General features: G+C 39.2%; 56 protein-coding genes, 2 tRNA genes and 1 pseudogene (1 of these 59 running past the window's edge). 43 read left to right on the forward strand and 16 right to left on the reverse strand.

The features are described from left to right. From PCY10_RS08420 to rsmA, 3 genes are all read left to right on the forward strand, one after another. The coding region (locus tag PCY10_RS08420) for a hypothetical protein (protein WP_301558985.1) at window positions 1-187 on the forward strand (187 nt) is incomplete at its 5' end. A gap of 131 nt (window positions 188-318) precedes the next feature. Next, on the forward strand, window positions 319-447 hold the full coding sequence (locus tag PCY10_RS08425) for a hypothetical protein (protein WP_260468197.1): 129 nt from the start codon (window positions 319-321) through the stop codon (window positions 445-447). Window positions 448-465: 18 nt separating this feature from the next. Beyond that, window positions 466-1,341, forward strand: a complete 876-nt coding sequence (rsmA, locus tag PCY10_RS08430) for a 16S rRNA (adenine(1518)-N(6)/adenine(1519)-N(6))-dimethyltransferase RsmA (protein WP_021002366.1) — start codon at window positions 466-468, stop codon at window positions 1,339-1,341. 64 nt (window positions 1,342-1,405) lie between these two features. Here rsmA and PCY10_RS08435 read toward each other — a convergent pair. Together PCY10_RS08435 and PCY10_RS08440 are read right to left on the reverse strand one after the other, a co-directional pair. Continuing rightward, window positions 1,406-1,494, reverse strand: a tRNA-Ser gene (locus tag PCY10_RS08435). Between the two features lie 132 nt (window positions 1,495-1,626). Beyond that, a tRNA-Leu gene (locus PCY10_RS08440) sits at window positions 1,627-1,709 on the reverse strand. Window positions 1,710-1,821: 112 nt separating this feature from the next. Here PCY10_RS08440 and rsgA point away from each other — a divergent pair. The 10 genes from rsgA (at window position 1,822) to gap (ending at window position 12,083) form a co-directional block, all read left to right on the forward strand. Beyond that, window positions 1,822-2,700: a ribosome small subunit-dependent GTPase A gene (gene rsgA / locus PCY10_RS08445; RefSeq protein WP_041787349.1), complete on the forward strand. Its 879-nt coding sequence runs from the start codon at window positions 1,822-1,824 to the stop codon at window positions 2,698-2,700. Between the two features lie 12 nt (window positions 2,701-2,712). Continuing rightward, window positions 2,713-3,372, forward strand: a complete 660-nt coding sequence (rpe, locus tag PCY10_RS08450) for a ribulose-phosphate 3-epimerase (RefSeq protein ID WP_021002368.1) — start codon at window positions 2,713-2,715, stop codon at window positions 3,370-3,372. After that, window positions 3,365-3,997: a thiamine diphosphokinase gene (locus tag PCY10_RS08455; protein WP_021002369.1), complete on the forward strand. Its 633-nt coding sequence runs from the start codon at window positions 3,365-3,367 to the stop codon at window positions 3,995-3,997. The genes rpe and PCY10_RS08455 overlap by 8 nt, the downstream gene beginning before the upstream one ends. A 1-nt stretch (window position 3,998) precedes the next feature. Then, on the forward strand, window positions 3,999-5,255 hold the full coding sequence (gene rmuC, locus PCY10_RS08460; protein WP_021002370.1) for a DNA recombination protein RmuC: 1,257 nt from the start codon (window positions 3,999-4,001) through the stop codon (window positions 5,253-5,255). After that, window positions 5,245-6,189, forward strand: coding sequence for a 3'-5' exoribonuclease YhaM family protein (locus PCY10_RS08465; protein WP_003074705.1), 945 nt, complete (start codon window positions 5,245-5,247; stop codon window positions 6,187-6,189). Before rmuC ends, PCY10_RS08465 begins: the two co-directional genes overlap by 11 nt. Before the next feature lie 92 nt (window positions 6,190-6,281). Then, window positions 6,282-7,100, forward strand: a complete 819-nt coding sequence (gene purR, locus PCY10_RS08470) for a pur operon repressor (protein ID WP_003077581.1) — start codon at window positions 6,282-6,284, stop codon at window positions 7,098-7,100. 482 nt (window positions 7,101-7,582) lie between these two features. After that, entirely contained in the window at window positions 7,583-7,996 is a 414-nt protein-coding gene (gene rpsL / locus PCY10_RS08475) for a 30S ribosomal protein S12 (protein WP_003026451.1), read from the forward strand. Between the two features lie 19 nt (window positions 7,997-8,015). Beyond that, on the forward strand, window positions 8,016-8,486 hold the full coding sequence (rpsG, locus tag PCY10_RS08480) for a 30S ribosomal protein S7 (RefSeq protein WP_003026449.1): 471 nt from the start codon (window positions 8,016-8,018) through the stop codon (window positions 8,484-8,486). Between the two features lie 148 nt (window positions 8,487-8,634). Continuing rightward, a complete protein-coding gene (gene fusA / locus PCY10_RS08485; RefSeq protein ID WP_003074701.1) occupies window positions 8,635-10,716 on the forward strand; it encodes an elongation factor G in 2,082 nt (693 codons plus the stop codon). A gap of 359 nt (window positions 10,717-11,075) precedes the next feature. Further along, window positions 11,076-12,083, forward strand: a complete 1,008-nt coding sequence (gene gap / locus PCY10_RS08490; RefSeq protein ID WP_003074699.1) for a type I glyceraldehyde-3-phosphate dehydrogenase — start codon at window positions 11,076-11,078, stop codon at window positions 12,081-12,083. A 153-nt stretch (window positions 12,084-12,236) separates the two neighbouring features. On the opposite strand, the gene PCY10_RS08495 is transcribed toward gap, so the two are convergent. Together PCY10_RS08495 and PCY10_RS08500 are read right to left on the reverse strand one after the other, a co-directional pair. After that, window positions 12,237-13,919, reverse strand: coding sequence for a ribonuclease J (locus PCY10_RS08495; protein ID WP_003074697.1), 1,683 nt, complete (start codon window positions 13,917-13,919; stop codon window positions 12,237-12,239). Between the two features lie 3 nt (window positions 13,920-13,922). Beyond that, window positions 13,923-14,153, reverse strand: coding sequence for a DNA-dependent RNA polymerase subunit epsilon (locus tag PCY10_RS08500; protein ID WP_003077554.1), 231 nt, complete (start codon window positions 14,151-14,153; stop codon window positions 13,923-13,925). Between the two features lie 276 nt (window positions 14,154-14,429). Between PCY10_RS08500 and tsaB the strand changes: the two genes are divergently transcribed. The 10 genes and pseudogenes from tsaB to PCY10_RS08550 all read left to right on the forward strand — a co-directional run bounded on the left by tsaB (window position 14,430) and on the right by PCY10_RS08550 (window position 23,034). Beyond that, window positions 14,430-15,113 carry a tRNA (adenosine(37)-N6)-threonylcarbamoyltransferase complex dimerization subunit type 1 TsaB gene (gene tsaB / locus PCY10_RS08505; RefSeq protein WP_021002371.1) on the forward strand — a complete coding sequence of 228 codons (684 nt, stop codon included), beginning with the start codon at window positions 14,430-14,432 and terminating at the stop codon, window positions 15,111-15,113. Further along, window positions 15,110-15,553 carry a ribosomal protein S18-alanine N-acetyltransferase gene (gene rimI, locus PCY10_RS08510; RefSeq protein ID WP_021002372.1) on the forward strand — a complete coding sequence of 148 codons (444 nt, stop codon included), beginning with the start codon at window positions 15,110-15,112 and terminating at the stop codon, window positions 15,551-15,553. The genes tsaB and rimI overlap by 4 nt, the downstream gene beginning before the upstream one ends. Beyond that, window positions 15,543-16,553: a tRNA (adenosine(37)-N6)-threonylcarbamoyltransferase complex transferase subunit TsaD gene (gene tsaD, locus PCY10_RS08515; RefSeq protein WP_301558986.1), complete on the forward strand. Its 1,011-nt coding sequence runs from the start codon at window positions 15,543-15,545 to the stop codon at window positions 16,551-16,553. The genes rimI and tsaD overlap by 11 nt, the downstream gene beginning before the upstream one ends. Before the next feature lie 9 nt (window positions 16,554-16,562). Further along, entirely contained in the window at window positions 16,563-17,258 is a 696-nt protein-coding gene (locus PCY10_RS08520) for an AzlC family ABC transporter permease (RefSeq protein ID WP_301558987.1), read from the forward strand. Continuing rightward, the gene (locus PCY10_RS08525; protein WP_301558988.1) at window positions 17,248-17,586 is read left to right on the forward strand and encodes an AzlD domain-containing protein; all 339 of its coding nucleotides are present in this window, start codon (window positions 17,248-17,250) and stop codon (window positions 17,584-17,586) included. Before PCY10_RS08520 ends, PCY10_RS08525 begins: the two co-directional genes overlap by 11 nt. Window positions 17,587-17,707: 121 nt before the next feature. Next, a pseudogene (locus PCY10_RS08530) lies at window positions 17,708-18,450 on the forward strand (class I SAM-dependent methyltransferase). A 122-nt stretch (window positions 18,451-18,572) separates the two neighbouring features. Further along, window positions 18,573-19,115, forward strand: a complete 543-nt coding sequence (locus PCY10_RS08535; protein ID WP_301558989.1) for a PadR family transcriptional regulator — start codon at window positions 18,573-18,575, stop codon at window positions 19,113-19,115. A 212-nt stretch (window positions 19,116-19,327) separates the two neighbouring features. Continuing rightward, window positions 19,328-20,500 (forward strand): MFS transporter, encoded by a 1,173-nt coding sequence (locus PCY10_RS08540; protein WP_301558990.1) that lies wholly within the window; start codon window positions 19,328-19,330, stop codon window positions 20,498-20,500. Between the two features lie 15 nt (window positions 20,501-20,515). Next, the gene (locus tag PCY10_RS08545) at window positions 20,516-22,216 is read left to right on the forward strand and encodes an ABC-ATPase domain-containing protein (protein WP_301558991.1); all 1,701 of its coding nucleotides are present in this window, start codon (window positions 20,516-20,518) and stop codon (window positions 22,214-22,216) included. 77 nt (window positions 22,217-22,293) lie between these two features. Further along, on the forward strand, window positions 22,294-23,034 hold the full coding sequence (locus tag PCY10_RS08550) for a MerR family transcriptional regulator (RefSeq protein WP_003077522.1): 741 nt from the start codon (window positions 22,294-22,296) through the stop codon (window positions 23,032-23,034). Between the two features lie 31 nt (window positions 23,035-23,065). Here PCY10_RS08550 and PCY10_RS08555 read toward each other — a convergent pair whose 3' ends face one another. Beyond that, window positions 23,066-23,521, reverse strand: coding sequence for an 8-oxo-dGTP diphosphatase (locus PCY10_RS08555; protein ID WP_301558992.1), 456 nt, complete (start codon window positions 23,519-23,521; stop codon window positions 23,066-23,068). A gap of 44 nt (window positions 23,522-23,565) precedes the next feature. Further along, window positions 23,566-24,741 carry an NAD(P)/FAD-dependent oxidoreductase gene (locus PCY10_RS08560; RefSeq protein WP_301558993.1) on the reverse strand — a complete coding sequence of 392 codons (1,176 nt, stop codon included), beginning with the start codon at window positions 24,739-24,741 and terminating at the stop codon, window positions 23,566-23,568. 157 nt (window positions 24,742-24,898) lie between these two features. Here PCY10_RS08560 and PCY10_RS08565 point away from each other — a divergent pair, with 157 nt between their 5' ends. The 8 genes from PCY10_RS08565 (at window position 24,899) to PCY10_RS08600 (ending at window position 31,521) form a co-directional block, all read left to right on the forward strand. Beyond that, entirely contained in the window at window positions 24,899-25,393 is a 495-nt protein-coding gene (locus tag PCY10_RS08565) for a DUF536 domain-containing protein (RefSeq protein WP_003029403.1), read from the forward strand. 39 nt (window positions 25,394-25,432) lie between these two features. Beyond that, the gene (locus PCY10_RS08570; RefSeq protein ID WP_367316826.1) at window positions 25,433-26,260 is read left to right on the forward strand and encodes a YdcF family protein; all 828 of its coding nucleotides are present in this window, start codon (window positions 25,433-25,435) and stop codon (window positions 26,258-26,260) included. Then, the gene (locus PCY10_RS08575; RefSeq protein ID WP_301558994.1) at window positions 26,257-28,011 is read left to right on the forward strand and encodes a glycerophosphodiester phosphodiesterase; all 1,755 of its coding nucleotides are present in this window, start codon (window positions 26,257-26,259) and stop codon (window positions 28,009-28,011) included. Before PCY10_RS08570 ends, PCY10_RS08575 begins: the two co-directional genes overlap by 4 nt. A gap of 151 nt (window positions 28,012-28,162) precedes the next feature. Beyond that, complete coding sequence (locus PCY10_RS08580) at window positions 28,163-28,552, forward strand: hypothetical protein (protein WP_003034674.1); 390 nt, start codon at window positions 28,163-28,165, stop codon at window positions 28,550-28,552. Window positions 28,553-28,612: 60 nt separating this feature from the next. Beyond that, window positions 28,613-29,404, forward strand: a complete 792-nt coding sequence (locus tag PCY10_RS08585) for a hypothetical protein (protein WP_301558995.1) — start codon at window positions 28,613-28,615, stop codon at window positions 29,402-29,404. Then, on the forward strand, window positions 29,391-30,023 hold the full coding sequence (locus PCY10_RS08590) for a hypothetical protein (protein ID WP_020999434.1): 633 nt from the start codon (window positions 29,391-29,393) through the stop codon (window positions 30,021-30,023). Before PCY10_RS08585 ends, PCY10_RS08590 begins: the two co-directional genes overlap by 14 nt. Then, window positions 30,010-30,630, forward strand: a complete 621-nt coding sequence (locus PCY10_RS08595) for an ABC transporter ATP-binding protein (protein WP_003034658.1) — start codon at window positions 30,010-30,012, stop codon at window positions 30,628-30,630. Before PCY10_RS08590 ends, PCY10_RS08595 begins: the two co-directional genes overlap by 14 nt. A 30-nt stretch (window positions 30,631-30,660) precedes the next feature. Continuing rightward, window positions 30,661-31,521: a helix-turn-helix domain-containing protein gene (locus tag PCY10_RS08600; RefSeq protein WP_003034626.1), complete on the forward strand. Its 861-nt coding sequence runs from the start codon at window positions 30,661-30,663 to the stop codon at window positions 31,519-31,521. 175 nt (window positions 31,522-31,696) lie between these two features. On the opposite strand, the gene PCY10_RS08605 is transcribed toward PCY10_RS08600, so the two are convergent. Both PCY10_RS08605 and PCY10_RS08610 read right to left on the reverse strand, forming a co-directional pair. After that, window positions 31,697-31,996 carry a YbaB/EbfC family nucleoid-associated protein gene (locus PCY10_RS08605; RefSeq protein WP_125384380.1) on the reverse strand — a complete coding sequence of 100 codons (300 nt, stop codon included), beginning with the start codon at window positions 31,994-31,996 and terminating at the stop codon, window positions 31,697-31,699. Window positions 31,997-32,032: 36 nt separating this feature from the next. Beyond that, entirely contained in the window at window positions 32,033-34,312 is a 2,280-nt protein-coding gene (locus PCY10_RS08610; protein WP_301558996.1) for a Xaa-Pro dipeptidyl-peptidase, read from the reverse strand. A gap of 107 nt (window positions 34,313-34,419) precedes the next feature. On the opposite strand from PCY10_RS08610, the gene gla reads away from it, so the two are divergent. The 8 genes from gla to fni all read left to right on the forward strand — a co-directional run bounded on the left by gla (window position 34,420) and on the right by fni (window position 42,754). After that, the gene (gene gla / locus PCY10_RS08615) at window positions 34,420-35,271 is read left to right on the forward strand and encodes an aquaglyceroporin Gla (protein ID WP_003070952.1); all 852 of its coding nucleotides are present in this window, start codon (window positions 34,420-34,422) and stop codon (window positions 35,269-35,271) included. A gap of 492 nt (window positions 35,272-35,763) precedes the next feature. Then, window positions 35,764-37,026 carry a DUF308 domain-containing protein gene (locus PCY10_RS08620; protein ID WP_301558997.1) on the forward strand — a complete coding sequence of 421 codons (1,263 nt, stop codon included), beginning with the start codon at window positions 35,764-35,766 and terminating at the stop codon, window positions 37,024-37,026. A gap of 81 nt (window positions 37,027-37,107) precedes the next feature. Continuing rightward, window positions 37,108-37,848 carry a CppA N-terminal domain-containing protein gene (locus PCY10_RS08625; RefSeq protein WP_102570476.1) on the forward strand — a complete coding sequence of 247 codons (741 nt, stop codon included), beginning with the start codon at window positions 37,108-37,110 and terminating at the stop codon, window positions 37,846-37,848. Then, window positions 37,845-38,780, forward strand: coding sequence for a serine hydrolase domain-containing protein (locus PCY10_RS08630; RefSeq protein WP_125394066.1), 936 nt, complete (start codon window positions 37,845-37,847; stop codon window positions 38,778-38,780). Before PCY10_RS08625 ends, PCY10_RS08630 begins: the two co-directional genes overlap by 4 nt. A gap of 165 nt (window positions 38,781-38,945) precedes the next feature. Next, entirely contained in the window at window positions 38,946-39,824 is an 879-nt protein-coding gene (mvk, locus tag PCY10_RS08635) for a mevalonate kinase (RefSeq protein ID WP_003077595.1), read from the forward strand. Then, the gene (mvaD, locus tag PCY10_RS08640; RefSeq protein ID WP_301558998.1) at window positions 39,806-40,750 is read left to right on the forward strand and encodes a diphosphomevalonate decarboxylase; all 945 of its coding nucleotides are present in this window, start codon (window positions 39,806-39,808) and stop codon (window positions 40,748-40,750) included. The genes mvk and mvaD overlap by 19 nt, the downstream gene beginning before the upstream one ends. Then, window positions 40,743-41,741, forward strand: a complete 999-nt coding sequence (locus PCY10_RS08645; protein WP_301558999.1) for a phosphomevalonate kinase — start codon at window positions 40,743-40,745, stop codon at window positions 41,739-41,741. The genes mvaD and PCY10_RS08645 overlap by 8 nt, the downstream gene beginning before the upstream one ends. Beyond that, the gene (fni, locus tag PCY10_RS08650) at window positions 41,738-42,754 is read left to right on the forward strand and encodes a type 2 isopentenyl-diphosphate Delta-isomerase (RefSeq protein WP_301559000.1); all 1,017 of its coding nucleotides are present in this window, start codon (window positions 41,738-41,740) and stop codon (window positions 42,752-42,754) included. Before PCY10_RS08645 ends, fni begins: the two co-directional genes overlap by 4 nt. 28 nt (window positions 42,755-42,782) lie before the next feature. Here the strand turns inward: fni and PCY10_RS08655 are convergent, their stop codons facing one another. The 5 genes from PCY10_RS08655 to pflB all read right to left on the reverse strand — a co-directional run bounded on the left by PCY10_RS08655 (window position 42,783) and on the right by pflB (window position 49,015). Beyond that, window positions 42,783-44,063: a hydroxymethylglutaryl-CoA reductase, degradative gene (locus PCY10_RS08655; RefSeq protein WP_301559001.1), complete on the reverse strand. Its 1,281-nt coding sequence runs from the start codon at window positions 44,061-44,063 to the stop codon at window positions 42,783-42,785. Window position 44,064: 1 nt separating this feature from the next. Next, window positions 44,065-45,237 carry a hydroxymethylglutaryl-CoA synthase gene (locus PCY10_RS08660; RefSeq protein WP_020998275.1) on the reverse strand — a complete coding sequence of 391 codons (1,173 nt, stop codon included), beginning with the start codon at window positions 45,235-45,237 and terminating at the stop codon, window positions 44,065-44,067. Window positions 45,238-45,369: 132 nt separating this feature from the next. Further along, window positions 45,370-45,819, reverse strand: coding sequence for a threonine/serine exporter family protein (locus PCY10_RS08665; protein ID WP_021002392.1), 450 nt, complete (start codon window positions 45,817-45,819; stop codon window positions 45,370-45,372). A 3-nt stretch (window positions 45,820-45,822) separates the two neighbouring features. Further along, on the reverse strand, window positions 45,823-46,539 hold the full coding sequence (locus PCY10_RS08670; RefSeq protein WP_044011679.1) for a threonine/serine exporter family protein: 717 nt from the start codon (window positions 46,537-46,539) through the stop codon (window positions 45,823-45,825). Window positions 46,540-46,699: 160 nt separating this feature from the next. Beyond that, entirely contained in the window at window positions 46,700-49,015 is a 2,316-nt protein-coding gene (gene pflB, locus PCY10_RS08675; RefSeq protein ID WP_003074645.1) for a formate C-acetyltransferase, read from the reverse strand. Window positions 49,016-49,346: 331 nt separating this feature from the next. Here pflB and dinB point away from each other — a divergent pair, with 331 nt between their 5' ends. Then, window positions 49,347-50,411 carry a DNA polymerase IV gene (dinB, locus tag PCY10_RS08680; RefSeq protein WP_021002394.1) on the forward strand — a complete coding sequence of 355 codons (1,065 nt, stop codon included), beginning with the start codon at window positions 49,347-49,349 and terminating at the stop codon, window positions 50,409-50,411. A 210-nt stretch (window positions 50,412-50,621) separates the two neighbouring features. Here the strand turns inward: dinB and PCY10_RS08685 are convergent, their stop codons facing one another. The 3 genes from PCY10_RS08685 to rnhC form a co-directional block, all read right to left on the reverse strand. Continuing rightward, complete coding sequence (locus tag PCY10_RS08685) at window positions 50,622-52,976, reverse strand: ATP-dependent RecD-like DNA helicase (protein ID WP_112384835.1); 2,355 nt, start codon at window positions 52,974-52,976, stop codon at window positions 50,622-50,624. Between the two features lie 225 nt (window positions 52,977-53,201). Next, the gene (gene lepB, locus PCY10_RS08690) at window positions 53,202-53,816 is read right to left on the reverse strand and encodes a signal peptidase I (protein WP_020998280.1); all 615 of its coding nucleotides are present in this window, start codon (window positions 53,814-53,816) and stop codon (window positions 53,202-53,204) included. A 3-nt stretch (window positions 53,817-53,819) separates the two neighbouring features. Then, window positions 53,820-54,710, reverse strand: a complete 891-nt coding sequence (rnhC, locus tag PCY10_RS08695; protein ID WP_021002396.1) for a ribonuclease HIII — start codon at window positions 54,708-54,710, stop codon at window positions 53,820-53,822. 85 nt (window positions 54,711-54,795) lie between these two features. On the opposite strand from rnhC, the gene PCY10_RS08700 reads away from it, so the two are divergent. The 3 genes in view from PCY10_RS08700 to PCY10_RS08710 are tightly spaced (at most 59 nt apart) and all read left to right on the forward strand, a layout consistent with a single transcriptional unit that may run on beyond the window. Next, a complete protein-coding gene (locus PCY10_RS08700) occupies window positions 54,796-55,101 on the forward strand; it encodes a hypothetical protein (protein ID WP_003074635.1) in 306 nt (101 codons plus the stop codon). Continuing rightward, complete coding sequence (locus PCY10_RS08705; RefSeq protein ID WP_003070931.1) at window positions 55,098-55,646, forward strand: CvpA family protein; 549 nt, start codon at window positions 55,098-55,100, stop codon at window positions 55,644-55,646. Before PCY10_RS08700 ends, PCY10_RS08705 begins: the two co-directional genes overlap by 4 nt. 59 nt (window positions 55,647-55,705) lie before the next feature. Further along, on the forward strand, window positions 55,706-57,671 hold the 5' portion of the coding sequence (locus tag PCY10_RS08710) for an endonuclease MutS2 (RefSeq protein WP_021002397.1). It continues 368 nt past the right edge of the window; the window shows 1,966 of its 2,334 coding nt (coding positions 1-1,966); the start codon lies at window positions 55,706-55,708; its stop codon lies beyond the right edge, outside the window.

Raw genomic sequence — 57,671 nt, forward strand, 5'->3', positions numbered from 1 at the left:
AGAGGCTTTGACACGAGCAAAGCGGCAGTCCGAGATTGCTCAAAAGAAAGCAAAGGAAAAAGCAAAGAAGGAGCAGGCTGATTGGCGGAAACATCACCCGTTACAATCCTTCTTATCGGAAGTGAAAAAAGGGAGCTCTCGCTTTCTGGATGGCTCTACTAAAACTAGTGGGTCGTTGACAAACTGAAATGGTAGACTTATACTATTACTAGGCTTGCAATTATGGCACATACTGTTGTCAGCAGCTTAATTACTCTATGGCTGAGTTATATCAATTTTTAGTTATTAACTAAAGTATAAAAGATAAAGAGGAATCATATGGAAAAAGAACAAGATAAAAAAATAAATCAGGGGTCTATGAGGGGACAAAAACGCCGTATTCATTTGGCGTTTTGGATTTTGCTTGTACTAGGAATTATGCGGATTTTATATATTTTATTTAGCTAATAGATAGAAAAGAGAACTATGAGAATTGCAGATTATAGCGTGACACGGGCAGTACTTGAGCGTCATGGCTTTACTTTTAAAAAATCGTTTGGGCAGAACTTCCTGACGGATACCAATATTTTACAAAAAATTGTGGATACAGCTGAAATTGATGAGAATGTTAATGTTATCGAAATTGGACCGGGTATTGGGGCACTGACTGAGTTTTTAGCGGAGAATGCAGCAGAAGTCATGGCTTTTGAGATCGATGAGCGTCTAATTCCGATTTTAGCAGATACCCTGCGGGATTTTGAAAATGTTAAGATTATCAATGAAGATATTCTTAAGTCAGACTTACAAGCTCGGATCAAGGAATTTACTAATCCAGAACTGCCTATCAAAGTAGTAGCTAATCTTCCTTATTACATCACGACTCCTATTTTGATGCGTTTAATTGAAAGTGGCATTTCCTTTAGTGAGTTTGTTGTGATGATGCAGCGAGAAGTAGCTGATCGCATCTCGGCGCAGCCCAATAGTAAGTCTTATGGCAGTTTGTCAATAGCAGTGCAGTATTATATGACGGCTAAGGTTGCTTTTATCGTACCGCGGGCGGTCTTTGTCCCTGCACCAAATGTAGACTCGGCTATTCTAAAAATGACTCGCAGAGACAAGCCAGCAGTCGAGGTTGAAGATGAATCATTCTTCTTCAAGGTCTCAAAAGTAAGCTTTACCCACCGGCGGAAAACCCTTGGGAATAATTTGACTAGTTATTTTGGAAAAACTGATGAAGTCAAAACAAAGTTGGAAGCCGCTTTGAGTAATGCTGAATTATCTCCAAGTGTACGAGGAGAAGCGCTTGCTTTGCAAGAATTTGCACGTTTAGCAGACAGCTTATATGAAGAGGGATTCAGATAAACTGCATAATAAGTATCACATAACAAAGAACCTCGCTAAGTTCATCTTAGCGAGGTTCTTCATAAGGAAAGGACGGGATTTGAACCCGCGCATGAATAAAATCCATTTGCCGGATTTCGAGTCCGGTGCCGTACCAAGCTGGGCCACCTTTCCAACATTATAGAATAAACACTTTTTGAATGGGGTATATCCAACTATGTTATTTCGTTCCAAACGAGAAGACAAAACACATCCTAGTGTGAGTTAGAAGCGCTGCAATCAATGAAAGATCAAACGAAATAAAAATGCGGAAAAAGGGATTTGAACCCTCACGTCCGAATGGACACATGCGCCTGAAGCATGCGCGTCTGCCGTTCCGCCATTTCCGCTTGCTATCTATTATACCACATTCGAAACGTTTTTTAATCATTTTTTTGCACCAAAAAGCAAAATACTGCTTTTTTTGTTATAATGAACTTATTAAGCGTTAAAGGAGTCCATTTGAAAGGAATAATCGTGAAAGCCTTAGCAGGTTTCTATTATGTAGAGTCCGAAGGCAAGGTTTATCAGACCAGGGCTAGAGGAAATTTTCGTAAAAAGGGGCAGACACCCTATGTGGGGGATGAAGTTGAATTTTCTGCTGAGAAAGATTCTGAAGGGTACATTTTAAAAATAGCAGAGCGACAAAATAGTCTGGTGCGTCCACCTATTGTCAATATAGATCAAGCCGTCGTGATAATGAGCGCCAAAGAGCCAGATTTTAATCCTAATCTGTTGGATCGATTTTTAGTTCTCTTGGAACAAAAAGCTATCCGGCCGATTATCTATATCAGTAAATTAGATTTGTTAAGGGATGACGCGGAGCTAGATGTTTTCCTTAAAACTTATCAAGCTATTGGTTATGATATTGCCAAAACAGTAGAAGAACTACTGCAGTTTTTAATCAGAAAAAAGACGGTCTTTATGGGGCAGACAGGAGTTGGTAAGTCCACTTTGCTTAATAAAATTGCACCGGATCTGAAATTGGAAACAGGGGAGATTTCAGAAAGCCTTGGGCGTGGCCGTCATACCACACGAGCAGTTAGCTTTTATAATCTCAATGGAGGAAAGATTGCAGATACTCCGGGTTTCTCTTCCTTAGATTACGAAGTGGACAATGCAGAGGAATTAAATCGTGCTTTCCCGGAAATTGCTGCTGTCAGTCGGGACTGTAAATTTCGGTCGTGTACTCATACACATGAACCAAATTGTGCAGTAAAGCCTGCTGTTGTAAAGGGGCAAATTGCAAGCTTTCGTTTCGAGGATTACTTGCAATTTTTGAGTGAAATTGAACATCGTCGTGAAACGTATAAAAAAATAGCTAAGAAGCAACCTAAATGAGGAGGAATCTAAATGAATTCTTATAAAATTGCACCATCTATTCTGAGTGCAGATTATGCGAATTTTGAATTAGAATTGAAAAAATTAGAAGCAACAGGTGCTGAGTACGCCCATATTGATATTATGGATGGTCATTTTGTGCCCAATATCAGCTTTGGAGCTGGCGTTGTCGCTAGTATGCGCCCTCATAGCAAGCTAGTCTTTGATTGCCATCTGATGGTCTCCAATCCTGAGCATCATATTGAAGAATTTGCCCGTGCCGGTGCAGATATTATCAGCATCCATGCCGAAGCGACATCTCATATTCATGGGGCGTTGCAGAAGATTCGGGCAGCTGGTGTCAAGGCAAGTGTGGTTATCAATCCTGGAACACCAGTTGAAGCGGTGAAAAATGTTTTGAATTTGGTGGATCAAGTCTTGGTTATGACTGTCAATCCAGGCTTCGGCGGACAAGCCTTTCTGCCAGAAACGATGGATAAAGTACGTGAACTAGTCGTTTTGAGAGAAGTGAATCAATTAGGCTTTGATATTGAAGTAGATGGTGGTATTGATAATGAAACCATTCGAGTAGCTAAAGAAGCCGGTGCGAATGTATTTGTGGCAGGTAGTTACGTTTTCAAAGATGATGTGGCTCATCAGGTTCACACATTGAAAGAAGCATTGCATGATTAAGATTGCTATCTTTTCAGGCGGGATGATAGATAGTTTTCAAGTGGATTTTGATCTTTTTATCGGAGTCGATAGAGGGAGTCTTTTTCTCATTGAACAAGGTATTTATCCAGACTTAGCTATCGGTGACTTTGATTCTGTTTCAGAGGAAGAGCTGGCTTTGGTTTGTTCTCAATCTAAGGAGATACTTCAAGCACAACCTGAAAAAAATGATACAGATTTAGAACTAGCTGTCAAGACTGCTTTTGTACGTTATCCGCAGGCGCAAGTGACTATTTTTGGTGCTTTTGGAGGGCGCTTGGATCATACCTTGGCAAATGTTTTTTTGCCGAACGATCCAGAAATCATGCCTTATATGCAACAAATTCGGCTTTGTAGTGCGCAAAATGAGCTCAGCTATTGTCCTCAAGGACGTCATGAGATAAAGCCGGTAGTTGGTATGGATTATCTAGCCTTTATGTCTGTGAGCAATAGTCAGTTAACGATTGAAGGAGCCAAATATCCTTTAAACGAATCCAATTATTTTTTAAAAAAAGTGTATGCTTCTAACGAATTTATAGATGAGCCCGTTTTTTTAGAGTGTCAATCAGGTTATGCCATTGTCATTTATAGCAAAGACAGGAGTTAATATGGAGTTTGTAATCATTTTCTTATTGATAGGAAATTTTGTTGTAACTTTTCTTTTATGGCAAAAGAATCAGCAACAGGCAGATCAGGTACAGAAATTGCTGGAAGATCAAGCTGATCACTTATCTGATCAGTTGGATTACCGTTTTGAGCAAGAACGGCAACGAAGTCTTCTGACACAACAACAACTGGAATTGGCTCTGGGAGATCGTTTGGGTGAGGTGCGTACGGATTTACATCGGAATTTAACGGAAATGCGTTTAGAAATAAGTGAAAATCTAACCCAAAATCGTGATAAGACAGATGAACGAATGCGCCAAATTCAAGAGTCAAATGACCACCGTTTAGAACAAATGCGCCAAACGGTAGAAGAAAAATTAGAGAAGACCCTGCAAACAAGATTGCAAGCTTCCTTTGAAACGGTCTCAAAACAATTAGAGTCGGTCAATCGCGGTTTAGGAGAAATGCAAAATGTAGCGCGTGATGTTGGCACTCTAAATAAGGTGCTCTCCAATACTAAAACGCGTGGAATTTTAGGCGAATTGCAGCTTGGTCAAATCATTGAAGACATTTTGACACCGAGCCAGTATGAGCGTGAGTTTGCAACGGTTCCAGGCTCTAGTGAACGTGTAGAGTATGCAATTAAATTACCGGGACAAGTGGAAAAAGATTACATCTATTTACCAATTGATTCCAAGTTTCCTCTGGCAGACTATTATCGTTTGGAGGATGCTTATGAATCAGGAGATAAAGAAGAAATTGATTTTTGCCGTAAGTGTTTGTTAACTAGCGTCAAACGTTTTGCTAAAGACATTAAGAAAAAATATCTGGCACCTCCGGCAACCACGAATTTTGGAGTAATGTTTTTGCCAACAGAAGGACTTTATTCAGAGATTGTTCGCAATCCAGAATTCTTTGACAATTTGCGCCGGGATGAGCAGATTGTGGTGGCAGGGCCGTCTACACTATCTGCTTTGCTTAATTCGCTTTCGGTCGGTTTTAAAACGCTCAATATTCAAAGAAGTGCAGATGACATCAGCAAGATTCTGGGAAATGTCAAATCAGAGTTTAATAAATTTGGCGGTATTTTGCTCAAAGCACAAAAACATTTGCAACATGCATCTGGCAATATTGATGAATTGCTGACGCGAAGAACCAATGCTATTGAACGGACTTTGCGTCATGTTGAAATTTCGGATAAGTCGGCCTTAGATGGTCTATTAGATTTTCAAGATGAAGAGGAAGAATATGAAGATTAACCAAATGAAAAAAGATGAGCTATTTGAAGGGTTTTATCTCATCAAATCTGCTGAACTTCGTCAAACAAGGGCAGGGAAAAACTATTTGGCATTCACCTTTCAAGATGACACTGGAACGATTGAAGGGAAATTGTGGGATGCACAACCACACAATGTGGAAGAATTTACTGCTGGAAAAGTTGTTCATATGCAAGGGCGTAGGGAAGTATATAACAATACGCCTCAAGTAAATCAAATTACTTTACGGTTGCCTAAAGTTGACGAACCAAATAATCCAGCTGACTTCAAGGAAAAACCACCAGTTGATGTACAAGAACTACGTGAGTATCTTTCACAAATGATTTTCAAAATTGAAAATCCAGTTTGGCAGCGTGTGGTGCGAGCCTTGTATGCTAAATATGATAAAGAATTTTATTCGTATCCAGCAGCAAAAACGAATCACCACGCTTTTGAAGCAGGGCTGGCTTTTCATACAGCTACCATGGTACGGTTAGCAGATGCTATTGGTGAGATTTATCCTCAGTTAAATAAGAGCTTGTTGTATGCAGGAATTATGCTACATGATTTAGCAAAAGTATTAGAATTGACAGGCCCTGAACAGACAGAGTATACGATTCGAGGGAATCTCATCGGTCACATTGCCTTAATTGATGAAGAAATTACAAAAGTGTTGGCAGAATTAAAAATTGATGATACGAAAGAAGATGTCATTGTTCTCCGTCACGTTTTGCTCAGTCATCACGGTTTATTGGAATACGGTAGTCCGGTGCGTCCAAAAATCATGGAAGCTGAAATTATCCACATGATTGATAATTTTGATGCCGAAATGATGATGATGACCTCGGCTTTAGCCTTAGTTGGTGAAGGTGAAATGACCAATCGAATCTTTGCAATGGATAATCGTTCCTTCTATAAACCTAATTTTGATAAGTAAAAAACGAAAAACGAATGTTATTGCAAAAATAATGTTCGTTTTTTGAGCTTATTATGATATAATGAAGAAAATAAAATAAAATTGGTGAAAACATGAAATTAAGAAGAAGTGAACGTATGGTAGTCATTTCCAACTACCTAATCAATCATCCGTATGAGCTAACGAGTCTCAATACATTTGCCGAAAAGTATGAGTCCGCAAAATCATCTATTTCTGAAGATATTGTCATTATTAAACGTGCTTTTGAAGAAATGGAGATTGGGCATATTGAAACCATTACAGGAGCAGGGGGAGGTGTTATTTTTACACCTTCTATCTCAGATAAAGAAGCTAGAGCAATGGTGGAAGAACTTTGTACGAAATTATCCGAAAGCAATCGGATTCTACCTGGGGGCTACATTTATTTGTCAGATTTGTTGAGTACACCTTCTATTTTAAATAACATTGGACGCATTATCGCCAAAACATTTAGAAAACAAAAAATTGATGCTGTTATGACAGTTGCTACAAAGGGAGTGCCATTGGCGAATGCAGTGGCAAATGTGCTAAATGTTCCATTTGTGATTGTGCGGCGCGATTTGAAAATAACAGAGGGTTCAACGGTCAGTGTCAATTATGTGTCAGGCTCAAGTGGTGACCGTATTGAAAAGATGTTTTTGTCGAAGCGAAGCTTAAAAGCTGGCAGTCGTGTACTAATTGTAGATGATTTCTTGAAGGGCGGTGGGACAGTTAATGGGATGATTAGTCTTTTACGAGAGTTTGATTCGGAATTAGCTGGTGTAGCTGTTTTTGCCGAGAATGCACAGACAGAACGCGAACACCTAGAGTACAAATCATTATTGAAAGTGACAGATATCGATGTGAAGTCTAATAAAATCAGTGTAGAAGTGGGAAATATTTTTGACAAATAGATGAGGCGAGGATTTGAAAAAATGTTGGATTGGGATCAGAACTCCTTGAGGCCGATAATCTCATTGTTCTAGTTTTAGCATTCATTCTTGCTGTTGCATAAAAAAGATGGTGTGGCACGTACACCTGTTACAGGAAATCAAGATACTGTGACGTTTCAAACAAATGCAGGATATTCCTTCCCTTAAATATAATCAGCTATTATAGGACAAGTGAGAGCGACCTAGCTCAAGATCTAATGCCTTAAGAACAGATGTCCCGACTACAAAGACTACAGGGCAATAGTTGGGTTGCAGTTGAAAAAACATAAAAAATATATTGACAAATAAAGTTCCGTCGTGTTATACTAATAGACGGTACTTTTTACTTTTGGTCTCTCAAAAGTGTACAGAGACGTGCTGACAAATGTTGCAAAAGTGCACACAGATGATAGCTGTCACCAAGTGTATCATCACCAAAATTAAAAATACAGGAGAAAATGTAGATGCCTACAATTAATCAATTGGTTCGCAAACCGCGTAAATCAAAAGTAGAAAAATCGAAATCACCAGCTTTAAACGTTGGTTATAATAGTCTGAAGCGTGTACCTACTCGTGAAAACTCACCACAAAAACGTGGTGTAGCAACTCGTGTTGGTACTATGACACCTAAAAAACCGAATTCGGCTCTTCGCAAATTTGCTCGTGTACGTTTGAGCAATCTTATTGAAGTAACCGCTTATATCCCAGGTATCGGACATAACTTGCAAGAACACAGTGTTGTGCTTCTTCGTGGTGGACGTGTAAAAGACCTTCCAGGGGTACGTTATCACATTGTTCGTGGTGCACTTGATACAGCAGGTGTAACTGATCGTAAGCAAGGCCGTTCTAAATACGGTACCAAAAAACCAAAAGCATAAGGAAAGGGGATAAAGATAAATGAGTCGTAAAAACCGTGCGCCTAAGCGCGAAGTATTGCCAGATCCGCTCTACAATTCAAAATTAGTGACACGTCTTATCAACCGCGTTATGCTTGATGGGAAACGTGGTACAGCGGCTTCTATCGTTTACGGAGCCTTTGAGCAAATCAAAGAAGCTACTGGAAACGATGCACTTGAAGTATTTGAAACAGCTATGGAAAACATCATGCCTGTACTTGAAGTACGTGCTCGCCGTGTTGGTGGGTCTAACTATCAAGTCCCAGTTGAAGTTCGTCCAGAACGTCGTACAACCCTTGGTCTTCGTTGGTTGGTAACTATTTCACGTTCACGTGGAGAACACACTATGCAAGATCGTCTTGCGAAAGAAATTATGGATGCGGCAAACAATACTGGTGCAGCTGTTAAAAAACGTGAAGATACTCACCGTATGGCTGAAGCTAACCGTGCTTTTGCTCACTTCCGTTGGTAAGATTGCTACTCTTTTTAGAGACTTGCAAAAAGCTCAGTACTCTTACTAATTAGCATGAGTAATCAACAAGCGGGTAGGATTTGCCTACTCGCTTTTCTTAAAATATGTTATAATAAACTGTAAATAAAATAATAGGAGAAATAAGCAAATGGCTCGCGAATTTTCACTTGAAAAAACTCGTAACATCGGTATCATGGCTCACGTCGATGCTGGTAAAACAACAACGACTGAACGTATTCTTTACTATACCGGTAAAATCCATAAAATTGGTGAAACACACGAAGGTGCTTCACAAATGGACTGGATGGAACAAGAACAAGAACGTGGTATTACAATTACATCTGCTGCAACAACAGCACAATGGAAAGATTATCGTGTCAATATTATCGACACGCCAGGACACGTGGACTTCACTATTGAAGTACAACGTTCGCTTCGTGTATTGGACGGTGCTGTAACTGTTCTTGATTCACAATCAGGTGTTGAACCTCAAACGGAAACAGTTTGGCGTCAAGCAACTGAGTATGGTGTTCCACGTATCGTATTTGCTAACAAAATGGATAAAATTGGTGCAGACTTCCTTTACTCAGTAAGTACCCTTCATGATCGTCTTCAAGCAAATGCTCACCCAATTCAATTACCAATTGGTGCAGAGGACGACTTCCGTGGAATCATTGACTTGGTTCGTATGAAAGCTGAAATCTATACAAACGACCTTGGGACAGATATTCTTGAAGAAGAAATTCCTGCTGATTACCTTGAACAAGCTCAAGAATGGCGCGAAAAATTAGTCGAAGCAGTTGCTGAAACTGACGAAGACTTGATGATGAAATACCTTGAAGGTGAAGAAATTACTGAGGCAGAATTGAAAGCTGCAATCCGTAAGGCAACGATTAATGTTGAATTCTTCCCAGTTCTTGCTGGTTCTGCCTTCAAGAACAAGGGTGTTCAAATGATGCTTGATGCAGTTATTGACTACCTTCCAAGCCCACTTGATATTCCAGCTATTAAAGGTGTAAACCCAGATACAGACGAAGAAGAAACTCGTCCAGCTTCTGATGAAGAACCATTTGCAGCACTTGCTTTCAAGATTATGACGGATCCATTTGTAGGTCGTTTGACATTCTTCCGTGTTTACTCAGGTGTCTTGAACAGTGGTTCATACGTGTTGAATACTTCTAAAGGAAAACGTGAACGTATCGGACGTATCCTGCAAATGCACGCAAACCACCGTAACGAAATCGAAACTGTTTACGCAGGTGATATCGCTGCAGCTGTTGGTTTGAAAGATACCACGACTGGTGACTCATTGACGGATGAAAAAGCAAAAATTATCCTTGAATCGATCGAAGTCCCAGAGCCAGTTATCCAATTGATGGTGGAACCAAAATCTAAAGCTGACCAAGACAAGATGGGTATTGCTCTTCAAAAATTGGCTGAAGAAGATCCAACATTCCGCGTTGAAACAAACGTTGAAACTGGTGAAACAGTTATCTCTGGTATGGGTGAGCTTCACTTGGATGTCCTCGTAGACCGTATGCGTCGTGAATTCAAAGTGGAAGCAAATGTAGGTGCTCCTCAAGTATCTTACCGTGAAACCTTCCGTGCCCAAACATCAGCGCGTGGATTCTTCAAACGTCAATCTGGTGGTAAAGGTCAGTTCGGTGACGTTTGGATTGAATTTACTCCAAATGAAGAAGGAAAAGGCTTCGAATTTGAAAATGCTATTGTTGGTGGTGTCGTTCCACGTGAATTTATCCCAGCCGTAGAAAAAGGTTTGGTTGAGTCAATGGCTAACGGTGTCCTTGCAGGTTATCCAATCGTTGACGTGAAGGCGAAACTGTATGATGGTTCATACCATGATGTCGATTCATCAGAAACAGCCTTTAAAGTTGCTGCCTCTCTTGCTCTTAAAGAGGCTGCTAAGACTGCGCAACCAACTATTCTTGAACCAATGATGCTTGTTACCATTACTGTTCCAGAAGAAAACCTTGGTGATGTTATGGGACATGTAACAGCTCGTCGTGGACGTGTTGATGGTATGGAAGCTCATGGTAACAGCCAAATCGTGCGTGCTTATGTACCACTTGCTGAAATGTTCGGTTATGCAACAGTTCTTCGTTCAGCATCTCAAGGACGTGGTACTTTCATGATGGTCTTTGACCACTATGAAGATGTACCGAAGTCAGTACAAGAAGAAATCATTAAGAAAAATAAAGGTGAAGCTTAAGCTTTGAATTAAACCTAGGCACTCGCATTTGCGAGTGCTTTTTCTTTTTTTGGAAAATAATCTCTCTGTCAATCAAAAGAAAAAATAATTAATCTGATGAATCTGAATTTATAAATTTTTGTCTATTTTGTAAGTTGTGTTCCTCTGTTTTCAGAAGATATTACCTTGCTTTTTCAAATCACTGAAAGTCGAAATGAAAATTAGTGAAAGAATTCATAATACTTGTTAATAACAATGAAATCAGTTGCAATTTTAAGAGAGAAAGTATATAATAGATATGTTGAAAGGTGATTTGTAGCAACTCAAGTTACTCTTTTCACATAAAAATTTTTTTGATTTTCATAAGGAGGAAATCACGAATGGTAGTTAAAGTTGGTATTAACGGTTTCGGTCGTATTGGTCGTCTTGCATTCCGTCGTATCCAAAACGTAGAAGGTGTTGAAGTTACTCGTATCAACGACCTTACAGATCCAGTAATGCTTGCACACTTGTTGAAATATGACACAACTCAAGGTCGTTTCGACGGTACTGTGGAAGTTAAAGAAGGTGGATTCGAAGTTAACGGTAAATTCGTTAAGGTTTCTGCTGAACGTGACCCAGAACAAATCGATTGGGCTACTGATGGTGTAGAAATCGTTTTGGAAGCAACTGGTTTCTTTGCTAAGAAAGATGCAGCTGAAAAACACCTTAAAGGTGGAGCTAAGAAAGTTGTTATCACTGCCCCTGGTGGAAGCGATGTTAAAACAGTCGTATTTAACACTAACCACGATGTTCTTGATGGTACTGAAACAGTTATCTCTGGTGCTTCATGTACTACAAACTGTTTGGCTCCAATGGCTAAAGCACTTCAAGACAATTTCGGTGTCGTTGAAGGTTTGATGACTACTATCCACGCTTACACTGGTGACCAAATGATCCTTGACGGTCCACATCGTAAAGGTGATCTTCGCCGTGCTCGTGCTGGTGCTGCAAACATCGTTCCTAACTCAACTGGTGCTGCTAAAGCTATCGGTCTCGTTATTCCAGAATTGAACGGTAAACTTGATGGTTCAGCTCAACGTGTTCCAACTCCAACTGGATCAGTTACTGAATTGGTTGCTGTTCTTGAAAAGAATGTTACTGTTGATGAAGTAAATGCAGCTATGAAAGCAGCAGCTAACGAATCATACGGTTACACAGAAGATCCAATCGTATCTTCAGATATCGTAGGTATGGCTTACGGTTCATTGTTCGATGCAACTCAAACTAAAGTTCTTGACGTTGATGGAAAACAATTGGTGAAAGTTGTATCTTGGTATGATAACGAAATGTCATACACTGCACAACTTGTACGTACTCTTGAATACTTTGCAAAAATCGCTAAATAATTCATTAGTATAGAGAAGAGAGGCTTGCCTCTCTTTTTTGTTGTTATTTAAAAACCGTATATAATTATTCCGATTATGATTTGCTCCATGAAAAAAACAACTTGAAATTATTAGATCAAGTTGTTTTTTAGCTATTTATGCAAGATTATCTTGCTAGAGTTCTTCATCTGGTGTTAAAATCATTGGAATAATGATAGGCTCACGCTCTGTATTTTCATATAAAAACGGCCGAAGAGCATTTACAATAGCTCCATTGACAGACTGGATGCTGGCATCTTTATTTTTCAATGCAATACGTATCGCATTGAAAAGAATACGTTGGCTATGACGGATCAGTTCACCTGATTCCCGCATATAGATGAAACCACGGCTGAGAATATCAGGACCGGCTAAGATCATCTTGGATTTAAAGTCAACAGTGGCTACTGCAAGGACAACGCCATCTTCGGAAAGGTCACGTCTGTCACGAAGGACTGCAGCACCAATTTCTCCAATACGATTGCCATCGACATAAATATCTTGTGCATTGAAACTTCCAGCAATGCGAGCAGAATTAGCAGTTAACGCTAGAACATCTCCATTGCTCATGATAAAGATATTGTCTTTAGGCACTCCAGTATCCATTGCAAGTCCCGCATGCACTTTTTGCATACGGTATTCACCATGGACGGGCATGAAATACTTCGGTTTTATCAAACGAAGCATGAGTTTTTGCTCTTGTTGACCTCCGTGCCCAGATGTATGGATGTTATTGATTTTTCCATGGATAACATCAACGCCTGCTTCTGAAATGGTGTTGATAAGCTTATTGACACTAGTAGTATTTCCTGGGATAGGACTAGAAGAGAAAATCACTGTATCACCTGGTTGAAGCTGTACTTGACGATGTGTTCCGTTTGCAATGCGTGAAAGAGCCGCCATTGGCTCTCCCTGACTACCTGTACACATGATGAGAATCTCACCAGCAGGGTAATCTTTGATTTCGTTTGGTTCGATGAAGGTTCCTTTAGGTGTTTTGATGTAACCTAGCTCAATTCCATTGGTAATGGCTTTTTCCATTGAGCGTCCAAAAACGGCAATTTTTCGCCCAGTTTTAACAGCAGCCTCCGCAGCTTGTTGGAGGCGGAAGATATTTGAGGCAAAAGAGGCAAAGATAATCCGTCCATGAATGCCTTCGATGATCTTCATGATAGACTGTCCAACGACTTTTTCAGAGTTTGTGAAGGTCGGAATTTCCGCGTTGGTTGAGTCAGACAGCAATGCTAGAACACCATCTTCACCGAGAGCAGCCATTCGGTGCAAATCTGCGGGCTCTCCAACGGGGGTCAAGTCGAATTTAAAATCGCCTGTACATACTATTTTCCCTTGAGGTGTGTGAATGACAATTCCCAAAGGTTCTGGAATAGAGTGAGTGGTACGGAAGAAGGTTGCCTTTAAATTTTTAAATTGAAGCTCAGTATTTTGATTGATTTCGTAGAGCTTGGCATCGCGTAAGAGACCGTGTTCTTCTAATTTACCACGGATAAGTGCAAGTGCAAGCGGACCAGCATAAATAGGAACGTTTGCTTGTTTAAGAAGAAAGGGAATTCCACCAATATGGTCTTCGTGACCGTGAGTGATGAGCACTCCTTTGATACGGTCAATATTTTCTACGATATAGGAATAATCAGGAATGACGTAATCAATCCCTAAAAGGTCGTCTTCAGGAAATTTAATACCAGCATCGACAATGATAATCTCATCTTGGTATTCGATTCCGTAGGTATTCTTTCCGATTTCTCCTAGACCACCAATGGCAAATACACCGACTTCTTCGGATTTTAAGGTATAAGACATGGTTTAAAGCTCCGTAATTGTAAAGTTGCCTGATTCTTTTTCATATTCTAAATGTTTATCAGACAAGCATGTGATAAATTCAATATTGTAAGGTGTTTTTTCTTCAACAAGTTTCTGTGCTTTAATTCGTCCGTCTAATTCGTCTTTGGCATCAATATCCAAGTAAAGCGTATGTGTGTTTTCGCGTCGTGGATTGCGTTCTTTTGTTTCTTGATAAAAAATTTTGTAAATCATTTCAGTTCCTTTCTTATTCATACTCAATCTACCAGAAAACAGCCACCTTATTTTCAAGGGCGGTTTTCATCTATTTGGTTATCCGAGTAATAAATTGATTTTGATACGTTACAATTATAATTATTATATCATAAAAAGGTTATTTAGTAAAAGAAAGAAATAAGAAAATCTAGGAAAACGATTTTCACAAGGTTTTGTTTTTTGTAAATCATATTGAGGAAATCCGTATTTTTTGTAGTATAATAGAAAGTAGACTAGCACGAAGGAAATACAAAAATGAAAGTTTTAGCTTTTGATAGCTCTAGTAAGGCACTGGCAATTGCTATTTTAGAGGATGAACAGTTGCTTGCTGAGATGACAATCAATATTAAAAAAAATCATAGCATTACATTGATGCCAGCAATTGATTTTCTCATGGAAAGTTTGGATTTAAAACCAACTGACTTAGAACGCATTGTGGTTGCAGAAGGTCCGGGTAGTTATACAGGTTTGCGAATTGCTGTAGCAACAGCTAAAACTCTGGCTCATACCCTTAAGATTGGCTTAGTTGGAGTTTCTAGCTTACGGATTCTGGTACCAGAAAGTATTGATGGCTTGGTTATTCCGCTCATGGATGCTAGACGCAACAATGTTTATGCTGGTTTTTATAAAAATGGTAGGACCGTTCAGCCAGAAGCTCATTTATCTTTTGAAGAGGTATTGGAAAAAGCCAAGTCTGCTTCTCAAGTAACCTTTGTAGGAGAAGTTGAAAATTTCACAGAGCAGATTCAAGCCGTTCTGCCAAATGCTCTTATCAAAGGAACCCTGCCAGATACTATACTTCTTGCAAAAATCGGGTTGCACTTGCCAGTTTGCTCTATCCATGACTTCGTTCCTAAGTATCTCAAGAGAGTGGAAGCGGAGGAAAATTGGCTCAAAAATCATAAAGAAACGAACGAGTCTTACATCAAACGCTTATGATTGAGATTAAAAGAAATGAAAAAAAGCAGACTGTTGATTTGACAGAGCAGATTTATCAGGTATTGAAAGACGTGTATACAGTCAGTCCATGGAGTATGGAACAAATAGAGAAAGATTTACAACATCCTTTGTCGAGCTATATTTTAGCTCTAGAGGGTCAAAATTTAATTGGTTTCCTGGCTTTTCAGGAGTCAGATTTTGAAGCGGAAGTCTTGCAAATTGCGATTAAGAAGGCTTATCAAGGTAAGAAAATTGCGACTGCTTTGTTTGAACATCTGCCAATTAACAAAGAGATTTTCCTTGAAGTGAGGGAGTCCAACAAGCCAGCTCTGCTATTCTACAAAAAAGAAAGATTTGAAGAAATCACGCGGCGGAAGGCCTATTACCATGCGCCAGTGGAAGACGCGATCGTCATGAAAAGGGAGAACTATGGAAGATAGATATATTTTAGCTTTTGAAACGTCTTGTGATGAGACTAGCGTGGCGGTTCTGAAGAATGAGACTGAGCTTTTGAGCAATGTCATTGCCAGCCAGATTGAGAGCCACAAGCGTTTTGGCGGAGTAGTACCGGAAGTGGCCAGCCGTCACCATGTGGAGGTAATTACGGTTTGTATTGAGGAGGCCCTGGCAGAGGCAGGGATTAGCGAGGAGCACGTCACAGCAGTAGCGGTCACCTACGGACCTGGTTTGGTGGGGGCTCTTTTGGTTGGATTGGCGGCTGCCAAGTCCTTTGCTTGGGCTCATGGGATTCCGCTGATTCCAGTCAATCATATGGCGGGACATTTGATGGCAGCCCAACATGAGGAAACCTTAGAATATCCACTTTTAGCATTATTGGTTAGCGGTGGCCATACGGAGCTGGTCTACGTCAGTCAGGCTGGTGATTATAAGATTGTTGGGGAAACCCGCGATGATGCGGTCGGTGAAGCCTATGACAAGGTCGGTCGAGTCATGGGCTTGACCTATCCAGCAGGGCGTGAGATAGATGAATTGGCTCATAAAGGACAGGATATTTATGATTTTCCGCGGGCTATGATCAAGGAAGATAATCTGGAATTTTCCTTTTCCGGTCTCAAGTCTGCTTTTATCAACTTGCATCACAATGCCCAGCAAAAAGGAGAAGTATTATCTAAAGAAGATTTGGCAGCTAGTTTTCAAGCAGCGGTTCTGGATATTTTAATGGTAAAAACAAAAAATGCTTTGGAAAAATATCCGGTTAAGACTTTGGTAGTTGCGGGTGGTGTTGCAGCTAATCAAGGCTTAAGTGAACGTTTAGCAGCTGAAATAACAGACGTCAAGGTTATCATACCGCCTCTGCGTCTCTGCGGTGACAATGCAGGAATGATTGCTTATGCCAGTGTCAGCGAGTGGAACAACGCCAATCTTGCAACATTAAATCTGAATGCCAAGCCAAGTCTGGCATTTGAGACGATGGAGTAAAGGAGAACAATGCGCGGACAGACATTTAAACAGGGTGCACAAGCTGCAGCGCCAACGGCTATGGGGTATATTAGTATTGGCTTAGCCTGTGGCATTATTGGTGCTTCCTATGTCACTCCTCTTGAAATGGCACTAATGAGTATTCTTGTCTATGCAGGAAGCGCTCAGTTTGCTATACTAGCACTCCTTGCCATCCATGCACCAGTGACAGCTATTCTTCTGACAGTCTTTTTGATCAATTTGCGTCTATTTTTGCTGGGACTTCATACATCTACTTTTTTTCGACATGCAAGTCTATGGCAAAATATCGGTATCGGAATACTTTTAACAGATGAAACATACGGCGTTTTACTAAGTGGGCATGTTCATACAAAGGATGTTTCGCTTCAATGGATGTATGGAAATAATATAACAAGCTACCTTGCTTGGATGATAGGAACGGTGGTCGGAACGACATTAGGAAGTCTTTTGCCAAATCCAGAAGTGTTTGGATTAGACTTTGCCCTAGTTGCCATGTTTATTGGCATTTTTTCTTCCCAATTTTTAGTGATGTTACATAAAACAAAACTTCAAAAACTAATCGTAATTTTGGCTGTAGTAGCTTTATCATTTTATGCGTTAAGTATGCTTGTTTCTTCGTCTTTAGCTGTTCTAATGTCGACCTTATTAGGCTGTGCTGTGGGGGTAATGCTAGATGATAAATAATTATATTTTTGTCGCCATTCTTTTTTCAGCCTTGGTGACATGGTTATCACGGATTAGTCCATTTGTATTGGTGAAATATCGTGGCTTGCCTAAGATTGTAGAGCGGTTTTTACAGTATTTACCAGTCTCTATTATTTTTGCCTTGATTTTATCCAGCATTGTAAATGGGAAGATAGGGCAGCTGCCAACCTTCAAATGGCTAGATTTAATAGCTGTTTTTCCAACTAGCTATTTTGCCTTTAAGTATAAAAACTTGATTGCAACTGTTGTATTTGGCGTAGTCTTGATGGCCTTGCTGCGCTATCTGGCTGGATTTCTTGGCTTGTAAAGAAGAGACAAGACAGATTGAATCGATTGATTCGGTCTGTTTTTACTAAACTCTAAGAATTGTCTGAAAATATAATATTTTATGCTATAATGGAACCAATCAAAATCATAGAGGTTCGGAAATGGCAGAAGCAGGCCATAAATTTTTAGCAAAAATAGGAAAGAAACGCCTTCGCCCTAGTGGTAAGCTGGCAACAGACTGGCTGATTGAGCAGGGGCAGTTTTCCAGCGAAAAGAAGGTTCTAGAAGTTGCCTGCAATATGGGAACCACAACGATCGAACTAGCTAAAAAATATGGCTGCCAGATTACTGCAGTTGATTTGGATAAGATTTCGCTGAATCAAGCTCAGCTTAATGGAGACAAGGCTGGTGTTGGTGAGCTCGTCACATTTGAGCAGGCTAATGCCATGAAGCCGTCTTATGATGACAATTCTTTTGATATCGTTATTAATGAAGTCATGCTGACCATGCAGACAGAGAAGGGAAAGGCCAAATATATGGATGAGTACTACCGGATGCTGAAGCCAGGCGGAGTGCTTCTGACCCACGACGTCATGCTCAAGCAAAAAGATGAGAATGTCCGGGAAGATCTGTCACGTGCGATTAATGTTAATGTTGGTCCTCTGACAGAAGGGTCTTGGATTCAGCTCGCTCTCACTCGTTTGATTGTGTAGATACCTTTGTCGGCGAAATGACCTTGATGAGCCTTCGAGGGATGATATATGACGAAGGGCTGGGTGGCACTCTGAAAATCTGCTTCAATGCCCTTAAAAAAGAGAACTACAGTCAATTTATGAAGATGTTTAAGATGTTTCAAAAAAATCAGGAAAAACTGGGCTTTATTGCTATGGTTTCCTGGAAATAGAGAATTAACCTTCTGGACTTGAACTAGGAGGTTGTTTTTTGTTTGTTGGAGTACTTGACATCTTTTATGAAACTTGTTATACTTTTTTAAGAATATTCAATGTTGACTATAGGTGTGAGATGATGACAAAATTATTAGTATTAGCTATCTTGGATATGAAAGCAATGTCGGGTTACGATATTCAGCAAATGATGCAGACAACAGATGCTCAAAGATGGGGAGCTGTTCAAGTAGGCTCTATCTATCATGCTCTAAAGAATTTAGAGCATAAAGGATATATTACTATTTCTAGTGTTGAGCAGACAGGTCATCGCCAAAAAGTGGTTTATCAGATAACAGATCAGGGAAGAGTCTATTTAAAAGAACTTATTCGTGAAGCTTTGGAAAGTCCAGTCCTTACTTATCCTTCGGCTTTATATGCTGGTTTGTCTTTTTATGAGCAATTATCAGATGATGAGGTGGGCTTAGCCCTGCAGGAGCAGGAAAATAAGTTAGATCGGGAAGAAATGATTATTTTACAGGGTTGGGAACAAAAACGAGAAGCTTTGAACAATCAAATATCGCCTATGGTACAACTAATTTTTGATCATATGTTGGCGATGGTTCGTGCCCAACGAGATTTTATCAAGCAGGCTCAAGACTATTTGCAAACTGAAGAGAAGTAGAGGGTTAGAAAACATTCTAACTCTTAAAAACTACTCTTATACTCAATATAGAATATACAACAAGGAGTAAAAATGAATGATTATCAAAAAAGGATACTGTTGTTTCAGAGTTTTAGACAGTTAACTGAAATGATTGTTATCGGTGGTGGAGGAAGCTGGCAATGGTGGTTTGACAATGCAATCTAAAGATTTATATATTGAAAGGAATCACTATGAAAAAACAAGAAAATTTAAATACCAATCGAAAAAAAGCTTTATTTGTTGTCGCTTTAGCCGTTTTTACAGACATGTTCATTCATGGTATGATTGTGCCAATCCTACCAATTTACGCAGGTTCTTTAGGGATTTCCCAGACAGCTTTGGGTTTTTTATTTGGAAGCTATGCTTTAGCCCTATTAATCACAACTCCTATTTTTGGAATGATTTCTGACAAGCTTGGCCGTAGAGGGCCGATGCTTTGGGGAATTCTTGGTTTGGCAGCTGCAACTCTACTCTTTGCTTTTGCAAATACTTTTTGGTTTTTGCTTTTAGCTCGTATTTTACAAGGCTGTGCAGCTGCAATCACATGGACAGCTGGTTTGGCTCTCTTGGCAGATTTTTATCCATCTGAAGAGAGAGGGCAAGCTATGGGAATTGCCTTATCAGGCCAAGCTATAGGGATTCTTGTTGGCCCAAGTCTGGGCGGCTGGCTCTATCAAATCGGTGGTTATATGTTTCCATTTTTTGTAGCAGCAGGTATGGCTGTTTTAGATGGTTTGCTGCGTCTTCTTTTATTGAAAGAAGAGCCGCATAGAGAGAAACAAACAGAACAGCAGCCATTTGAACTGTTAAGAAATCAGCAGTTTCTATTGATAGTCGGTGCTGTCATGATTGGTGCTGCGGTTCCAAGTGCCCTGCAGCCGACTTTACCCGCTAGATTTGAAGCAGTATTTCATGCCACACCACTTGTTATAGGATTACTTTTTGCTGTGCCTACGATTGCTTATGCAGTCATTGCTCCTCTGATTGGGAGACTCTCTACAAAATTAGGTCATGCAAGGATGACTGTTCTAGGTTTCATTATCACTGCGCTAGCTATGGCATTTGTCACTCTTCCTAGCAATATCTATTTAGAAATAGCAGCTTTGAGTCTGATTGGCATCGGTATGGGAATGATTCTTGCACCTAGTCTGCCTCGTATGGCTGATTTAGCTCAGGAAAAAGAAAATGCTAGCTATGGTTTCACATTTGCGATTTATAATACAGCTTATTCTGTCGGTATGATGATGGGCCCTGTATTGAGTGGTCTTTTATCTGAAAACTTTGGTCTGCAATGGGCTTATGTTATTTTGGCAGGTGCCATCGTTCTTTATATGATGGTTTTTGTAAGTCGCTTAAATCATTAAAAAGGAGGTTTCGTTTTGAAAGAATATAAAAAACTTCAGCAGCTATTGCTGTCTATAGATGGGCAAAGCTACTCAGGCTATAAAAGAATAAAAGGTTTTTATCGGTTTCCTGATTATATTTTAGCGATTGATCATGTTCAGGTAGATCCCTACGCTCCACCATCAAAGATGAGAATTCTTATACAGCGTGAAACAGTGGACATTCCCAAAGAGTACATCAATCAAAAGAATAAGAGAATTGCTGTTTCGGATTTTTTAACACGAAACTTTTGTAAACAAAGTCAAAAATTTAATCATTCAGTAAAAGGGACAGGTACCAGCGGTCTCCTTATGATTGACCGCTGTGGCCAAGAAATGTTGGAGCGAACAGCTGTTTTAATAAAAGATAATCAGATTGAAGTTCGTTTTGAAGTTGGTCTACCAGCTGCTGGGAGACGCATTTTAGGAAAAGCGGCAAATCGAATTTTTCAAGATATTCTTCCAGAAATCATTAAGCAAGCTCTTTTCTATCGTCATCTAAATCAGACAGCTTTGCGAACTCAGATTGATCTTATTTTGGATCAAAAATATCTCAGAGAAGAATTACCTAAACAAAATTTAGTCGCGTTTATAGCAAATGGATCAATTTTACCAAGAGAAAGCGGAATTTCAGATAAGCCTTTGATAGGAGCCAAACCTTTTCAAAGTCCGGCTAATCTGGAAATAGAATTTCATTTACCAAGCGGAAAAACTGTGACTGGCATGGGCATAAAAAAAGGGATTACCTTGCTCGTGGGTGGCGGTTTTCACGGAAAGTCGACAGTTTTGCAGGCACTTGAACGTGGTGTTTATAACCATATTCCCAATGATGGTCGTGAATTTGTACTAACGGTTTCTGATGCAGTAAAAATTCGTGCGGAAGATGGCCGCTCTATTCAAAAGGTAGATATCAGTCCCTTTATTAATCATTTGCCTGGTAATAAAGTTACAAAACAATTTTCAACCATGAATGCCAGTGGCAGTACTTCGCAGGCTGCGAATGTTGTGGAAGCATTGGAAGCTAGGGCATCTTTGCTTCTCATTGATGAAGATACATCGGCTACGAATTTTATGATTCGTGATAGAAGGATGCAGCAGTTGATTGTCAAAGAAAAAGAACCAATCACACCTTTTGTTGATAGAGTACAATCCCTTTATAAAGAATTGGGGGTATCAACTATTTTAATTATTGGAGGCTCAGGCGATTATTTTGAGGTTGCTGACAGAGTTATCATGATGGATGAATACCTACCTAAAGATGTCACGGCTAAGGCAAAAAATATTGCAACAGCTGATTCTTACAATCGAGAAGATTCTGTGGAACCCTTTGAAATCCTTAGTAGGCGTGTTCCTCTTAGTTCTAGTTTCCCCTTATCTGGTAAGGAAGATCGTCTAAGAGCCAAGGGAAGATTGCATCTTCTTTATAGTTGGGAAACGATTGATTTATCTGGGTTAGAGCAGTTAGTCGATGACAGTCAAACTAATGCTCTTGCTGTTATGTTAGCCTATTTTAAAAATCATTTTTTAAATGACCATTCTTCTTTATCAGAAGCGGTTGAACAACTTTATCAACACATTGAAACTTTTGGATTAGATGCTGTCTCACCTTATACTGGACATCCCGGCAACTTAGCTTTACCAAGAAAACAGGAATTTTATGCCACGCTTAATCGTTATCGAGGTTTGAAAATAAAGTAACATTGTAGAAAATTTTTTTAAAAATTTGCCCTTCCCTAAGGTCATAGTATATACTAGTTAGGCGAGGAGGCAATTACATGTACCATATCAAAAAAGCTGCCCAGCTTTCAGGTGTTTCTGTCAAAACCCTACATCACTACGATAAAATTGGGCTTTTAGTGCCTGCTAAATCAGAAAATGGCTACCGAACCTACAGTCAAGCTGATTTAGAGCGCCTACAAGTCATCCTTTACTATAAGTACTTGGGCTTTTCCTTGGAGAAAATAGCAGAGCTGTTGAGTCAGGACGATCAGGCCTTATTGCCACATCTAGTACGACAGTTGGAGTATTTGGAACAGGAAAGAGATCACCTAGATACTTTAATCTCTACTTTGCAGAATACCATTCAAGCGCAAAAGGGAGAAAAGAAGATGACATTAGAAGAAAAATTTGTAGGTTTTACCTACGAAGATAATCATAAATACTACCAGGAAGCTGTAGAGGAATACGGTCAAGAAGTCATGTCGGAAGCATTGGTTCGTCAAAATGGACGGGAAGAAGAATCTGCCGCAGCCTTCAATCAAGTTTTTCAAAGTCTGGCAGAGAATATGCAACAAGGCTTGCCAGTTGAGGCAGCAGAAAATCAAGAGCAGGCAGAGCAGCTCTTGCAAGCCATTCGCACTTATGGCTTTGATTGCTCACTGCAAGTCTTTGCTCACATCGGTCAGGGCTATGTCCACAATCCAGAATTCAAGAAAAATATCGATAAATTTGGACCAGGCACTGCTCAGTATACAGCAGATGTGATTGCAGTTTACGTTCGAACCAATGCGAAATAAATAGGCTAGGAATTTCCTAGCCTATTTTGTTCTACTTTAAGTCATAAATCCAGTCGTCGCCGTCTTTATAGTAAAAGAATTCACTTAAATCGTCTTCTAAAAAAACACGCAGCATATCTGACATATCCTCAGTTGCAAGTTTCAGATGAGAGAGATTTTCCAAATCTCCCCACCAGACCTTTCCTTCATCTGAGGATTGCAGCACGCCGGAATAGTGCTTCGTCTTGTAGAGCAGTACGCCATAACGAAAATCCTTGTCATCATACCAATCCTTTATACCGCAAAGTTGAGGCTTGGAGATGGTTAGTCCAGTTTCTTCCTTGACTTCTCTGATAACTGCATCGGTAAAAGATTCTCTGCGCTCTACATGCCCGCCAGGAAAAGTAATGCCGGGCCAGTCAGACTTCACTCGTTCTTGGACGAGAACTTTTTCTCCGTCATAAATCATGCACATGTTGACGAATTCTACATTTTCTAGTCGATTCATTTGCTTATTCCTTTTGTTTGACCTGAATGGTGAAATCTATACAATCACTCATAATGCAAGCCCCCTGCAACCCAGCCGGTGCAAAGGGCAGATGTGATGTTGAAGCCGCCCGTGTGGGCATTGATGTCTAGGACCTCTCCAGCAAAGTGGAGGCCGGGAACGAGTTTGCTTTCCAGAGTTTTAGGATTGATTTCTTTGAGGCTGACGCCGCCTTTTGTGACAAAGGACTTAGCAAGGGACATTTTACCAGTCACGGGGATTTTGAGATCCTTGATGGACCGGACGAGTTGATTACGTTCTTTATCCGTTAGCTGTTTGACTTTTTCGGGAAAGCCTTGAACAAAAAATTCAGCTAAGCGTTCAGGAAGTAAGGTTTTCAAGGCATTCTTCAAGGATTTTTCCCGATTCTCTTCTAGAAATTCTGTCAATTCGCTTTCAGAAAGCTGAGGCAAGGCATCCAGTGAGAGAACCTCTCCTCCCTTGACAAAGCTAGACATACGTAGGGCAGCAGGACCGGATAGCCCGAAGTGGGTAAAGAGCAGGTCGTGGATGACGACATGCTTGCCATAGCTCAGAGTCACATCGTTCAGCGAAATCCCTTGAAGTGCTTTGTGAGGAAAGTCGGTCAGAAGAGGACTTTCGGCAGCTTCCAAGTTGGTCACAGTGTGCTTAAAGTGCCGAGCAATTTCGTAGCCAAAACCTGTCGAGCCAGTGGAAGGGTAAGACTTACCGCCTGTTGTCACAATCAATTTCTGACAGGTCCAAGCATGCTCGCCGGATTTGACAGTGAAACACTCATCGGACTTTTTGACAGAGACAATTTCGGTATTGGTGATGACAGAGCCACCTAGCTCTGCAATCTTCTTTTCCAATACGTCGATAATGGTGCGAGACTTATCTGTAGCTGGAAAAACACGACCATGATCTTCGACCTTGAGTTTGACACCATTCTCTGTAAAAAAGTTGATGATATCATGATTGTCAAACTGAGAAAAGACGCTGTACAGGAAGCGACCATTGCCAGGAATGCCAGTCATGAGGTCATCCAAGTTTCCGTTATTAGTCACATTGCAGCGACCGCCACCTGTTCCTGCTAGTTTCTTACCCAGACGTTTATTTTTCTCGAGAAGCAGGGTTTTCTGTCCGTAAAAAGAACTGGAAATGGCAGCCATCATGCCGGCCGGACCTCCGCCTATAACGATTGTATCAAAATGTTTCATTGTACCTCTTTCTTGGAATGAGTATATAAGGGATTTCTTAAATGTTATTGTATCATAAATGTGGTAAAATTCCTTGAAATCCAGAGCAAATTTGACAGTTAAGCCTTGATATGATAAGATTTAGGTATCTATATCTAGAAATGTTTCAGAGGAAATTATGGCAATTGAAAAAACAGTCAGCGAGTTAGCCGAAATTTTAGGAATTAGCCGTCAGGCAATGAATAATCGAGTTAAAACTCTTGCACCCGAAGATACTGACAAAAATGAAAAAGGGGTCACTGTTGTGACGCGTAGCGGTTTGATAAAACTGGAGGAAATCTACAAAAAGACGATTTTTGAAGATGAACCAGTCAGCGAGGACGTGAAACAGCGTGAACTCATGGAAATTTTAGTAGATGAGAAAAATGCTGAAATCGTGCGCTTGTATGATCAGCTAAAAGCAAAAGATGTTCAATTGGCTAAAAAAGATGAGCAGTTGCGTGTGAAAGATGTTCAAATCGCTGAAAAAGATAAGCAATTAGATCAACAGCAACAACTGACTGCAAAGGCCATGAATGAACGTGAAACGTTGCTATTAGAATTAGACGAAGCTAAGGAAAAAGTACAAGCACAAGAACAAAAGGGCTTCTTTGCAAGATTATTTGGAAGATAATGAGAATCTCGGTTGAAGAAACTGGGATTTTTTTATAGAATGAAAAGTATGGTAAAGGAAGAACTAGCAAACACTATCAATATCCTTGGCTCTTTTTGTGGAAAACGCGATTTGCCAGAATTAACACAGTTAGCGTTAAAAAAGAAATATCACTTGAAACAAGTTGATGTCATGGTTCTGTTTGGCGGAAGTATTTTGGCTGGTGGAGACGTTTTAGCGCAGGCTATGTTAGAGGGGATAGCAAAGACTTATGTTATTGTCGGTGGGGCAGGACATACGACGGAGACTCTTCGGCAAGTGGTCGCAAAGGAATATCCGAAAATAGAAACACAAACTTTTTCGGAGGCAGAAATTTTTAATGCTTATTTGAAAGAAAGGTATAATTTAACGGCTGATTACTTGGAATCTCACTCGACTAATTGTGGGAACAACATCACTTATTTGTTGGATTTGCTGAAAAGAGAAAAGATTGATTTTCATTCTATCATTCTTAGTCAAGATGCGACAATGCAGGCGCGTATGGAAGCAGGAATCAGGAACTATCTTTCTCCAGATACATGTATCATCAATTTTGCTACTTATCAGGCTGATGTAACCGTAAAGAATCAGAAGCTTGAATTTAAACAGTCGATTTACGGTATGTGGGAAATAGAGCATTATATCAGTCTGTTGATGGGAGAAATTCATCGTTTGTCAGATGATGAATCGGGCTATGGACCAAGGGGAAGAGGCTATATTTCGCATGTAGAAATTCCTATAGAGGTTAGGACTGCTTTTGAAACATTAAAGAAAAGTTATGGAGATTTGATTCGCATAGCAAATCCTCTCTATGCTTCTACTGATGAGATAGTTAAAGGAGAACGATGAAACAACGTTTAGACTTTCATAAGCTGTATTACAACCTTGATAAAATTTTATTTTTATTTTTTATCATTTTTATGGTAATGGAGTATCTCTGGTTACCTTTTAATTCCTGGGCTGCAGATTCTTTGCTAAGGCTGACAGGTTATCAATTTTTATCGTACAATAATGTCTTAGCGGTACTATCCAGCAATCTGCTGCTAACTCTAGCATTTATTGTATTATTTCTAGTGAATCTGCTAGTCGCTTATTTTCAGGTTGGTTTGCTCTTTTTAGGTGCTCATAATTTGCTGACTCAGCAGGGAAATACACTTTTTGCATTCACTAAAAAAACAGTCTCTGATGGTTTTTCACTTTTAAAACAAGTTCGTCCCAGCAAAGTTGCATTTGTTTTATTGTACATTGCTTTGCTTTTTCCGTTCATTCGGAAAATCTTGAAAATTTATTATTTAAATAAAATTTTAATTCCGAATTTTATCGTGTCTTATTTGCGAGATACTTACTTTTTAGCTGGAATGGGACTTGCTTTACTAGTATTGCTGATGCTGTTGATTGCTGTCCGTTTGATGTTTGCGTTGCCAAAGATTCTGATTGAGAATGTCTCCGTCGGAGAAGCGGTTCGATTTAGTTTGGAAAAAACACATAAGCGTTTGCTGTTCTATTCTTGGCACTTGTTTTGGATTGTTACCAAGAGTTTTCTACTCTTTTTCGCTATAACGATTCCATTATTGTGCCTTCAGACTTATACGGATGGTCAGTCCAATCAAACTGCGCTTATAGCTGGAATTGTCAATTATGTGCTGATGAAAACGACTCACTATTTGATGTTGACCTATTTTTTAGTTAAATTTGTAGCTTTTTTGACAGAGAAAAGACTTTGTCACAGTGCACGCAGGAAGTTAGATCGACTCTATCGTTGGGTTGTTATGTCGATTGCTTTTTTAGCATTTGCAGCTGAGGGTTATAGCTATCTTCAGATTCCGTTGAGCAACAATCCTGCTGTGATTTCGCATCGTGGTGTTTCACAGGCAAACGGTGTCCAAAATACGATTCAATCGTTAGAGAAGACAGCCTTATTAAAGCCAGACTATATTGAAATGGACGTTCAAGAAACAAAGGATGGACAATTTGTCATGATGCATGATGCGAATTTATCTGCCTTGACTGGAGTCAACGCGAAGCCACAAGATTTGACGTTGACAGAATTAACAGCTTTGGATGTTACTGAAAATGGCTATCGTACAAAGATTTCGAGTTTTGATGCTTATTTAAAACGTGCTAATGAATTGGGTCAACGCTTGCTGATTGAAATAAAAACCAGTAAGAAAGATTCGCCTGATATGATGGATCGCTTTCTGAATAAATATGGGAACACCATTAAACAATATGGCCACCAAATGCATTCACTGGATTATAAAGTCATCAATAAAGTAGTTAAATATGATGCCAGCATTCCAACTTTTTTCATTCTCCCTTACAATACCATTTTCCCACGCACTAAGGCAAGTGGCTATACAATGGAGTACTCCACACTTGATGATAATTTTATTTTCAAGCTGTGGCAAACGGATAAGAAACTGTATGATTGGACGGTCAATGATGAAAATGCTATTTCAAAATCGTTGCGTTTAGGTGTAGATGGCATTATCACTGATGATGTGCAGTTAGTACAAACAGCTATTAAAGAATTGCAAAATAATCCTAAATACGCCGACTTGCTAATCAATCAAGCTTTTGACTTTTTTAATTTTACATAAGGTAAGCCCCTCTTAGTAATGAACTAGGAGGGGTGTTTTAACAAAAATCTTTTTGTGATAAAAATATCTAAAAAAGATTGACGGCGTTTTCTCTATGTGCTATATTATTTTGTAGAGAGGAAGCAACTATTTTTTAGAAATGAGGTATAATATGACAAAAAGTAAATTAGGATTTATAGCTGTACTAGCTACTCTTCTTTTGACAGCAGGTTTGGTTGGTGCAAGAGGCAGACAAATAGGTCAACTTTCCCGCTTTCGGATTACTCCTGCCTTTGCAGGAACCTCTTACTTGCAGAAGATGAATAGTAGTTACTATGTTGTGAATTTAGATTCAAAAAGTCCACAAATTCGTGTAAAACACTATTTGGCAAATTCAAACGGAGCACGTCGGAGTGATGTTGACCTTACTTGGACAGGGCAACGTGGAGTTTATACAAATAATGCGCAAGCTGGTTATATTTACAACTTGAATTTAGCTCGTGAAAATTTTTGGGATGGCTCTTTCTTTATTGATGGAAGCTGGTCTCCAGACTCACACTAATCGGATAGTATAGTATTTTTACGAAATAGTTTCTTCCTCGTTTTTTAAAAGGAGACTAAAATGGTCAAATATAAGTTATTCCCTTTTCGACGCTCAATGTTCCTGATTCCCATTTTATTTTTAGGGATGATTTATCATGCTGCCATCGAACATATTTTGTTTTTTGATCCCAAAGCTCCAGACTTGGCTAAACTAGATGGAGCGGCTATCAAGCAACAATATTTACGAACAATGTTATCTATCCAGGGTAGTTTATTTGAGTATAATTTTTTCCAATCTTTCATATTTCCTATTCTTATCGTCTTTGCTGTTTTTATTTATCATTTTGTTAAAACCCGTCATCTGAAGTATGTAATTGGGAAGCAGAGGGATTATGATCGTAGGCTTTTTTCTTTAAAATGTCAAATGGGAGGATTGATTGTTGGGTTATTTACCATACTATTGCTAGTAATCATTGGTATTGCTCTAGTGATAAACAGGATGGAATATCCTCAATTAGAAATGTATTTTAATCCTCATTCTATATTAAGGATTTTTGCGCGCGGTACATGGGCTTATTTGCTTTATTATTTTTTGATAAAAGCAAGCGCTCTCTTTGTTCAAACACTCTTTGCCTGCTATCTTGTTGATTATTATGTTAGTTTCCCAAAAGCAGCCCTTTTATATTTATTCCTATTGTGGGGCTTAGCACCAATTTTATACAGCTTTTTACCAGTTTATCTGGTACCAATGTCGAATCTTATGATTACGGCTTACGGAGGTGTTTTACTGTGGCAAGTAGCGCTGACCTACCTTCCGTTTTTGCTTATGTATGGAGTCTTAAAAGTGAGAAAATCTTATGAGGTGGATTAAAAGATTTGTTTTCATTAGTAAAAGTGTTCTTACTTGTGTCATGATTTATCTGTTAATGACCAAGTTTAATGATCGCCATCTAACAGATTTGAAGCAGCTACTCACTTACCAAATCCTATATCCTTTTCCTGTCTTCCCACAAGAAAATTTCAATTTTTTAAGAGTAATTATGATTTTAGGCTTATCTTTTACTAGCTTTTTCATGACCTTTCTTTTACTGTCAGATTTATCAAATGGAGGTAGGGAATTAGTTCGTTTTCATTCAAAAAATAGCATGGACTATAAATATAAAATAGGAAAAGTCGTTTTACCGCACTATCTAGTAGAGTTTATCGTACAAGCTGTGTGCATTGTAGGAGTAGCATTAACCTTACCAAGTCTTTCTTGGAATCTAGCAGAAGTTTTGTATCTCTTAGTGTCTTGGTTTGTGGTTGATTGGCTATGTTTTTCAATGATTGAACTCTATAGCTCCTCATCTGTTATTGTCATTATGGCTCTTGCAGGGGAAATTTTAGTGCGATATCTATTGATGACCTATATAGGGTGGTTTGTGTTTATCATAGTAGCTTTATTTTTATTAGAATCGTATTGGAGGGAGAGACAGCATGTTAAAAATTGAACATGGTTTTAAAACCTATAAAGGAAATGTTGTTCTAAATGATATTCATTTGACATTTGAAAATCATCATATTTATGGCTTAGTGGGAATCAATGGTTCAGGTAAAACCTTGATTTTAAAAGCTTTAGCTGGTTATATAAAATTGGATAAAGGTACTGTTTATCAGGATAATATCCAAATTCGTAAGCGAAAAAATTATATTGAAAGAGCTGGGGTTTTGATCGAAAATCCAGAGTTTATTTCCCATTTATCATTGTTGGAAAACTTAGAATTAGTTAAACAATTATGCCGCCATAAGAAAGAAATTGATTTATCTTATTGGATTTCTTTGTATGGTTTAGAAAAATTCACACATACTGCTTATAAAAATTTATCACTTGGTACTAAGAAAAAAATGGCGTTAATACAAGCATTTATAGATTCTCCTGAAATCTTAATTTTAGATGAGCCAATGAATGCTCTTGATGAAAAAAGTGTAGCTGTCACACAAGACTTGATTTTGAAGCAAAAACAGAAAGGGTTGGTCGTATTATCTTCCCATTTAGCTTCTGATATTGATAATCTTTGTGATGTAGTTTATCGCATTCAAGAGGGGAAGGTGGTATAATATAGAGAGCAGAATAAAAGGATTGGTAGAATGAAAAAGGAAATCGCAGATTTAATCAAACGTTATCGGAAGAGACGCGGAATGTCTCAAAAAGAGCTGGCACAAGGGATTTGTGCACAGGGAATTATCAGTCGTATTGAAAGAGGTGAAATGGTTCCCTCTACCGATATTTTCTTTGGTTTAATCAAAAAATTAGAAATTGATATGAAACAAGTGGAAGAAATTTTTGCGATTCATTCAACTAATCATGATGTTTATTCAAAAGAAATTCAAGAGTTATTTTATAAGCGAGATCATCAGACACTGCTTTATATTGTTTCAAACTTTCCAGTTGAAAACTTCACCCCAAAAGAACTACTATATGTGGATTGGTATAAAGCTATTTTAGACTATCATCATTTTTCAAATTTTGAAAAATCTAAAAAGGAATTAGAAGTTTTAGCAGAATCTTCTAAGGAATATCCTGAATTGCACTTAAGAGTGTTAAATAGTTTGGGCAATATCTATATGGGAGAAGAAGACTATGAACAGTCCATGTCTTACTTTTTAGAAATTCTCCCAAATTATAAATTGTTGAATCAATTAGAATATGAATGGAGCTTTCTGATTAGCATATCTAGGTGCTATTTTTGCTTGAACGATATCGAAAAGGCGCTTTATTATAATACAATTGCTATCGAAAGTGTCCTAGAGCATAAATCGCTTTATCTCTTGGGGGAATTATTATTGATGCAAGCCAATATTTTTAAAGCTCAGGGCTTAATGGAAGAAGCGTTGACAACTTGCAAAAGATCAATTGTTCTATTTGAGTTGGAAAATAATAGGCAGTTGAAAAATATTGCTCTATCATTGCAGTCTAAACTACAGAAAGAGGTCAAAAATGAAGACTGAATGGAAAAAATTGTTTTTAGGAATTATTGTAGGAGTTATTCTATTTACGCTGATAGGAGATTTACCACCAATAAAATGGTAAGATATTAAGAAAAAGAACAGCCATTAAGTGAGTATTTAGCGGCTGTTCTTTTATAGTTTGATAAAATTAGTTTTGAATAGATTATTCTAATGCCTAAAACGGCATTTTCCCTGCGAATGCACCTAATTTTTTCTTGGTTGCATCATCAATCTCAGCAAGGGCAGCATTGATTGCTTGGGTTGTCATGTCAGATAAAGTTTCTAAGTCTTCTGGGTCGACAACAGCTTCTTGGAAGTCGATTTTGACGACTTTTTTGTCACCTGTAAGAGTTGCGACTACGAGACCTTGGGCGGATTTGCCAATAAATTCTGTCGCAGCCAGCTCAGCTTGCCCTTTTTCCATTTGTTTTTGTAGCTTTTGTGCTTGTTTCATCATTGATTGCATGTTCATCATTATTTGGATTCTCCTTAATATTCAATAGTTATGATTTTATTTTAACACATCTGGTATATCTAGGCTAGATTTTTCTAAATCAATTGTTAAGTGATAGTCGGTATTATCACGAACAGTGTGTTCAAAGTCAGTAGTATAAAGGACAAGACGGAGTGTATCACCTGCTGCCATTTTGTAGATAGTGGGTTGAAGTTCAAAAGAAATTTCCATCCATTGATCTGGTGTGACTTCTTCGACTGTTAGCAAATTAGTGCGATTTTGAAGATTTAGGAAACCTTTAGTGATGACGCGATGTGGTGTTTCTTTGAAGGGCAATTCCATCAAATGTTCCAACATATAAAAGCGACCGTTATCCATAGCTTTTGGTGCGAGTACACTAGGTAGTGGAAGGAGCCGTTTGGTTTGACCAACATCCAGTAATTGTGCAGAAATCAAGCCTTTATCAGTACTGGATTTAAGGCGAAGGTTAAGTTTAATAGGACCATTTAAGAATAAATCTTTTTCCAGTGTCACATTCACTGTCACTTGATTGAGTTTTCCGTCAAAAAGTTCATTTTTGAAAGTCTGATAAGTTTTGCTAAAACGGTCGTAGTCTTCTTGAGCATATTGGTTTGGGATAATTTGTGTGCCTTTACCTAAGTTGAAATGAGTGCCGTACTTCTGATCGCCAAATGTTTCTAAAGACAGCCAACTTTGAGCCTGACGATTGTCTTGCCAAATCACAGTTGGTAATTCAAAGCGTGAATCGTAACTCAGTAGTTTCTTGCTAAGAAGTGCATTCATAGCTTCACGAAAGTCAATGGATTGCCAATTGTTCATGTAAACGTGAGCGCCATTATGGAAAAATAGATGTTTTTTGAGATGTTTTGGTAGTGCGTGGAACATATTGTAAACATGCAGCGGTTTGACATTCCAGTCTTGCGATCCGTGCGTAAAGACAACCTCAGCTTTGACTTTGTGGGCATGGATAAGGTAATTGCGATCATGCCAAAATTGATTATAGTCGCCCGTTTTACGATCTAGATTTTCTTTTAATTCCGCCAGATGAGCTTGATATGCAGTATTGTGACGAAGATTTTCACCAGCTAAGAGATTGCGTGAGTAAGTTAATTCTGTCAAAGAGTCAAAATCTTCACCAGGATAGCCCCCAGGACTTGTCACCAAACCATTTTCACGATAATAATTGTACCAAGAAGAAATGCCAGCTTCAGCAATAATGACTTCAAGACCATCTACGCCAGTTGTAGCTAGCCCATTTGACAGAGTTCCGAGGTAAGAGATTCCTGTTGTAGCAACCTTCCCATTGGACCAAGTGGCTTTGATTTCTCGTTGTCTGGTATGGTCAGTAAAAGCACGACAGCGACCATTTAACCAATCAATAACATTTTTATAAGCCTCAATTTGATAATAATCTCCGCTCGTCATAAGACCGTCAGAGTCCTTTGTTCCCACGCCTGATACATATAAATTAGCAAAACCACGAGGAAGAAGGTAGTCATTGAGTGTATAAGTTCCGATATGACCGAGTGTTTCTTCTGCTTGCTCAACTAATGTAGCTTGTCCTTGAGGTTCAACCAAGTGCAGTTCTGGGTCATGAACAGTAATTTTTCCAGTCTCTTTTTTAATCAAGTCCACATTCATGTTATACAGAGCTTTATCGCTAGCCTTATCATTCGTTCCTTGATGATAGGGACTAGCAGTCATAACCGCAGGAATTTTTCCGTCAAATTGAGGACGAATAATACTGACTTTAATCAAATCAGGTAGACTATCATTATCAGTATCCACGCGTGATTCTACATAGACAACTTCGCGGATAGCATTGTGGCTGGTAAAGGTCGCTAAACTTTTACCATTGAAATAATGATAAGTATTATCTTCTGGAATCAAACCATTACTGATGAGTTTATCAATCAAGAGATTACCGTTTTTGGTGCGCGTATTGAGTAACTGATACAGATTTTCAAGTAGGTTTCCATAGATAATGGGGAAATTTACGTCCTTTCGGAATTTTTCTACATCGTCAAAGTCCACAAAAGGCACAAATTCTAGTAATTGAAAAGCAATAATATAAAAGGTCTCTGCTGTCAATTCTTGATTGGATGTAAAAAAGCTAAGTAAGTCTGTTTTTGAATCGGCAACCAATGATTTTAAGGCGTAGTCTGTATTTTTATAATTAAAAAAAGTTCTCCGTACAAAAGTCTCCAAATGTTGTTTATCAGAATGATTTGAGGGAAAAGAAAAGCCCATACTTTCCATTTCAGCAAGTATTATTTCGTTTGTTTCTGGTGTATAACTATACTGATTATAGCGCATATTTTTACTCCTTTTTTACATTTTATCAAAAAATAACCTTTACATTATCCATTGTAACTGATAAAATAGGATTTGTCTAAAATTTTTTAATGAAAGAGGAGAACAAAATGGACGTCACATGGATTGTGAAATATATTACAGAGTTCCTTGGAACGGCAATTCTCATTATCTTGGGGAACGGAGCGGTTGCCAATGTGGAATTAAAGGGAACGAAAGGTCATCAAAGTGGCTGGTTAGTCATCGCAGTTGGTTACGGTATGGGAGTTATGATTCCTGCACTTATGTTTGGAAATGTATCAGGAAACCACATCAATCCTGCTTTTACACTGGGACTTGCGATTAGTGGCTATTTCCCTTGGGTGCAAGTCGTACCTTACATTATTGCACAGTTATTAGGAGCAATGTTCGGTCAAGCGCTAGTAGTAGCAAGTCACCGCCCTTATTACTTACAAACAACCAATCCAAATGCTATTTTGGGTTCGTTCTCAACCATTGTGAATACAGATGATGGAAGCAAGCAATCACATGCTGCTTCTATGATAAACGGTTTTATCAATGAATTTATTGGTTCATTTGTTTTGTTCTTTGCAGCGATGGCAATGACTAAGAATTATTTTGGCGCAGAAGTTATCAAATACGCTGCAACTCGAGGAGTTGATGCAACACAACTTCAAGGAAAAGTTGCCATTGGATCCCACATCAATGCTGGCCTTGCTGTGGCTCATTTAGCGCTTGGTTTCCTCGTAATGGCATTAGTAACATCACTCGGTGGTCCTACAGGTCCAGGTCTGAACCCTGCACGTGACTTAGGTCCACGTATTCTTCACTTCCTTCTTCCGAAATCAGTTCTTGGTGAACATAAAGGAGATTCAAAATGGTGGTATGCTTGGGTACCAGTCGTGTCTCCGATTCTTGCCGGTATTGTTGCTGTGGCACTTTACAAGTTGATTTATGGATAATCTGTAAAAATGAAGAACGGTTCTTGCGAGCCGTTTTTTGATGTTTAAGCGCCAGTCTGGTTAAAAATAGGCAAGCGATTAGACGCTTGCTGAGATAAAATGTTATACTAGCAGAGTAGGCATAACAACAATGAGTTTGAGATGAAATCCCTATCTTTTTATCTTATGTTATTTACGCTGAAATATAGTGGTTGATAGGTAGTGCTAATGATGGTGAGATAGTTTCGGGAACTGTTGAGGTAGTGAATGTAGTGTCATAACTACTCTTCTGAGTTGGGCAAGCAAGTGGTATTGAGTATCTACTGCTTATGGGAGTTCTTCGACTAATCGGGTACTACATTTTGGTTTATTGCATCGTTCGATCTAAAGCTAGAAACTTTCGTCTAACCTTTTAGCGACAACCAAGTTAACATTCGAGGGTGGACAGAAAAATCGATTTTTTACAAAATACTGGTTTTGATCTGACTCTATCTTTTCTTTGGGAGAGATGAAATGGAATTTGACAGATTAAGTGGCAGACGAACACTCCTATTTGGTATTTTGGCAATTGTTTTTGGAGCCATCATTATTGCAAATGGTGTTGATTTTACAAAATTTGCCCTAGATTTATTGGCTATTTACTTTTTATTTGTAGGAACCATTAATCTTTTCTTTCGCTTTTTAGTGAGGAATCGTATTAGCCTTATTTCTGCTCTTTTGCATATTCTTGTAGGATCGGTTGTTGGCTTTCTTAACCGTGCCAGTAATATACCGGTCAATATTGTCATTATCATATTAGGATGCTATCAACTGTGTACGGCAGCAGTCTATGGTATTACTTATTTTCTTTATCGTCAGAATAAGCTCAAGGGTAGCTTTCGTTATCTTTTTGATACTTTGGTTTATGGTGGAATTGGGCTAACCACTGTATTTTCTCCCGGCAAGGACGGTAGAATGCAATTTTTAATTGTTGGTATTTATTTAATATTATTAGGTTTTTCCAATGTTCGCGATGGTGCTTTTTTCAATACAGATTTGGAGAAAAAGCAGCTTCGACGTCATATCCGAATCAATCTTCCTGTCATTATTGCTGCCTTTTTCCCAGCAGAGCAATTGAATCGTTTCAATCATTTGTTGCAGGGTGAAAAACGAGGCCACCAAAAAGTTTACAGCCGTATTCAAAATGATCAAAAGTCGGTTGACTTAGAAGTGTTGATTCATACATCCGATCAAAATCTTTTTGGGATGATTGGGCACGTTGATATTTGCTATCAAGGAAAAGTTATTTCTTATGGTAGTTATGATACCTTTTCTGAGCGTTTATTTGGTACGATTGGAGATGGTGTTTTGTTTAAAGTGGATAAAGATGCTTATATTGACTTGTGCAAAGAAGAAAGTAAAAAAACCTTGTTTGGTTATGGTTTGTCTTTAACAGATGCACAAAAACGTGCTGTGGAGAAACGCTTGGCTGAAATTGATGAACTACTGGCAGTGTGGAATCCATCGGCTGAGTTAAAAAATAATGACCATACATATGCTTATAAGTTGCGGGATGAATTGGGAGCTGATTTAAATAAGTTTAAAACGAGTCGTTTTAAAACCTATTTTGTTTTGTCGACCAATTGTTGCTTGCTTGCAGATAGTATCATTGGACAAGCTGGAACAGCCATTTTAGATATGCGTGGGATTATTGCGCCAGGAACTTATCAATCTTACCTTCAATATGAATTTGAGTCAGCGAATGATTTAGTAGTGGCACGAAGTATTTATCAGTAATATTGCAATTTTTTCTATTTGAACATAAATATTTGTAAAATATACAAAAATTATTTAAAATAGAAAGGCTTGGAGGAATTTATGAGTTCAACAAATAAAATTGTAAATACGATACCAGTATTAAAAATCAATAATCGGAAAAACAATCTTGCCTTTTATTGTCAAACTTTAGGGATGAAAGATCTGTTAGAAGAAGGAGCTTTTGTCAGTCTTGGAGATCAAACAAAAGTTGAAAAATTACAGCTAGAAGAGTCACCCAGTATGCGGACTCGCAAAGTTGTAGGAACAAAGAAATTAGCTAAAATTATTATCAAAGTAGCCAATCCACGAGAAATTGAAGCGCTTTTAGCGCGTGGCAACAAGATTGATACGCTGTATCAAGGGAAAAATGGTTATGCCTTTGAAGCAAGCTCTCCAGAAGGAGATAAGTTTTTATTGCATAGTGAGGAAGACTGGACGACTTTGGATAGAATGCTGATAGCCCCAGCATTTGAACCATTAGAGGATTTTATTGGACTTAGTCAATTTATCATAGAGAAAATTCAGATTAACGTTTTAGATGAGGAAAAGGCAGTCACTTTTTATCGGGAATGGCTAGAAAATCAGTCTATTCTAGCATTCTCACAAGCAGATGGGTCAGATTTGGTGACAGAGAGCAGTCAAACTTGGGATTTAGCAACAATCAAATTTACCGTTGAACAGTTCGACGTAGCAGCTTTGCAAACCTTATTTCAAGGAAAAGAAAATTTTATACCTAAGTCAGGTAAATTTTTCTTAACAAAAGATGACAGCCAGATTGAAATCTGGATTGAAGCGGTATGAGTTTGAATAAGATTCTCTCAAAAGTTGAACAGCAGATTATACAATGTATTTATCCCGGAGCTAGCTTAGCTTTGTATGCTCATGGAAAGTGGCAGGAAGCCTATCTCGGTGAGAGTAGTCCTGAGCGAGGCGAGAAAAGTCGGGCGGGGTTATTGTATGACTTGGCAAGCGTCAGCAAGGTTGTGGGTGTCGGAACGATACTTGCTTTCTTGGTGGATCAGCAAGCTGTTGATCTTAATCAGCCTTTGACGAATTACTACCCGGCTTTTCAGGATGATTCTGTCACGGTGAGGCAGCTAGCGACTCACACATCAGGGTTAGATCCTTTTATTCCAAATCGTAATAAACTCAATGCCACAGAATTAACGGATGCCTTGAATCATTTAACGGTATTAGATAACAGGAGTTTTCGTTATACAGATGTGAACTTTTTATTGCTAGGTTTTATGTTGGAAGAAATTTTTCATTCCTCCTTGGATAAAATAGTTGCACAAGAGATTTGTCAGCCTTGGCATATGAAAAAAACAGTCTTTGGGCCTATTGAGCAGGCAGTTCCGACTGTTCGTGGTGTGAAATCAGGCATTGTACATGATCCAAAAGCGCGTGTATTAGGCAGACATGCAGGGAGTGCGGGTCTGTTTTCTACTGTTCAAGATTTAGAAATATTTTTGGAACATTATTTGCAGGATGATTTCGCAGCAATCTTGACACAAAATTTTTCAAGAGAAGTTGGGAAAAAGCGCAGTCTTGCTTGGGATTTAGATGGAGAATGGTTGCAACACACAGGTTATACAGGAACGTTTATTATGTTTAATCGTGCGCAGCAGAAAGCAGTTATTTTTCTTTCCAATCGGACGTATGAGAAGGATGAACGTGAGCAGTGGATTTTAGAACGAAATAAGCTCATGGATGTTATAAAACAAGAACTGTAAAAATGAAGACAGTAGGAGTAAGAGCTGGGTTTCCTGCTCTTTTTCGCTGTTTTAAGAGTTGAAATAAATTAGTTTGGAATATAAAAGGAATTGAAAAATAACGATCGCTTTTTTCTCTGAATTATATTAAAATAATAGATGAAGTATGTGATATAGAGAGAGACTATGACGAAAAAAGTAGGTGTCGGTCGGGCACATAGTAAAATTATTTTGATAGGGGAACATGCTGTTGTATATGGTTACCCTGCGTTAGCCTTGCCTTTAAATAATATCGAAGTGACTTGTCGTATTCTACCATCAAATCATACATGGGTTTTATACGAGGAAGATACCCTCTCTATGGCGGTTTTTGCTTCTTTAGAATTTTTAGGGATACAAGAGGCTGATATTCGTTGCGAGATTGAATCAATGGTACCTGAAAAGCGGGGCATGGGTTCTTCTGCAGCAGTGAGCATTGCTGCGATTCGAGCTGTCTTTGACTATTATGAGCAAGATTTAGATAAAGAAACTCTTGAGATTTTAGCGAATCGAGCGGAGATGATTGCCCACATGAATCCGAGTGGATTGGATGCGAAGACTTGCTTGAGCGATCGTGCTATTAAATTTATCAAAAATGTTGGTTTTTCAGAGTTTGAGACGAATCTTGGAGCTTATCTTGTGATAGCAGACACAGGGATTTATGGGCATACACGCGAAGCGATTCAAAAGGTGGAGAGTATTGGAAGAAGGGCTTTGCCACATTTGCATCAGCTTGGTAAATTGACGAATGAAGTTGAAGCAGCGTTGAAAATTAAAGATTTAGAAGCAATTGGTATGGCTATGTCAGAAGCTCATCTCAGCCTAAAAAGTTTAGGTGTTAGTTGCCCAGAAGCAGATAAACTGGTTTCTATGGCGCAAGCAAATGGAGCACTTGGTGCGAAAATGAGCGGTGGTGGTCTTGGCGGTTGCATCATTGCTCTAGTGGCTAACAAAGAAAAAGCTAGTTGGCTATCCCAGTTATTGAGAGAGAAAGGAGCTGTGCATACATGGATCGAAAGTCTGTAAACGTGCGGTCTTATGCTAATATTGCCATTATCAAATATTGGGGTAAGAAAGATACTGTTGAGATGATTCCTGCAACGAGCAGCATTTCTTTGACCTTGGAAAATATGTACACAGAAACGAGCTTATCAAGTTTGCCAGCCAGTGCCCAGTCAGATGAATTTTACATCAATGGTATTTTGCAAGATCAAACTGAACACAAAAAAATGGGTGAAATCATAGATCGTTTCCGTCCTGCAGGCTATGGGTTTGTGCGAATTGATACAAAAAATAATATGCCGACAGCAGCAGGCTTATCTTCTAGTTCAAGCGGTTTATCTGCCCTCGTTAAGGCATGCAATGAATTTTTTGGACTACATTTGTCCACAAAACAACTGGCACAAAAAGCAAAATTAGCTTCTGGCTCGTCTTCGCGGAGCTTTTATGGTCCAATTTCGGCTTGGGACAAAGATAGCGGTGAAATTTATCCAGTAAAGACAGATTTGAAATTAGCCATGATTATGTTGGTCTTATATGATCAGAAAAAGCCTATTTCGAGTCGTGAAGGTATGAAACGGTGTGCAGAAACTTCAACAATATTTGATGATTGGGTGAGACAGTCAGAAGAAGATTACAAAGCTATGCTGATTTATCTTTCTAACAATCATTTTTCTAAAATTGGAGAACTAACAGAAAAAAATGCACTTGCCATGCATGCTACCACTCAGACTGCAAGCCCCCCTTTTTCTTATTTGACCGAGAAAAGTTATGAAGCGATGGACTTTGTTAAGCAATTACGAAGTGAGGGAGAGCGCTGCTATTTCACCATGGATGCAGGGCCAAATGTAAAAGTTTTGTGCTTAGAAGAAGATTTGGAACATTTAGTACCAATATTTGCTGAAAAATATCATCTCATTGTTTCTAAAACGAAGGAATTACCAGATGACTAAGACAGTAAGAACATGTGGGAAATTATATTTAGCAGGAGAATATTCTGTCTTGACGGCGGGGCAAGGAGCGATTTTGAAACATATTCCTATCTACATGACTGGGAAAATTCATTTTGCCGAACAGTATCGCCTATTTTCAGATATGTTTGACCATGCTGTGGATCTGACACCTGATGATGATTACAGTCTCATTCAAGAGACGGTTGCTGTCATGGATGAGTTTTTACAAAGTCAATCTATTTCATTAAGTCCTTTTTCTTTAACCATTACTGGAAAAATGGAACGAGATGGGAAAAAGCTCGGTTTAGGATCTAGTGGTAGCGTAGTGGTTGTGACGATAAGGGCGATAGCATCTTTGTTTGATGTGACATTATCTGCGGATGAAACCTTTAAGTTGGCAGCCTATGTCCTCCTTAAACGGGGAGATAATGGTTCAATGGGAGATGTAGCTTGTATCGCCTATGAAGACTTGATTTATTATCAATCTTTTAATCGAAAAAAAATAGCAGAGCAGATCAATGAGCTTCCTTTAGAAAAGATAGTGGCCCAAGATTGGGGATACATTATCCGGACAATCCATCCACAGCTTCCATGTGATTTCCTTGTGGGCTGGACGAGAGAACCAGCTATTTCTAGCGTTCTCATCAATCAAGTCAAAGCAAAAATCTCATCAATTTTTTTAACACAAACGCAAGAAGAAGTCCTTCGACTGGAGAAAGCGTTGCTTGTTGGTGAGAAAGAAATTGTGAAGCAAAGTCTAGAAAAAGTTAGTTGCCTCCTGCTGCAACTGAGCCCTGCTATTTATAATGAAAAATTGAGAGCTTTAAAAGGGTCTAGTCGAGGACTGGACTGTATGGCAAAGAGCAGCGGCGCTGGCGGTGGTGACTGTGGCATAGCCTTGTCTTTTGATTCCGAAGCCAGTCAAATCTTAGTGGAGCGGTGGCAAGCGGCAGGAATCGAGGTTTTATATAAGGAGAGGTGGGATAGATGAGCCAAAATCGTAAAGATGAACACATAAAGTACGCACTTAAGTACGAGTCGCCTTATAATAGTTTTGATGACATGGAGCTCATTCATTGCTCGCTTCCTAAGTATGATTTGGATGAAATTGATGTAGCAACGCATTTTGCAGGTAGAGACTGGGAGTTTCCGTTTTACATTAATGCTATGACAGGTGGAAGCGAGAAGGGGAAAGCCATCAATCAACGCTTGGCTCAAGTAGCGGAAGCGTGCGGTATTCTGTTTGTCACAGGATCTTACAGTGCTGCTTTGAATAATCCAGCGGACGATTCTTATGCCGTTAAAAAAGATAAGCCAGATCTACTTCTTGCCACCAATATTGGACTGGATAAGCCCTATTCACTGGGACAGCAAGCTATCACAAATCTTCACCCTCTATTTTTACAAGTGCATGTGAACCTCATGCAAGAATTGCTCATGCCTGAAGGAGAACGTTCCTTTAAAACTTGGCGAACACATTTAAAAGATTACGCTGAGAAGAGTACAGTTCCAGTGGTGTTGAAAGAGGTTGGTTTTGGTATGGACTTAGCGACGATTCAAACGGCTTATGACTTGGGTATCCGAACAGTAGACCTTTCTGGACGTGGCGGAACGAGCTTCGCCTATATTGAAAACAGGCGTGGTGGCAATCGTGATTATCTCAATAATTGGGGGCAGTCTACTCTCCAGGCATTATTGAATGCTCAGCCGATGATGGATAAAATGGACCTTCTTGTTAGCGGCGGAGTACGTCAGCCGCTTGATATGGTTAAGGCATTTGTTTTAGGTGCCAAAGCTGTTGGACTTTCGCGCACGATGTTAGAATTAATTGAGAGGTATTCAGTAACCGAAGTCATTTCTATTATCAATAGTTGGAAGGAAGATATAAGTTTGATTATGTGTGCACTTGCTTGTCAAAATTTGATGGAGTTAAGGCAAGTACCTTATCTTTTGTATGGACGTTTGCAAGAAGCACAAAATCAAATAAAAAAAGAAACCCGATGAGTTGTTCACTTATCGGATTCTTTTTTGCTTATGATTTTTGACGAAAGGCTTCTAAAATTTCTTGCGCTCTTTTGAGACTAAAATTTTTCTCGGAAATAAGTTGAGAGACCAGAGGAGCAACCTCTGTATTCTGTGCTCCTGCTAAAAGAGCGAGAGACTTGGCTTGTAGTTTCATGTGTCCGTGTTGAATACCGGTGCTAACCAACGCTTTCAAAGCTGCAAAATTTTGTGCTAAACCGATAGACGCAATGATACTAGCTAACTCTTTGGCGGTTGGATGTTTTAGCAAATCAAAGCTAACTTGCACCGTAGGATTGAGTCCGATGGAACCGCCTTTTGTAGCGATGGGAAGTGGAAGAGTAATCTCTCCGTAGAGTGTTTGAGTAGCTTCCTTGATGGACCAAGTCGTCAATCCTTGATAAGTTCCATTTCTGCTAGCATAGGCATGTGCTCCCGTTTCAATTGCCCGCCAGTCATTTCCTGTCGCTAATACAACAGCATCAACGCCATTGAAAATGCCTTTGTTGTGGGTGCTGGCGCGATAAGGATCTTGCTTGGCAAATTGGCTTGCTAACACTATTTTCTTAGCAATATCAAGGGCTTCTGACTTATTTCGGTCAAGAAAACGGATATCAATTTCACAGGTGGCAGTTACTAAGGCTTCCGTCGCATAATTTGATAAAATTGCCATCAAGCTTTTACCACCAGATAAGTCTTCTAATGGTGTTTTTAATGCTTCTAGCATGGTATTGAGGATATTGGCTCCCATAGCTTCTTGGGTGTCAACTGTTAGGTAGACGATTAGAAATTCAGCTTCATCATTTAGGTATTCCATATGCAAATGGCGTGCTCCACCTCCACGTTTGACAATTGAAGGATGAGCTTGATTTGCTAATTTTAGTAATTTTTGGTACTTTTCTTGAATGTTTTTTATGGCGTTTTTGATATCTGGCACATGATAAAGAGCAACTTGTCCAACCATTTGACGATTATGAACAGTTGTTTTGAAGCCACCAGAACGCTTAATGATTTTTGCTGCAAAGGTGGCAGCTGCAACAACAGAGGGCTCTTCTGTTACGAAAGGAACCTGATAAATTTGCTCATCTACCATGACATCAGGAACAAGAGCGTAGGGAAGAGCAAGTGTTCCAATTACATTTTCGCTCATTTGGTCGGCTGTCGAAAGAGGAAGTGTGTAATTGTGTTCAAGGCCTATTTGGTTGTCTTTGTTTAGCAAGTGATAATCTTGCAAGAACTTTAATCGTTCTTGTAGCGATTTTTTAGAAAAACCTGTCCAACTTAACTTCATGTTATTTTTCCACCTTGATGTATCTACGTTGGTGCTCAACAATTTCTGCTAAAGCAAAGTTCTGATTTTCATAGTTCATAAAGCTAGCAGAACCATTTTGATCTAGTTGAGCTTCTTCAAAAAATATTTTCTCATAATCTGGTATGCTTAGTGGCGTGCGATTGTTGAGCATTTCTATACGATTGGTTTGAAGGCGTTGCTTAAAGCCTGCTACAAGCTGACCGCTAAAGATTTCTGATACAGCTCCGCTACCATAACTAAAGAGCGCAATCCGGTCACCTGTTTTAAGTGTTGAGCTATTTTCAAGTAGAGAAAGGAGACCTAAAAAGAGAGAGCCTGTGTAGATGTTGCCTACTTTTTGACTGTAAAGAATAGATTGATGGAAATTTGCTTGTAGTTGCTCTTGTTGTTCAAGGGACAAGCTTTTATCCATAATTTTTTTCAAGCCTTTTAAAGCTAGCTTAGGATAAGGCAAGTGGAAACAAATAGCTGCGAAATCTTTTAAAGATACTTGATTGCGTTTTTGATATTCCACCCAAGTTGTTTTTAGGCTATCTAAATACTGTTGTGTGGAATACATGCCATTGACAAACGGCGTTGTAGAATAATTTGGCCGCCAAAAGTCCATAATATCTCGTGTTTGAGCAACATTATCTTCATTAAAAATGAGGATTCGTGGATTATTCGTGATGAGCATAGCGACTGCTCCAGCCCCTTGGGTCGGTTCCCCAGGGGTATCGACACCGTATTTAGCAATATCGCTTGCAATGACCAACACCTTTGAGTTGGGATGTTTTTCGACATGTAACCTCGCATAATCTAGTGCAGCAGTAGCGCTGTAGCACGCTTCTTTCATTTCTAAACTACGTGCAAAGGGCTGAACTCCCAGCAGACCATGAACAAAAACAGCAGAAGCCTTACTTTGGTCAATTCCAGATTCGCTGGCTACGATAACCATGTCAATCTCATTTTTATCTTTTGCTGTTAAAATAGACTCTGCAGCACTCGCGCCCATAGTTACGATATCTTCAGTAATAGGAGCGATACTGAGTTCTTTTAATAGGAGCCCTTTACTTAGTTTATCTGGGACAATGCCGCGTGCTTCTGCTAAATCTGCTAATTTTAATACGTAATTGGCTGTCGCAAAGCCAATTTTATCAATTCCAATATTCATCAGTACCTCTGTATATTTTTCGGTTTTATATCAAACTTATTCTATTCCATTTTATCATAATTAAAGTGGAAACTGAGAAAAAAGCCTTCTTGTAAAAAGAAGGACTTTGGACATTTTAAATTTTATGTTGAATTAGGAAGAACGATGTTGTTGAAGATAATGATATAATTTAAGCACGACTGTACCGCTAGCCATTCCAATCGAAATAACCAAGGCTAAAATCACTACTAGTGTCGTGTTTACCATAGCGTGGCTATAGTTTCCAGTAACAAAAAAGGCAGTTGTGCGATAGGAAAGGTAGCCTGGAACCAAAGGAGCCAGAATGGCTAAGATAAAGACGACAGCTGGTGTTTTATAGAGAATACTCAATATTTGACTAATGCAAGACCCGATAATGGCTGCAATAAATGTAGCAATGATAACATTTGTCGGCTCTTTTAACATATAATACAATAGCCATGTAAACATTCCAAGAACTCCTCCTGGAATTAACATGCTTTTTTGAACATTTAAAACGATTAAGAACGTTACAATCGCAAGAAAACTTGCAGCAGCTTGTAATAAGACAGTCAATGGAATCACCTTTTATTTCATTAGGACGAGAGCTACGGAAGTGCCAGCTCCTAGAGCTAGGGTAATTAGCAATGTTTCAAAAATTTTGCTCATTCCAGAATTGAGATGGTTAGTCATTAAATCACGGACAGCATTGGTTAGAGCAATGCCAGGGACAAAAGGCATGACAGCGCCAGCGATGATTAAGTCCGCACTTGAAGGAAAGCCAGAATAACGTGCCCAGATTTGTGCCAGCAGTCCAAAAACAAAAGCACCGGCAAAAGCTGTGACAAAAGGAATACGTACGAATTTGTTGACTGAAAGAGAAAAAGAAAAGCCAAAGAAGGTCGCAAGAGCAGCTCCGAGTGCATCATAGAGATTGCCCCCAAACATGATAGAGAAAAAAGGAGCGCTAATGGTCGCAGCAAGTGTTAGTTGCCTGTTTGTATATGGAGGTTTTTTCTTTTTTAGCTGAATCAGTTTCTTAAAAGCTTCTTCAAGACTGATCTTCCCACCAACTAGCTCACGTGATACTTGATTGACATCACATACTTTTTCAATATTATAGTTTGAATGAGTAATGCGTTTCATACGCGAAATATTGGTGTTTTCAATTGAAAAGAAAATGGCAACTGGCATTGCGAGTGCATTACAATCCATAATTCCTTGAGAATGGGCAATCCGAATCATGGTATCTTCAACCCGATAAATTTCAGAACCACTTTGAAGCAAAAGCGTACCTGCTAACATCAAGACATCAACAGTTAGATTAAATTTATCTTCCCTTTCTACATCTCTTTTCTCCACTATCTGTACACCCTTTTCTTTTAACTAACAATACCTCTATTATAGCATAAAAAAGAAGAAAACCAGCTGGAATTTCCAACTGGTTTTTGAGAATAGAATTGAATTAGCTAAGGGCATCATCCATTGAAAGCACTTCGTGGAAGACACGTTGAGTCAATTCAGTTTTTTGTTCTTTAGTAAGGTATTTGGTATTGACACAGTAACCTGAGATACGAACGATAACGTCTTCACCATTCATAATCTTATCATAGACATCTTTCAAGTCCATAACGTTCAAGTTGACGTGTTGTCCTCCATTTTCAAAGTAACCATCAAGAATCGTCACCAAGTTATCTACCTGTTCTTCACGAGTTTTACCAAGAGCACGAGGTGAAACTTGTGTAGTGAGAGAGATACCATCTGCTGCATAGCCAAAGTCAAGGCTGGCTAGTGAGTTGAGGTTTTGCAACCAACCACCACGAGCTTTGTTAGATGGGTTCGCACCTGGTGAGAAGAATTCTAATTTAGATAAGTTTACTGAACCATCTTCGTTGAGGTATACCCCTTTGTGGACTGGTGAGTTACCAGTTTGTTTAGAGTAGGCAACGTTCGAAGTGATAGTGAGAAGTGATACAGTCGCTTCTGCATTCTTGTAAAGTCGATGGCTGCGAAGACGAGTAGTGTAAGCTTCAATCAACCATTCTGCCAATTCATTTGAACGAGGATCATCTTCACCCCAACGTGGGTATTCGCCAGTAGTTTCGTAGTCGTAGATATAACCATTTTCGTCACGGATTGGTTTGACTGTCGCATACTTAATAGCTGATAATGTATCAACTGTATTGGCAAATCCACAGATACCAAATCCCATATTAGCACGTTGATGGGTTGGCAAGAAGGCCATTTGAACAGCTTCGTAGTTGTACTTATCTGTCATGTAGTGAATGATATTCAATGCATCTACGTAAGTATCTGTCAACCAATCGAGCGATTTTTCAAAGTTTGCCTTAACAGTATCAAAGTCAAGGACTTCATCACGAATAGGTTCGATGTCAAATACTTTGTAATCTTTGTGAACATCATCGTAACCACCGTTAAGACCTGTAAGAAGAGCTTTTAATACGTTTACACGAGCACCAAAGTATTGGATGTTATGGCGTTGTTCTTCATTTTCTGGATCGAGTGGAGACACACAGCATGAAATACAACTCATTTCACCATAGCCATCTTTCGCCATTGTTGTTACACCTTCGTATTGAATAGAAGAGTGCTTGTGGCTCATGTGCATGCAGTAATGACGGAATGCATATGGTAATTTATCTGTCCAAAGAACTGTTAAGTTTGGCTCTGGTGAGTTACCAATATTGTCAAGTGTATTCAAGAAACGGTAGTCCATTTTTGTCACACGGTGACGACCATCATTTCCCATACCCGCCATAGACGTTGTGATGAAGGTTGGGTCACCTGAGTAGAGTTGATCGTATGCTTTTGTACGAGCAAATTTTACAGTACGAAGTTTCAAGACGAAATCATCAACAAATTCTTGGATTTCTGATTCAGTGTAAGTACCACGAGCCAAGTCACGTTCAGCATAGATGTCAAGAACGATAGGCACACGTCCAAGAGAAGTAGCAGCACCATTGATGACACGGCAGACAGCCATGAAGGCGATGTTAGTCCATTGGATAGCTTCTTTAACGTCAAAGGCAGGACGGCGAACATCTACTCCGTAAAGGTCACCCAGGCGAACAACTTCTTTCAATGATTGGTATTGAAGGTTGACTTCTTCACGAAGACGAATTGTTTCTTCATCAATATCTGTCAAAGCATTCCAGTCTTCAACCTTTTCTGCCATCAAGTAATCTGCTCCGTAAAGTGCAAGACGAGCATAAACACCGATGATACGTCCGCGTGAGTAAGCATCTGGCAGACCTGTAACGGTATGCGCATGACGTGCACGACGAATATTGGTTGTATAAGCACGGAAAATACCATCATTTACAGTTGTCACGTATTTTGTGAAAATTTCATGCATTTTAGGATCAGGTTCATATCCATGTTCCTTCAAGGCAGTTTCTGCCATACGGATACCACCTTTTGGCATGAAATTCAACTTAAACAATTCATCATTTTGGATACCATAAATCAATTCATTGTCTTTATCAATGTATCCTGCTGGAATATCAGCGATTGAAGTAGCACGTGTATCCATTGGGAAACGTGTTTCTTCATAATGTGCTTTTGTATCTTCGATAATTTTTTTAATGTGAAGAGAGCGTTCAGTTGGTCCAGCTAAGAAACTTTCATCTCCATCATAAGGAGTGTAGTTTGCTTGTACAAAACGAGATACACTGGCTTTTTCTCGCCAATCATCGCCTTTGAAGCCTTCCCAAGCTTTATCAAAAATATCCTGTGCTTCGACAACAGTTTTAACAACCATGTTTTTTCCTCTTGAATCTTTCTAGTAACACAAAACTGTTACATTTATAAAATCAGTATAGCATATAGTAATCGTTTACACAAACGAAATATAATAATAAAAGCACTTTCTTTTATAATACAGATTGACAAAAGTTGTATAACTGTGTTATAATTTTGAAAGATTAGATGAAAATAGGAAAAGAGTTTAATAAACTTAGATAGTTTACAAAGTCAAGGGAGAGGTTGATCATGAGGAAAGTAAAACTATTACAGGTTTTGATTTTCTGTAGTTTACCTTGTATGTAATAGCTGCTTTTTTATTTATACTTTAATCCTTTGTAGGAGAATAAATGTTAATTTTTCCGCTCAACAATGATACGTCTCGGAAAATTATTCACATTGATATGGATGCTTTTTTTGCCTCCGTAGAAGAAAGAAACAACCCAGACCTAAAAGGAAAACCTGTCATTATAGGGAGAGACCCTCGTTTGACTGGTGGACGGGGTGTTGTCTCTACCTGCAATTATGAAGCGCGAAAGTTCGGTGTACATTCAGCAATGAGTTCTAAAGAAGCATACGAACGCTGTCCGCAGGCGATTTTCATTTCGGGAAATTATGAAAAATATCAAGCTGTCAGTCAAGAAATTCGAGACATTTTTAAACGGTATACAGATGTGATTGAGCCCATCAGTATTGATGAAGCTTATCTAGACGTGACAAAAAATAAATTGGGTATAAAATCTGCTGTCAAGATAGCCAAGCTAATCCAGCACGAGATATGGACAGAACTTCATTTAACAAGTTCTGCGGGTGTTTCCTATAACAAATTTTTAGCAAAAATGGCTAGTGATTATAAAAAACCTCATGGTTTGACAGTTGTTTTGCCCGAAGAAGCAGAATCCTTCCTTTCTCCAATGGATGTAAGTGAATTTTATGGTGTTGGGAAGAAGACAGTGGCGAAGCTGCATGATATGGGTGTTTATACGGGAGAAGATTTGTTGAAAGTTTCTGAGATGACCTTGATTGATTTGTTTGGGCGGTTTGGTTTTGACCTTTACCGCAAGGCAAGAGGCATCAGCAATTCACCAGTGAAAGTCAATCGTATTCGTAAGTCTATTGGTAAGGAAAGGACTTACGGAAAATTACTATATGACGAAGACGACATAAAAAAGGAATTGACACTTTTATCGCAAAAGGTTGCTCATAGTTTAAAAAAACATGAAAAGTCTGGGAAGACGATTGTCCTGAAGATTCGTTATGCGGATTTCTCGACGTTGACAAAGAGGCAAAGTTTAATGACTAGGACGCAAGATGCAGAGCAGATTGAGCGCATTGCACATGAGATTTATGATAGCTTAGATGAACAAGTAAGTGGTGTGCGACTTTTAGGTGTGACAGTGACAGGATTTGGATAATGTAAAAGAGTCTGGGATAAACGTATCTCAGACTCTTTTATGTAAAGACAATCCTTCATGATGCGGTCTTTATTTGGTGTACTCAAAGCAAGTCAATAGTGCTGACCTAGTAAGCATCAAAGATGGCTTAATGCGTTTTTAGTTTAAACATAGAAATTAGAGAGTGAGGGGGGTCAGCTTTGCGAGTTAACAATTTCTACTCATTCGATTTTAGTTGCCAAAGATACTGTGGATATCTTCTTCAGTCAGTCCGATCATAGGATTTATTTTCGAAAAATTTTCTTCAGTCAAGACACAGTCTTCCACGCTTGTTTTCAAATCATCCACAGAAGTGTGCATTGTTTTTCCATCTGTTGGTAGGTTTGCAAAACGTTGAAGGAGATAGGTTTTTCGGGTGGTGCCAGTATTTTTCACAGCAAAGGCAAAAGCAGACTTTTCCCCAAGAAGAATCAATTTGCTCTTGGCGCGGGTGATGGCGGTATAGATAAGATTGCGCTGTAGCATACGGTGGCTGCTGGAGGTAATTGGTAAAATGACGACAGGAAATTCACTACCCTGAGATTTGTGGATGCTCATGGCATAGGCCAGACGAATTTTATACCATTCACTGCGTTGATAAACAATTTCATTGCCGTCGAAATTGATAGTCAGTTCATCTTGCTTGGAATCGGCATATTTTGCTGGTAGTAAATCGGTGATATAACCCAAATCACCGTTGAACACATTGCTTTCAGCATCGTTGACGAGATGAATAACCCGATCACCTTGTCGGTATTGACCATCAGTAGCTTCAAAGATGAGTTGTTCTTTTACAACAGGATTGATCAGATCTTGCATGAGTTGATTGATGTGGTCAATTCCTGCTTGTCCACGGTACATAGGAGCAAGTACTTGTACATTTTGAGCTGGAATACCACTACGGATAGCGACTTCCACAATGCGTTCAATCATCTGTGGAATCTGCTCGCTACGAACTTCAAAATAAGAACGATCTGCTTTTTTTTCAATGAAATCAATTGGCAGAGCGCCTTTTTGAATCTGACTAGCTAAGGTAACGATCGTGGAATCTTCGCCCTGCCGATAAATTTTTTCTAATTTGGTCTGTGGAAGGAGGGGGATTTTCAGCAAATCTGCTAACACTTGTCCAGGACTGACAGAGGGTAGCTGGTCGGCATCTCCGACAATGAGTAGCTTGCTATTGGAAGAGATATTGCTGAGTAGTTGATTGGCTAACCAAGTATCTACCATTGAAAATTCGTCCACAATAATAAAATCTGCGTCCAAATAATCGTCTAAATGACTGGTGTCATCGTCTCCTGTCATGCCTAAATGCCGATGAATCGTCGCACTTGGCAGTCCTGTTAATTCATTCATGCGTCTAGCAGCGCGCCCAGTTGGAGCAGCTAAAAGGATAGGTAAATCTTGAGATTTGTGTAAATCCAGACCATGTAGCAGCGCGTAGACAGCAATAATTCCATTGATAACGGTCGTTTTTCCAGTTCCAGGACCACCTGTTAAGATGAAAATTTTATGCTGGATAGCATCGCAAATAGCTTGCTTCTGAATCGCATCGTAAGAAATAGCAAATTTTTCTTCGATTTGAGCAAGCGCAGCTTCGATGTTTTCTGGTTCATATTTATTTTGATTTCCCTTCTCCAGAATGCGTAAGAGATTGTTGCAGATTCCTTCTTCAGCAAAAAAGAGACTGTTTTCAAAAATTTTCGTATCGACATGTTGGACTTTATCTTCTTCAATCAAATGAGCTAGCTCATTTGCAACGGAATTTGGATCTAGTTCGATCTGTCGGGAGCTTTCCAGAAGTTCAATGGTGTGTTCCAGAAGCTCTTTTGCTTCAAGATAGGTGTCGCCTTTTTCCATGGACTGGGTTAGAAGCGTGTGGAGTAATCCTGCACGGAAGCGCTCTGGAGCAGTACTTTCAATTCCTAAGCTTTGCGCCAGTTGGTCGGCAATTTTAAATCCTATTCCTTGAATATCTTCCACTAATTGATAAGGATAGTGTTCGACAATTTCGAGAGTCTCTTCTTTGTAAAAATCTTGAATCTGAAAGGCAAGTTTATTTGAAATGCCGTACTCAGATAGCTTTGCAAGGACTCGCTCGGTACCGTAGTTCTGTCTTAATTTCATAATAAAGGCTTCGCGATTTTTAGCAGAAAGGCCTACAATATCATGTAATTTTTCGGGTTCTGCCAAGACCTTATCAATCGTGTTATCGCCGTAGAGATCCACAATTTTTTGTGCTGTTTTTACACCGATTCCTTTAAAATGGTCGCTTGAAAAATATTTGATCAAGCCTTTGCTGGTTGGTTTAGCACGCTCATAGCGTATTAGTTTGAGCTGTTCACCATATTTAGGGTGTTGCACGAGATTTCCCCAGAAGGTATAGTCTTCCCCCTCTATAATATCTGCCATAGTGCCGGTGACAATAATCTCAAAATCATCAAAATCCGCATCGGTGTCGTCAATATTTAGCAACAGAATCCGGAAAAAACTGCTGGGATTTTCAAAGATAATGCGTTCGATGGTACCTGAAAAGTAAAATTCCATAATTTTCCTGTTTAATACTAAAAGAATGGGAATGGGACAAACGTCAGTATTTCGTAAGAAGTCACTTTTGTCGTCCCGCCTTTACATAAGCAACTAGCTTATCCTTTCTTGCTTGACAAGGAGCTAGAATGATTAGCCAACCATTGTGATTTGTCATCAAAAAGATATGGTAAAAGTCTGGAAACGGATGTTCCAGACTCAAATAATCAAAGTAAAATTCCTTGACTAGAAAGTGCCAATTCTATTCAAAGGCCAGAAGCGGAATTTTGCTTCACCTTGAAGTTGACTAGCTTTAAACGTTCCTACCTGACGGCTATCTTTTGAAACGAGACGATCATCTCCTAGAAGCAGGTATTCACCTTTTGGAACTTCAATGGTGAAGTTTGTGTTGCCATTGGCATCTTGCGTAAAGGACTTGGCTTTATCTGCCAAAGATTGGAAATAACTATTATAAGAATAGGTTGACTGCAATTTATCTTCTTTGAATCTTGCTATATAGTTTTTAAGATAGGGTTCATTAGTCTTTTTACCATTTACATAAAGCTGGTCATTTTCGTAACGGATAGTGTCTCCGGGAAGACCGATAACACGCTTGACAATTTGCTTGGTTTTCCCATCCTCGTCTTTTTCGCTTGCAACGACAATATCAAAGCGATTCACAGGGAGGTGTTTGACCACAAATAAATATTCTCCGTTTGCTAAAGTCGGATCCATTGAATGACCATCTACCTTAACAGGAACCCAGAAAAAGGCGCGTGATAAGAATAGGATTGCCATAAAGAGGATAAAAAATCCCCATTCTTTCATAAATTTTGAAAAAGTAGTTGATTTTGCTTGCATAACTTACCTTTCTAGAAGTTTTTTTGCTTTTTCAGTATTTTTAAAATGTAGTTTTGCGCTCGCTTCCAAACTCTTCATACCGTAGGTTTGAAGAAGCTGACTTGCGATTTTATCAGACTTTACTCCTGCTCCACTAGGTAATTCGTAGCCGAGCTCTTGACTTAAATTTTCAAGATTTTCTAAAAATAAGTCGCGTGCGATCATAGAACTGACTGCTACCGCTAGGTATTTGCCTTCAGCTTTTTCCTCCAACGTAATAGAGTTTGGAAAGTGATTGCTTTCTCGCTGGAGATATTTTTGATAATTTTTGTCGCTGGTGAAAGCATCAATAACGATTTTTTGAGGCTGTACTCCTGTTTGTAGTAACAAATAAATAGCTTGATTGTGGAGAGCAACCTTGACAGAAACTGCGTTATAGCCAGCAGCAATGACTTGATTGTATTTTTTTGGAGACAGTAACAGAGCTTGGTGCTGAATCTTTTCCTTTAACAAAGGAACGATTTGCCTGATTTTCTGGTCTGTCAGGCTTTTAGAGTCATCAACTCCCAGCTTTCGTAGAAAACTATGCTGTTCTGGTGTGACAAAAGATGCCACAACAGCAAGTCCGCCGAAATAAGAGCCATTGCCGACTTCATCTGTCCCGATAAGAGGACAATTTTGCTGAGGAGCTGTCGTTTCTTCTCTGGAAGCCTGATAGCCAAAAAATTGTGCTGCCTGCTCTGCTTTTTCTCCTTGGAAGAGGACTTTTCCTGAAGTGTAGATGGAGGCAGTTGCCTTATCAAGCTTAAAAAGGTAACGAATATAAGGATTTTTACTAGAAACAAGCTGTGCCTGGTATTGGGCAACAAAATCTTGAATTTGTTTCTCACTGGGTTGTAAAGTAATACTTTCCATATTGTTATTGTACCATAAAAGTGATAAATTTCTTTAAAAACTGACAAAATAGCTTCCTTTTGGTATAATATTTTGAGGTGATTTTATGGCAAACTTAAATCGATACAAATTTATTTTCGGAAAGAAAAGCGTAACCTTAACAACAGAACACGATAATTTATTCATGGAAGAGGTCGAAAAGGTTGCGACAGAAAAATATCACGCAATTAAAGAAAAGATGCCGATGGCTGATGATGAAACACTAGCTATTTTACTGGCAATCAATAGCTTAGCGACACAATTGTCACGTGAAATTGAGTTTGATGACAAGGAGCAAGAGCTGGAAGAACTTCGTAAGAAAGTGCTAGAAGCCAACAAGCAAAAAGTTAGTGAGCAAGAGGAAACTGTATGATTTCGTTAGTGATTTTGCTAATTTTAGCTTGGAGTTTTTACATTGGCTACTCACGCGGAATTGTATTACAAACTTATTATACTATTTCGGCGATCGTTTCAGCTATTATCGCAGGGTTACTATACCAATCTTTAGGTGAACAAATCAATCTTTTGGTACCTTATGCGAGTGCCCAGGAAGGGACATTTACGTATTTTTTTCCAAGTAGCCAATTGTTCCAGTTGGACAAGGTATTTTATGCTGGTCTGGCTTATCTCGTAATTTATACGATTGTGTATAGTGTAGCTCGTTTTATTGGAATTTTTATCCACTTGGTTCCAAATAAAAAAGCTAACGAGCGTTGGTACAATGTTGCTAGTGGTGTTTTAGCTCTTTGTGTTACCTTGTTTGGGATTCAAATGTTCCTAACCGTTTTGGCGACGATTCCCTTGCCAGTTGTTCAAAATCATCTCAATACAAGTAGTATAGCTCGTTTTATTATTAGTCACACACCGATTACTTCAGGAGTGTTAAAACAACTCTGGGTGACCAAAATCATTGGATAATACAAAGACTCAGTTGGTGGTGCTAGCTGAGTTTCTTTTTCATCGGGAAAGATAAGCATATGAATAGAAAAATTTTAGAAACATTAGAATTTGGGAAAATCAAGGCACTCTTTGAACCCTATCTGTTAACAGAACAAGGCCGTTTAGAGCTAGGACAGCTTTTTCCATCTAATAAACAGGAACGGTTGGAGACAGCATTTTTAGAAATGACGGACATGCAGCAGATTTTTGTGCAGCGTCCGCATTTCAGCTTGGCTGCGACTCAAGATATTACTGGACTGACCAAGCGTTTGGAGCTGGAAGGCGACTTAAATATTGAAGAATTTCTTGCTCTGAAGCGTATTTTAACTGTCACGCAAGAATTAACTGATTTCTATGATAAGTTGGAAAATGTTGATTTGCAACGCTTGAACCGTCTTTTTGAAAAATTATTGGCTTTTCCTAACCTGCAAGGATTACTGCAAGCCATCAATGAGGGTGGATTTGTCGAAAGCTTTGCGAGTGACAATTTAGCTCGCATTCGTCGGAAAATTCAAGAAAATGAAGTTCAAGTGAGAGATATTCTGCAAGATATTCTCAAAACGAAGGGCGATATGTTGGTAGATCAAGTAGTAGCCAGTCGAAATGGTCGCAATGTTTTGCCAGTTAAAAATACATTTCGTAATCGGATTTCAGGCGTGGTACATGATATTTCTGCTAGTGGAAATACAGTATATATCGAGCCGAGGGCAGTAGTCAACCTCAACGAAGAAATCACCAATGCACAGGCAGACGAGCGGCATGAGATTCTACGTATCTTGCAAGAGTTGTCCGACCGAATACGTCCTCATATTGCTGAAATTGCTAATAACGCTTGGATTATTGGGCATTTGGATCTAGTTCGGGCAAAAGTGTGTTTTATACAGGAGAGAGGCGCGGTGGTGCCGATGCTGTCTGATAGTAAGGATATTCGCCTGCTCCATGTTACTCATCCCTTGATAGAAAATGCAGTGGCTAATGATTTGTACTTTGCATCGGATTTAACGGAAATCGTCATTACTGGTCCTAACACAGGTGGGAAGACAATTATGCTGAAGACCTTGGGCTTGGCTCAGCTCATGGCGCAGTCTGGTCTGCCTATTTTGGCGGATAATGGTAGTCGAGTGGGGATTTTTGACCAAATTTTTGCCGACATCGGAGATGAGCAGTCTATTGAGCAGAGCTTATCGACTTTCTCTAGCCACATGACTAATATTGTTGCCATTTTAGAGCAAGTAGACGAAAATGCTCTGGTACTTCTGGATGAGCTTGGAGCTGGAACCGATCCGCAGGAGGGTGCAGCTCTTGCGATGGCAATCCTTGAAGACCTGCGACTGCGGCAGGTCAAGACAATGGCAACGACTCATTACCCAGAGCTTAAGGCTTATGGGATTGAAATGGCTGGCGTACAAAATGCTAGCATGGAGTTTGATACGACAAGTCTAAGACCAACTTATCGCTTTATGCAGGGGGTGCCAGGGCGTTCTAATGCCCTTGAAATTGCTCGCCGTTTGGGCTTGTCGGAACTTGTCGTTCGCCATGCCCAAGAGCAGACCAACACGGACAGCGATGTCAATCGGATCATTGAGCGACTGGAGGAGCAAACGCTGGAAAGCCGCAAGCGCTTAGACAATATCCGTGAGGTTGAGCAGGAAAATCTCAAATTTAACCGAGCACTCAAAAAACTTTACAATGAGTTTAACCGAGAGAGAGAAACCGAACTCAATAAGGCACGGTTGGAAGCTCAGGAAATCGTTGATTTGGCTTTGTCAGAGAGTGAGAGCATTCTCAAAAATCTCCATGATAAGTCTAGGCTCAAACCGCATGAGATTATCGAAGCTAAGGCCCAGCTTAAAAAGTTGGCGCCAGAAACCGTTGATTTATCAAATAACAAGGTGCTCAAGCAGGCCAAGAAAAATCGTACGCCCAAGGTGGGAGATGATATTCTGGTGACCAGCTATGGTCAGCGGGGAACCTTGGTCAAGCAGCTCAAGGACGGCCGTTGGG

Origin of the sequence: Streptococcus sp. SI1 (genome assembly GCF_030439945.1) — a bacterium.
GTDB lineage: Bacteria > Bacillota > Bacilli > Lactobacillales > Streptococcaceae > Streptococcus > Streptococcus intermedius.

Coding starts and splice junctions, on each gene's coding strand:
- PCY10_RS08425 (WP_260468197.1), top strand. CDS start 319: ATGGAAAAAGAACAAGATAAAAAAATAAATCAGGGGTCTATGAGGGGA.
- rsmA (WP_021002366.1), top strand. CDS start 466: ATGAGAATTGCAGATTATAGCGTGACACGGGCAGTACTTGAGCGTCAT.
- rpe (WP_021002368.1), top strand. CDS start 2,713: ATGAATTCTTATAAAATTGCACCATCTATTCTGAGTGCAGATTATGCG.
- PCY10_RS08455 (WP_021002369.1), top strand. CDS start 3,365: ATGATTAAGATTGCTATCTTTTCAGGCGGGATGATAGATAGTTTTCAA.
- rmuC (WP_021002370.1), top strand. CDS start 3,999: ATGGAGTTTGTAATCATTTTCTTATTGATAGGAAATTTTGTTGTAACT.
- PCY10_RS08465 (WP_003074705.1), top strand. CDS start 5,245: ATGAAGATTAACCAAATGAAAAAAGATGAGCTATTTGAAGGGTTTTAT.
- purR (WP_003077581.1), top strand. CDS start 6,282: ATGAAATTAAGAAGAAGTGAACGTATGGTAGTCATTTCCAACTACCTA.
- rpsL (WP_003026451.1), top strand. CDS start 7,583: ATGCCTACAATTAATCAATTGGTTCGCAAACCGCGTAAATCAAAAGTA.
- rpsG (WP_003026449.1), top strand. CDS start 8,016: ATGAGTCGTAAAAACCGTGCGCCTAAGCGCGAAGTATTGCCAGATCCG.
- fusA (WP_003074701.1), top strand. CDS start 8,635: ATGGCTCGCGAATTTTCACTTGAAAAAACTCGTAACATCGGTATCATG.
- gap (WP_003074699.1), top strand. CDS start 11,076: ATGGTAGTTAAAGTTGGTATTAACGGTTTCGGTCGTATTGGTCGTCTT.
- PCY10_RS08495 (WP_003074697.1), bottom strand. CDS start 13,919: ATGTCTTATACCTTAAAATCCGAAGAAGTCGGTGTATTTGCCATTGGT.
- PCY10_RS08500 (WP_003077554.1), bottom strand. CDS start 14,153: ATGATTTACAAAATTTTTTATCAAGAAACAAAAGAACGCAATCCACGA.
- tsaB (WP_021002371.1), top strand. CDS start 14,430: ATGAAAGTTTTAGCTTTTGATAGCTCTAGTAAGGCACTGGCAATTGCT.
- rimI (WP_021002372.1), top strand. CDS start 15,110: ATGATTGAGATTAAAAGAAATGAAAAAAAGCAGACTGTTGATTTGACA.
- tsaD (WP_301558986.1), top strand. CDS start 15,543: ATGGAAGATAGATATATTTTAGCTTTTGAAACGTCTTGTGATGAGACT.
- PCY10_RS08520 (WP_301558987.1), top strand. CDS start 16,563: ATGCGCGGACAGACATTTAAACAGGGTGCACAAGCTGCAGCGCCAACG.
- PCY10_RS08525 (WP_301558988.1), top strand. CDS start 17,248: ATGATAAATAATTATATTTTTGTCGCCATTCTTTTTTCAGCCTTGGTG.
- PCY10_RS08535 (WP_301558989.1), top strand. CDS start 18,573: ATGACAAAATTATTAGTATTAGCTATCTTGGATATGAAAGCAATGTCG.
- PCY10_RS08540 (WP_301558990.1), top strand. CDS start 19,328: ATGAAAAAACAAGAAAATTTAAATACCAATCGAAAAAAAGCTTTATTT.
- PCY10_RS08550 (WP_003077522.1), top strand. CDS start 22,294: ATGTACCATATCAAAAAAGCTGCCCAGCTTTCAGGTGTTTCTGTCAAA.
- PCY10_RS08555 (WP_301558992.1), bottom strand. CDS start 23,521: ATGAATCGACTAGAAAATGTAGAATTCGTCAACATGTGCATGATTTAT.
- PCY10_RS08560 (WP_301558993.1), bottom strand. CDS start 24,741: ATGAAACATTTTGATACAATCGTTATAGGCGGAGGTCCGGCCGGCATG.
- PCY10_RS08565 (WP_003029403.1), top strand. CDS start 24,899: ATGGCAATTGAAAAAACAGTCAGCGAGTTAGCCGAAATTTTAGGAATT.
- PCY10_RS08570 (WP_367316826.1), top strand. CDS start 25,433: ATGAAAAGTATGGTAAAGGAAGAACTAGCAAACACTATCAATATCCTT.
- PCY10_RS08575 (WP_301558994.1), top strand. CDS start 26,257: ATGAAACAACGTTTAGACTTTCATAAGCTGTATTACAACCTTGATAAA.
- PCY10_RS08580 (WP_003034674.1), top strand. CDS start 28,163: ATGACAAAAAGTAAATTAGGATTTATAGCTGTACTAGCTACTCTTCTT.
- PCY10_RS08585 (WP_301558995.1), top strand. CDS start 28,613: ATGGTCAAATATAAGTTATTCCCTTTTCGACGCTCAATGTTCCTGATT.
- PCY10_RS08590 (WP_020999434.1), top strand. CDS start 29,391: ATGAGGTGGATTAAAAGATTTGTTTTCATTAGTAAAAGTGTTCTTACT.
- PCY10_RS08595 (WP_003034658.1), top strand. CDS start 30,010: ATGTTAAAAATTGAACATGGTTTTAAAACCTATAAAGGAAATGTTGTT.
- PCY10_RS08600 (WP_003034626.1), top strand. CDS start 30,661: ATGAAAAAGGAAATCGCAGATTTAATCAAACGTTATCGGAAGAGACGC.
- PCY10_RS08605 (WP_125384380.1), bottom strand. CDS start 31,996: ATGATGAACATGCAATCAATGATGAAACAAGCACAAAAGCTACAAAAA.
- PCY10_RS08610 (WP_301558996.1), bottom strand. CDS start 34,312: ATGCGCTATAATCAGTATAGTTATACACCAGAAACAAACGAAATAATA.
- gla (WP_003070952.1), top strand. CDS start 34,420: ATGGACGTCACATGGATTGTGAAATATATTACAGAGTTCCTTGGAACG.
- PCY10_RS08620 (WP_301558997.1), top strand. CDS start 35,764: ATGGAATTTGACAGATTAAGTGGCAGACGAACACTCCTATTTGGTATT.
- PCY10_RS08625 (WP_102570476.1), top strand. CDS start 37,108: ATGAGTTCAACAAATAAAATTGTAAATACGATACCAGTATTAAAAATC.
- PCY10_RS08630 (WP_125394066.1), top strand. CDS start 37,845: ATGAGTTTGAATAAGATTCTCTCAAAAGTTGAACAGCAGATTATACAA.
- mvk (WP_003077595.1), top strand. CDS start 38,946: ATGACGAAAAAAGTAGGTGTCGGTCGGGCACATAGTAAAATTATTTTG.
- mvaD (WP_301558998.1), top strand. CDS start 39,806: ATGGATCGAAAGTCTGTAAACGTGCGGTCTTATGCTAATATTGCCATT.
- PCY10_RS08645 (WP_301558999.1), top strand. CDS start 40,743: ATGACTAAGACAGTAAGAACATGTGGGAAATTATATTTAGCAGGAGAA.
- fni (WP_301559000.1), top strand. CDS start 41,738: ATGAGCCAAAATCGTAAAGATGAACACATAAAGTACGCACTTAAGTAC.
- PCY10_RS08655 (WP_301559001.1), bottom strand. CDS start 44,063: ATGAAGTTAAGTTGGACAGGTTTTTCTAAAAAATCGCTACAAGAACGA.
- PCY10_RS08660 (WP_020998275.1), bottom strand. CDS start 45,237: ATGAATATTGGAATTGATAAAATTGGCTTTGCGACAGCCAATTACGTA.
- PCY10_RS08670 (WP_044011679.1), bottom strand. CDS start 46,539: ATGTTAGCAGGTACGCTTTTGCTTCAAAGTGGTTCTGAAATTTATCGG.
- pflB (WP_003074645.1), bottom strand. CDS start 49,015: ATGGTTGTTAAAACTGTTGTCGAAGCACAGGATATTTTTGATAAAGCT.
- dinB (WP_021002394.1), top strand. CDS start 49,347: ATGTTAATTTTTCCGCTCAACAATGATACGTCTCGGAAAATTATTCAC.
- PCY10_RS08685 (WP_112384835.1), bottom strand. CDS start 52,976: ATGGAATTTTACTTTTCAGGTACCATCGAACGCATTATCTTTGAAAAT.
- lepB (WP_020998280.1), bottom strand. CDS start 53,816: ATGCAAGCAAAATCAACTACTTTTTCAAAATTTATGAAAGAATGGGGA.
- rnhC (WP_021002396.1), bottom strand. CDS start 54,710: ATGGAAAGTATTACTTTACAACCCAGTGAGAAACAAATTCAAGATTTT.
- PCY10_RS08700 (WP_003074635.1), top strand. CDS start 54,796: ATGGCAAACTTAAATCGATACAAATTTATTTTCGGAAAGAAAAGCGTA.
- PCY10_RS08705 (WP_003070931.1), top strand. CDS start 55,098: ATGATTTCGTTAGTGATTTTGCTAATTTTAGCTTGGAGTTTTTACATT.